The sequence below is a fragment of the Epilithonimonas bovis DSM 19482 genome (genome assembly GCF_900108115.1).
GTDB classification, from domain to species: Bacteria; Bacteroidota; Bacteroidia; order Flavobacteriales; family Weeksellaceae; genus Epilithonimonas; species Epilithonimonas bovis.
The window spans coordinates 1-43,566 of the sequence record NZ_FTPU01000027.1; the positions used below are offsets into that span (position 1 = coordinate 1).

Annotated in this window: 38 protein-coding genes; 28 read left to right on the forward strand and 10 right to left on the reverse strand. The window is 38.4% G+C overall.

Translation table 11 applies throughout. The features are described from left to right. Together B0B05_RS11365 and B0B05_RS11370 are read right to left on the reverse strand one after the other, a co-directional pair. A partial coding sequence (locus tag B0B05_RS11365) for a transposase (protein WP_143746007.1) occupies positions 1-249 on the reverse strand: 249 nt, incomplete at its 3' end. A 127-nt stretch (positions 250-376) separates the two neighbouring features. Next, the gene (locus B0B05_RS11370) at positions 377-1,999 is read right to left on the reverse strand and encodes an ABC-F family ATP-binding cassette domain-containing protein (protein WP_076783761.1); all 1,623 of its coding nucleotides are present in this window, start codon (positions 1,997-1,999) and stop codon (positions 377-379) included. 73 nt (positions 2,000-2,072) lie between these two features. Here B0B05_RS11370 and smpB point away from each other — a divergent pair, with 73 nt between their 5' ends. The 8 genes from smpB (at position 2,073) to B0B05_RS11410 (ending at position 11,239) form a co-directional block, all read left to right on the forward strand. Then, the gene (gene smpB / locus B0B05_RS11375; protein WP_076783762.1) at positions 2,073-2,537 is read left to right on the forward strand and encodes an SsrA-binding protein SmpB; all 465 of its coding nucleotides are present in this window, start codon (positions 2,073-2,075) and stop codon (positions 2,535-2,537) included. A 67-nt stretch (positions 2,538-2,604) separates the two neighbouring features. Beyond that, positions 2,605-4,119, forward strand: coding sequence for an OmpA family protein (locus B0B05_RS11380; RefSeq protein WP_076783763.1), 1,515 nt, complete (start codon positions 2,605-2,607; stop codon positions 4,117-4,119). A gap of 94 nt (positions 4,120-4,213) precedes the next feature. Further along, positions 4,214-4,954: a YebC/PmpR family DNA-binding transcriptional regulator gene (locus B0B05_RS11385; RefSeq protein ID WP_076783764.1), complete on the forward strand. Its 741-nt coding sequence runs from the start codon at positions 4,214-4,216 to the stop codon at positions 4,952-4,954. A gap of 104 nt (positions 4,955-5,058) precedes the next feature. Continuing rightward, positions 5,059-6,087, forward strand: a complete 1,029-nt coding sequence (locus B0B05_RS11390; protein ID WP_076783765.1) for a nucleoid-associated protein — start codon at positions 5,059-5,061, stop codon at positions 6,085-6,087. A gap of 64 nt (positions 6,088-6,151) precedes the next feature. Then, positions 6,152-6,508, forward strand: a complete 357-nt coding sequence (locus B0B05_RS11395) for a hypothetical protein (protein ID WP_076783766.1) — start codon at positions 6,152-6,154, stop codon at positions 6,506-6,508. 207 nt (positions 6,509-6,715) lie between these two features. Beyond that, a complete protein-coding gene (locus tag B0B05_RS11400) occupies positions 6,716-9,106 on the forward strand; it encodes a TonB-dependent receptor (protein WP_173786370.1) in 2,391 nt (796 codons plus the stop codon). A gap of 75 nt (positions 9,107-9,181) precedes the next feature. Then, the gene (locus tag B0B05_RS11405; RefSeq protein ID WP_076783767.1) at positions 9,182-9,775 is read left to right on the forward strand and encodes a hypothetical protein; all 594 of its coding nucleotides are present in this window, start codon (positions 9,182-9,184) and stop codon (positions 9,773-9,775) included. A gap of 129 nt (positions 9,776-9,904) precedes the next feature. Further along, positions 9,905-11,239: a trigger factor gene (locus tag B0B05_RS11410; protein WP_076783768.1), complete on the forward strand. Its 1,335-nt coding sequence runs from the start codon at positions 9,905-9,907 to the stop codon at positions 11,237-11,239. Between the two features lie 104 nt (positions 11,240-11,343). On the opposite strand, the gene B0B05_RS11415 is transcribed toward B0B05_RS11410, so the two are convergent. Further along, positions 11,344-12,210, reverse strand: coding sequence for a M23 family metallopeptidase (locus tag B0B05_RS11415; RefSeq protein WP_076783769.1), 867 nt, complete (start codon positions 12,208-12,210; stop codon positions 11,344-11,346). 294 nt (positions 12,211-12,504) lie between these two features. On the opposite strand from B0B05_RS11415, the gene B0B05_RS11420 reads away from it, so the two are divergent. Together B0B05_RS11420 and B0B05_RS11425 are read left to right on the forward strand one after the other, a co-directional pair. Further along, positions 12,505-13,521: an NAD(P)H-dependent glycerol-3-phosphate dehydrogenase gene (locus tag B0B05_RS11420; protein WP_076783770.1), complete on the forward strand. Its 1,017-nt coding sequence runs from the start codon at positions 12,505-12,507 to the stop codon at positions 13,519-13,521. 100 nt (positions 13,522-13,621) lie between these two features. After that, positions 13,622-13,954, forward strand: a complete 333-nt coding sequence (locus tag B0B05_RS11425; protein ID WP_084173946.1) for a YkvA family protein — start codon at positions 13,622-13,624, stop codon at positions 13,952-13,954. Positions 13,955-13,990: 36 nt separating this feature from the next. On the opposite strand, the gene B0B05_RS11430 is transcribed toward B0B05_RS11425, so the two are convergent. The 3 genes from B0B05_RS11430 to B0B05_RS11440 all read right to left on the reverse strand — a co-directional run bounded on the left by B0B05_RS11430 (position 13,991) and on the right by B0B05_RS11440 (position 17,249). Next, positions 13,991-14,242: a NifU family protein gene (locus B0B05_RS11430; RefSeq protein WP_076783772.1), complete on the reverse strand. Its 252-nt coding sequence runs from the start codon at positions 14,240-14,242 to the stop codon at positions 13,991-13,993. A 4-nt stretch (positions 14,243-14,246) separates the two neighbouring features. Continuing rightward, positions 14,247-15,356, reverse strand: a complete 1,110-nt coding sequence (locus tag B0B05_RS11435; RefSeq protein WP_076783773.1) for an Mrp/NBP35 family ATP-binding protein — start codon at positions 15,354-15,356, stop codon at positions 14,247-14,249. A 657-nt stretch (positions 15,357-16,013) separates the two neighbouring features. Continuing rightward, complete coding sequence (locus B0B05_RS11440; RefSeq protein WP_076783774.1) at positions 16,014-17,249, reverse strand: dicarboxylate/amino acid:cation symporter; 1,236 nt, start codon at positions 17,247-17,249, stop codon at positions 16,014-16,016. 328 nt (positions 17,250-17,577) lie between these two features. Here B0B05_RS11440 and B0B05_RS11445 point away from each other — a divergent pair, with 328 nt between their 5' ends. Further along, complete coding sequence (locus B0B05_RS11445; protein ID WP_076783775.1) at positions 17,578-18,402, forward strand: UDP-2,3-diacylglucosamine diphosphatase; 825 nt, start codon at positions 17,578-17,580, stop codon at positions 18,400-18,402. A 45-nt stretch (positions 18,403-18,447) separates the two neighbouring features. Continuing rightward, the gene (locus B0B05_RS11450) at positions 18,448-19,419 is read left to right on the forward strand and encodes a glycosyltransferase family protein (protein WP_076783776.1); all 972 of its coding nucleotides are present in this window, start codon (positions 18,448-18,450) and stop codon (positions 19,417-19,419) included. A gap of 50 nt (positions 19,420-19,469) precedes the next feature. On the opposite strand, the gene B0B05_RS11455 is transcribed toward B0B05_RS11450, so the two are convergent. The 4 genes from B0B05_RS11455 to B0B05_RS11470 all read right to left on the reverse strand — a co-directional run bounded on the left by B0B05_RS11455 (position 19,470) and on the right by B0B05_RS11470 (position 24,989). Next, a complete protein-coding gene (locus tag B0B05_RS11455) occupies positions 19,470-19,886 on the reverse strand; it encodes an SH3 domain-containing protein (RefSeq protein ID WP_076783777.1) in 417 nt (138 codons plus the stop codon). Between the two features lie 5 nt (positions 19,887-19,891). Beyond that, positions 19,892-20,371, reverse strand: coding sequence for a BON domain-containing protein (locus B0B05_RS11460; protein ID WP_076783778.1), 480 nt, complete (start codon positions 20,369-20,371; stop codon positions 19,892-19,894). Between the two features lie 173 nt (positions 20,372-20,544). After that, a complete protein-coding gene (locus tag B0B05_RS11465) occupies positions 20,545-21,600 on the reverse strand; it encodes a hypothetical protein (protein ID WP_076783779.1) in 1,056 nt (351 codons plus the stop codon). 41 nt (positions 21,601-21,641) lie between these two features. After that, positions 21,642-24,989: a methylmalonyl-CoA mutase family protein gene (locus tag B0B05_RS11470; protein WP_076783780.1), complete on the reverse strand. Its 3,348-nt coding sequence runs from the start codon at positions 24,987-24,989 to the stop codon at positions 21,642-21,644. A 228-nt stretch (positions 24,990-25,217) separates the two neighbouring features. On the opposite strand from B0B05_RS11470, the gene B0B05_RS11475 reads away from it, so the two are divergent. The 16 genes from B0B05_RS11475 (at position 25,218) to B0B05_RS11550 (ending at position 42,931) form a co-directional block, all read left to right on the forward strand. After that, positions 25,218-27,299: an alpha-ketoacid dehydrogenase subunit alpha/beta gene (locus tag B0B05_RS11475; RefSeq protein ID WP_076783781.1), complete on the forward strand. Its 2,082-nt coding sequence runs from the start codon at positions 25,218-25,220 to the stop codon at positions 27,297-27,299. A 245-nt stretch (positions 27,300-27,544) separates the two neighbouring features. Next, positions 27,545-28,144: a TetR/AcrR family transcriptional regulator gene (locus tag B0B05_RS11480; RefSeq protein ID WP_076783782.1), complete on the forward strand. Its 600-nt coding sequence runs from the start codon at positions 27,545-27,547 to the stop codon at positions 28,142-28,144. A gap of 91 nt (positions 28,145-28,235) precedes the next feature. Continuing rightward, on the forward strand, positions 28,236-29,318 hold the full coding sequence (gene paaE / locus B0B05_RS11485) for a 1,2-phenylacetyl-CoA epoxidase subunit PaaE (RefSeq protein WP_076783783.1): 1,083 nt from the start codon (positions 28,236-28,238) through the stop codon (positions 29,316-29,318). A 234-nt stretch (positions 29,319-29,552) separates the two neighbouring features. Continuing rightward, positions 29,553-30,512 carry a 1,2-phenylacetyl-CoA epoxidase subunit PaaA gene (gene paaA / locus B0B05_RS11490; protein WP_076783784.1) on the forward strand — a complete coding sequence of 320 codons (960 nt, stop codon included), beginning with the start codon at positions 29,553-29,555 and terminating at the stop codon, positions 30,510-30,512. A gap of 212 nt (positions 30,513-30,724) precedes the next feature. Beyond that, on the forward strand, positions 30,725-31,012 hold the full coding sequence (gene paaB / locus B0B05_RS11495; RefSeq protein WP_076783785.1) for a 1,2-phenylacetyl-CoA epoxidase subunit PaaB: 288 nt from the start codon (positions 30,725-30,727) through the stop codon (positions 31,010-31,012). 291 nt (positions 31,013-31,303) lie between these two features. Continuing rightward, positions 31,304-32,068 carry a 1,2-phenylacetyl-CoA epoxidase subunit PaaC gene (gene paaC / locus B0B05_RS11500; protein WP_076783786.1) on the forward strand — a complete coding sequence of 255 codons (765 nt, stop codon included), beginning with the start codon at positions 31,304-31,306 and terminating at the stop codon, positions 32,066-32,068. Positions 32,069-32,200: 132 nt separating this feature from the next. Beyond that, the gene (gene paaD, locus B0B05_RS11505; protein ID WP_076783787.1) at positions 32,201-32,686 is read left to right on the forward strand and encodes a 1,2-phenylacetyl-CoA epoxidase subunit PaaD; all 486 of its coding nucleotides are present in this window, start codon (positions 32,201-32,203) and stop codon (positions 32,684-32,686) included. Positions 32,687-32,831: 145 nt separating this feature from the next. Beyond that, positions 32,832-33,986: a 3-hydroxyacyl-CoA dehydrogenase NAD-binding domain-containing protein gene (locus B0B05_RS11510; RefSeq protein WP_076783788.1), complete on the forward strand. Its 1,155-nt coding sequence runs from the start codon at positions 32,832-32,834 to the stop codon at positions 33,984-33,986. Positions 33,987-34,073: 87 nt separating this feature from the next. Further along, positions 34,074-34,451, forward strand: coding sequence for a GxxExxY protein (locus B0B05_RS11515; RefSeq protein ID WP_076783789.1), 378 nt, complete (start codon positions 34,074-34,076; stop codon positions 34,449-34,451). Positions 34,452-34,599: 148 nt separating this feature from the next. Continuing rightward, positions 34,600-35,805: a 3-oxoadipyl-CoA thiolase gene (gene pcaF / locus B0B05_RS11520; protein ID WP_076783797.1), complete on the forward strand. Its 1,206-nt coding sequence runs from the start codon at positions 34,600-34,602 to the stop codon at positions 35,803-35,805. Between the two features lie 93 nt (positions 35,806-35,898). Further along, positions 35,899-37,944, forward strand: coding sequence for a phenylacetic acid degradation bifunctional protein PaaZ (paaZ, locus tag B0B05_RS11525; protein WP_076783790.1), 2,046 nt, complete (start codon positions 35,899-35,901; stop codon positions 37,942-37,944). Positions 37,945-38,174: 230 nt separating this feature from the next. Next, positions 38,175-38,930 carry an enoyl-CoA hydratase/isomerase family protein gene (locus B0B05_RS11530; RefSeq protein WP_076783791.1) on the forward strand — a complete coding sequence of 252 codons (756 nt, stop codon included), beginning with the start codon at positions 38,175-38,177 and terminating at the stop codon, positions 38,928-38,930. 119 nt (positions 38,931-39,049) lie between these two features. Beyond that, on the forward strand, positions 39,050-39,301 hold the full coding sequence (locus tag B0B05_RS11535) for a type B 50S ribosomal protein L31 (RefSeq protein WP_076783792.1): 252 nt from the start codon (positions 39,050-39,052) through the stop codon (positions 39,299-39,301). Between the two features lie 155 nt (positions 39,302-39,456). Continuing rightward, complete coding sequence (locus tag B0B05_RS11540) at positions 39,457-40,617, forward strand: GlmU family protein (protein WP_076783793.1); 1,161 nt, start codon at positions 39,457-39,459, stop codon at positions 40,615-40,617. 230 nt (positions 40,618-40,847) lie between these two features. Then, positions 40,848-42,500 (forward strand): Ig-like domain-containing domain, encoded by a 1,653-nt coding sequence (locus B0B05_RS11545; protein ID WP_173786372.1) that lies wholly within the window; start codon positions 40,848-40,850, stop codon positions 42,498-42,500. After that, entirely contained in the window at positions 42,497-42,931 is a 435-nt protein-coding gene (locus B0B05_RS11550) for a heme-binding domain-containing protein (RefSeq protein ID WP_076783795.1), read from the forward strand. Before B0B05_RS11545 ends, B0B05_RS11550 begins: the two co-directional genes overlap by 4 nt. Positions 42,932-43,566 lie beyond the last annotated feature (635 nt).

A 43,566-nucleotide genomic window follows, 5' to 3' on the forward strand; every position in this document is an offset into this window, starting at 1 on the left:
AACGCTCATTAGAAACATGGTTTTGTACCAAATTAAGAATGAAAGATTAGAATTTTGCATAATCGTTCCACTTTTCAAGGAAATTCTTTTACGACACTTTTTGCATTCGTAGCTCCAGATGCTTTTAATCCAGAAATGCTCCTTGTGACCGCACTTGCAAACCACTCCGATTTTATCTCTCTGCTCCTTAAAATGAATTCTGCAATCTTCCTCTCTCCCAAAATGCGTTGTAAAACTAAATATATTCATCTAACTAATTAAATTATAAGTAAATATACGAAATTATGTGTAATTACGGATATTCATAAAATAAAATGTCCTGATATTGATCAAATATACAATATCAGGACAAATATTTAATGGTTTTATTTCGGATCTAAGCGTAAAGTTGCTCTTGCAACTCCTTCACTTTTTTATCAGAAAGGTATTCGTCATAACTCATTTCTCTGTCGATGATTCCTTTTGGCGTTAGTTCGATGACTCTGTTACAGACTGTTTCCAATAATTCGTGGTCATGAGAAGATAGCAAAAGATTACCTTTGAAGTTGCTCAATGAGTTGTTCAGTGTTGTGATGCTTTCCAAATCCAAGTGGTTGGTAGGTTCGTCCAAAAGAAGAACGTTGGCTTTCTGAAGCATCATTCTGCTGAACATGCAACGCATTTTTTCTCCTCCGGATAGTACTTTACAAGATTTAAGCGCTTCATCTCCGGAGAATAGCATTCTCCCAAGGAAACCTCGCATAAACTCTTCGTGGCGCTCTTCGTCATTTTTGGTAAATTGTCTCAACCAGTCCACCAGGTTGTCATCGTTCTGGAAAAACTCTGTATTGTCCAGTGGCATATAAGACTGGTTGGTGGTTACGCCCCAGTTATATGTGCCTTTATCTGCCTCTTCGTTGCCGGATATAATCTGGAAAAACTCAGTGATAGCCAATGAGTTTCTGGAAAGAACCGCTACTTTATCTCCTTTTTTAAGGTTAAGATCGATATTAGAGAATAGCAGTTCTCCATCTTTTGTTTTTTCAAGGCCTTTTACATCCAGGATCTGATCTCCTACTTCTCTCTCTATATCAAAAATAATGGCAGGATAACGGCGGGAAGAAGGTTTGATATCATCAATGTTTAGCTTATCAATCATCTTTTTACGTGCCGTAGCCTGTTTTGCCTTAGCAACGTTAGAACTGAATCTGGCGATGAAGTCCTGTAATTCTTTTTTCTTTTCCTCCGCTTTTTTATTAGCCTGGGCTCTCTGTCTTGTTGCCAATTGGGATGCCTGATACCAGAATGAGTAGTTACCGGTGTAAAGATTAAGTTTAGAATAATCCAAATCTCCGATGTGTGTACAGACAGCATCCAGGAAGTGACGGTCGTGAGACACAACAATTACGGTATTCTCATAATCTGCCAAGAAATCCTCCAACCAGGCAATGGTAGCAATATCCAGGTCATTGGTAGGCTCATCCAGAATCAAAACATCAGGACTACCAAACAATGCTTGGGCTAACAGCACTCTTACTTTGTCTTTGTTTTCCAGTTCAGACATCATTTGCCAGTGCATGTCATCTTTTATACCAACGTTCGATAACATGGTCTGTGCATCGGCTTCAGAATTCCATCCGCCCATCTCGTCGTAAATCACACCCAGTTCGCCTGCTTTGATCCCGTCTTCATCAGAAAAGTCTTCTTTGGCATAGAGCGCGTCCATCTCTTCTTTGATCTCATAGAGCTTATTGTTCCCTCGTAGGACAGTTTCTAATACGGTATAATTATCGTAAGCAAAGTGATCCTGCTCTAGTACAGACATTCTTTTGCCCGGTTCCAGAGATACATTACCTGATGTAGACTCCTGTTTTCCGCTTAATATTTTAAGAAATGTAGATTTTCCGGCACCATTGGCACCAATTATCCCATAACAATTTCCTTTGGTGAATTTTATATTAACTTCGTCAAAGAGAACCCTCTTCCCGAATTGTAATGATAAATTAGATACTGTTAACATATAGTTTTGTAAATTTGTTGCGAAATTACGAAAATTAGTTGGGATACTGAAGTGTACCGGCTCCACCATATATATGAAAGTTAAAATAGAAAAATCTGTTAATATTTTTAACAAACGTGCCCGCTTTGAATATGAGATTCTGGAAGAGTATGAAGCTGGGATTGTATTGACAGGCACCGAGATCAAATCGCTCCGTTCTTCCAAGGCGTCTATTACAGAAAGCTTCTGTCAGTTCGTTGACGATGAATTGTATGTCATTAATATGATGATAGATGAGTACAAATTGGGAACTTTTTACAATCACAAAATAAAAAGGGAACGGAAGTTGCTACTGCATAAATACGAATTGCAAAAACTTAAAAAAAAGTTAAAGGATGTTGGGAATACTATAATCCCGCTTAAGCTGTATATCAATAACAGAGGCAAGGCTAAATTACTTATAGCATTAGGCCGAGGTAAGAAACTTTTCGACAAACGGGAAGCTATAAAAGACAGAGAGAATAAGCTAAACATCCAGCGGTTATTAAAGAAAAGTTAAAAAAACTTTGTTTATAAAGAAAAATTATATTTATTTTGCATTATCAATTATTTAATCATTTAATTCTATGAAAAATCTAAAATTAGGAATTTCAGCATTGGCGCTTACGGTTGCCTCTACTGTTTTCGCACAAACTACTACCAATCCTTGGGTGATAGGAGTAGGTGCTCATGGAGTGAATCACGTTGCTCAAAGAAATAATTTCAGCAATACATTCTCTTTAAGAAATTTTGAACAAAACCTATTCGGAGTATCGAAGTATTCTATTACTCCACCATTATCTAAATTGACGGTTGCAAGAAGCCTTAGTAAAGGTATCGTACTTGACTGGCAAACGACTGTAGGAAATGTTGACAATAAGAGATTTGCTATGGATAAAGAATTTTTCCTAATGACAGGTCTTGGTCTTCAATTCAAAGGTGCTGGTCTTCTTTGGGACGAAGAGTCTTGGTTTGACCCTTACTTGAGAGTAGGTGCCAACTACCTAAGACATGACTATACGGGTATGTCTTTCCCTGTTACAGATACTAAAGCTACAGTAGGAGGAGGTACTTATGGTGCTTTCAACTCTGATGGAGATGCAGGAAAAGCTAACCACTTCACAGTAAGTACTGGTGCTGGTATCAATTTCTGGGTTACTAAAAACTTTGGTCTAGGTGTTCAGGGTGATTACGTAACTACTCCAGTTGATAAATCTAACATCGCTAATTTCTGGCAAGCTTCAGCGTCTCTATTATTTAGATTCGGAAATACAGATAGAGATAAAGACGGAATTCCAGACAAAGAAGATGCTTGTCCTGATACTCCAGGATTACCAGAATTCCAAGGATGTCCTGACACAGACGGAGATGGTGTTCCAGATAAAGACGATCAATGTCCAGATGTAGCAGGTCCTAAAGAAAACAACGGTTGTCCTTGGCCAGATACAGACGGTGACGGTGTACTAGATAAAGACGATGCTTGTCCTACAGTTCCAGGACCAGTAGAAAACAAAGGTTGTCCTTGGCCAGATACAGACGGTGACGGTGTATTAGACAAAGATGATGCTTGTCCTACAGTTCCAGGTCTTCCACAATACCAAGGTTGTCCTAAACCAAAAACTGTAACAGCTAAAGAAGTTGAAACTAAACTTGGAAGTGTATTCTTTGATTTCAACAAAGCGACTATCAAACCTTCTTCTAAAGATGCTCTAGATGCTGCTGCGGACCAAATCAAAAAAGAAGGTGGTCACTACTTGCTAGAAGGTAGAACTGATGCTAAAGGTTCTGCTGCTTACAACTTGAAACTTTCCAGAGAAAGAGCTGCTGCTGTTGTTGTTGCTTTAGACTCTAGAGGTGTTGATCCAAGCGCTCTTAAATCAATTGGTGTAGGTGCTGCTAAAGCAACTGTTCCTGCTAAAGCAAGTGATGCTGAAAGACAAGTTGATAGAAAAGTAGTTGTAACTGCTATAGAAGATGCGGCTCAGTGGAATGCTCTTAAAAAGAGAGATTACGATGATCCAACTCCAGTGAAAGTTAAAAAAGCTCCAGCTAAGAAAAAAGCTCCAGCTAAGAAAAAAGCTCCAGCTAAGAAAAGAAAATAATTAGCAATAATTAATTTCGATATAAAAAATGCCTCCAATTTATTGGAGGTATTTTTTTGTTTTATGTATTTTTGCATAATAAATAATCATCAAAATGGGTAGAGCGTTCGAATATAGAAAAGCATCAAAAATGGCCAGATGGGACAAGATGGCTAAAACATTTTCAAAAATCGGTAAAGAAATAGCATTAGCTGTAAAAGCTGGTGGTCCCGACCCCGAGTCCAATCCTGCTTTAAGAAGATGTATCCAAAATGCTAAAGGCGCCAATATGCCTAAGGATAATGTGGAGCGCGCTATAAAAAAAGCCAGTGGTGCTGATGCAGAAAATTATGAAGAGATTACTTATGAAGGCTATGGCCAGGGTGGTGTTGCATTTTTTGTAGAATGTACGACCAACAATCCTACCAGAACTGTAGCCAATGTAAGAGCAATCTTTAACAAATTTGATGGTAACCTTGGTAAAAACGGAGAACTGGCGTTTATCTTTGACCGAAAAGGAATTTTCACCATTGATTTGGCTCAGATCAAAATGGATTGGGACGATTTTGAAATGGAGATGATAGATGGTGGAGCAGAAGATGTTGAGAAAGATGAAGAAGAGGTTTTGATCACCACAGCTTTTGAAGATTTTGGATCTCTGTCGCACAAATTGGATGAGTTGGGTATTGAGGCAAAAAGTGCGGAATTGCAAAGGATTCCTAACAATACCAAAGATGTGAATGAAGAACAGTTTAAATCAAATATGAAAATGCTGGAGCGTTTTGATGAAGATGACGATGTGCAAAATGTTTTCCATAATATGGAGATTACAGATGAACATTTGGAAACTATCTAACAAACCTATTAAGTTTTAATTTAATACATATCATAGCTTGGCTCATTGTTAATGGGCCATTTTTTATTTTGGGATGATTATATTTGCATCCTCAATCAGATAACATGTTTTCAAAAATTACAGTACACAGGGTCGGTAACAAAATTAATGGGGAATCTTTGATGCTTTCTCAGGAAGAATTACAGTTGGAGGATGATATGAAGGAGTTGTTGGGGAATTATTTCCTAAGTGCTTTCAAATCAGAAGAGCAATTCCAGTTTTACAGTGATTCTTATTTGGTTAATAATCCGGTTTACAGTTCTGTTTCAGAGATATTTGAAGACAAGGATAAATTCCAGTGGGAGTCCGAGAATATTGCTAAACATCTTTATGAAGCAGCGGAAAATCCGCGTGTTCAGGCGGGTGAGTTATTTGTAGTATACTTTCAGGGTGAAGCTATCGAATCTGCTGACGGAGAAAACAAACCCATTGATTCCATAGGTATTTTTAAGACCGAAAAAAGAGAGTCCTTTCTCAAGATTTTCCCGCAGGATGATACATTTGATATCGAAAAAGACCAAGGCATCAGCCTGTCAAAAATTGATAAAGCAGCACTGATTTACAATAATGACAAAGAGAGCGGATACATATTATCAGTTGTAGATAATAATAAAAACGGCGATATGTATTATTGGTTCGAGGATTTTCTCAAAGTAAAACAACGGGATGACGAATACTTCCATACGCAGGAAACCTTAACCGTTTACAAAGACTTCATTACACAAAAATTACCGGAGGAGTTTGAAGTTTCCAAAGCTGACCAGGCAGATTTCCTGAATAAATCCATTAATTTTTTTAAAGAAAAAGAAGAGTTTAAGTACGATGATTTTGTTAAAGAAGTTTTGGAAGACGAGAATGTGATCGAGAGCTTCTCAAATTTCAAATCTGATTATGAGCAGGATATGCAAATCTCTATTTCAGAAGATTTCCCAATCAATACTCAAGCCGTAAAAAAACAGCAAAGACACTTTAAATCTATTATAAAGCTGGATAAAAATTTTCATATCTATATACACGGGGACCGAAAAATGATAGAAACCGGCCAGGATGAAAAAGGTAAATATTACAGGCTTTATTTTGAAGAGGAAAAATAATTTGCTTGCTATGTTTATGAATATTTTGAGCAAACCTTGCAGATAATGTCGTAACTTTGCAAACATGTTTGTGAGAAAGAATAAAATACTAAAAATTGTAACTGCGACTTTTTTTGCCGTCAGTTATCTTTTTGTATTTCTCTTTTCTTCACTCCTTCACAATCACAAGACAGAATTTGATCACTTAAGCTTTAAGAAATCTGAGGTCAAATTTTCTAAAATTAATCTGAACCAGGAGAAATCAGGCGATTGCCTCTCTTGCCATTTTATCGCTACTGGTAATACTTTGGCACCCGAACAGTTTAGTTTTCATTTCGAAGATTATACATGTCAGGTCAAAGAAATCATTTCTGTTCAGGAAAAAATCTGGTCACAAACCAAATTTACATTCAATCTTCGCGGGCCGCCCGCAATTTCTTAAATTTCTATTTTCTCACGGGATTTTCCCGTGCGTATTCTTATGCTTCCAGTTCTTTATCGAACCCGGAACGTTCGTAATTGAATCGATACGCTATACCGGATCATTATTGAGATCATTTGGTCTAATTAATGTTTTAACGGTTTATGCAGATGATGGGCAGTTAAAATCTGTGCCATCTCATATACATTAAGTATATAATAAATCATTATGAAATATATTATTAATCTGATGTTGGTCTTTTTTGGCCTGGCATTAGTCTCAGCACAGAAGTTTTCTGTAGAAGGAACTGTTAAGGATTTCCATGACAAAACAGCACTGCAAAACGTTACGGTGCTTATTGGCAAATATTCTGCGAAAACGGATAACACGGGAAACTTCAGGTTGGAAGAGATCCCGGCGGGTAATTATACCCTGGTGGCCTCGCATCCCGATTGCGAAAGTTATTCTCAATCAATTAATGTCAAAAGTAACCTGCATCTCAGCATCAGCCTGGAGCATCATATCAACGAGATCGAAGCTGTAACTGTACATGGCAATCATAAGAATAACTGGACTATGATTGTGAAAACTCTGGATAAATCTGATATTGAGAAAAATGTAACGGAAAACCTCGGCAACCTGCTTTCTAAGATCTCTGGCGTATCCACTTTGAAGACCGGTAACAATATTGCAAAACCAATCATTCATGGTTTATATGGCAGCAGAATATCGATTCTTAATAATGGAGTAAAGCTTGCAGAACAGGAATGGGGGATAGAGCACGCACCCAATGTAGATATTAATAATTTCCAGCATATTGATGTAGTGAAAGGCGCTGCAGCTCTTAAATATGGTACCGATGCAATAGGCGGTGTAGTAGTGCTTGAGCCAGAAATTTTCCCTAAAAAGGACACCCTGAAAGGTTCCGTAAATCTCTCCGGGATATCCAACGGACGCGGAATCAGCACCGATGTAGATATCGCAAAAGTCTGGGAAAATGGCTGGGCTGTAAAATCTACGGGAAGCATTATGAAACTAGGTGATCTGTCAGCGCCGCAATATAATCTTAAAAATACGGGTAAGGATTTCTCATCATTCAGCTTTACGCTTCAGAATAATTCTTATAAAAAAGGGATTTCTTTTGATTATTATCTTACCAATCAGAATCTTGGGATTCTTCGGGATTCCCATGTGCATTCTCCTGGTGATTATGCAAAGGCTATGTACAGAGATGTGCCGCTATATTCCGGGGATTTTAGTTATGATATTAATAACCCAAGACAGTTGATTGAGCATCATATTGAAAAAGTATCAGCTTTCAACAGGTTTGAAAGTATTGGTAAACTTTCTGCCACTTATAGTTTTCAATATAACCACCGCCAGGAGTTTGATATCAGAAGAACGGCGGAATTGGATAAAGTCCCTTCTCTCGATTTAGCGCTTACAACGCATCAGCTGAATGTTAATGATCTTCTCGAGAGAGAACATTGGTCACTGGAAACAGGTATTGATGCCCTTTATCAAAACAATTATTCTGACCCAATAACAGAAGCCAGACGATTGATTCCGAATTATGACAAGCTTTCTGCGGGTGCGTATTCAATCTTTAAGTATAAAATTACACCACATCTTAATGCAGAAGCCGGAGCCCGTTTTGACTACAATTTTTATGACGCAACCAAATGGTATGATAAAAGTGACTGGCAGAGATATTATGCTGATATATTTCCTCAGTTTTATGTCCGGACATATGGTAACAGAGTCTTAACAAGGCCAAAACTGGATTATCATAATTTCTCCTACAATGCAGGATTGGAATATCATCCGTCAGACAGCTTTAACCTCAAATTTAATTATGCCAGATTAGCTCGTACACCCAATCCGGCAGAATTGTTCTCAGATGGTCTGCACCACTCTGCAGCAATTATCGAAAGGGGAAATATGAATATAACCAATGAAGACAGCCATCAGTTCAATTTGGTTGCTGATGCCAAATTCAATGTATTGGAGGGATTGGAAATTTCTGTGAATCCTTATTTTTTCATGACAAAGAATTTTATTAACCAAGTTCCTAATGGTGTACTTCAGAATACGCAAGCCGGTGCATTTCCTGTTTGGCTTTACCAGCAGATAGATGCAAAAATGTACGGTTTGGATTTGGATGTGGATCTCAAAATTTCAAACAATGTTACTTATAAAGGTAATATGTCTTATGTCCACGGGCAGGATCTAACGAATGATGTGCCGCTCATTTTTATGATGCCGCTCAATTTAAACAATTCCCTACAGTTTAATTTCGAGAAATGGAATCATCTGTATCTGAATATCGAAAACAAAACGGTTTTGCATCAGAACAGATATCCTATTATGGATTTGACATATCAGGATTACAATGCTGATGGGGAATTGGTCAACAAAACGTTGGATTTCAGTTCAACGCCGCCCGCTTATACTTTATGGAACGTACAAGCAGGTTTTGACATTACGCAGCATTTGACAATGGGTCTCCAAATAAATAATGTACTGAACACCGAATACCGAGATTATATGAACCGTATGAGATATTTTGCCTACGAACTGGGAAGGAGTTTTATCCTCAACTTTAGGTATAAATTTTAAAATATTAATGAAGCAATAATTAGTAAAAGCTTTAAAAAAAAATCAAATATTTATTAACAATCAAATTTTTTTACAATGAAAAACAAGTTTAGATTAAGAATAGTGGCAAGTATTTTTGCCGTATTATTATTAGTTTTTGGGTTGACATCTTGTCACAGAGATGATGATGAAGCAGATGATTTACCACAGGAAGAGATGACGAATGTTATCTTGCATGTGACGGATGAAGCTGGAAATAGCGTACCATACAATTTTCTGCTTGGAAGTTCCACTGTTCCAACAATAAAACTGGTAGATGGTAAAACTTACAATGTAGAAGCACAGTTTATGAACGGTACCGAAGATGTTACAGGAGAAATCAAAGAAGCAAAAGACAACCACTTTCTAATCTTTAATTTCCCTAATTCTAAGATTGATGTAGAAAGACTTGATGGAGATGACTCTACAACAGCTACGCACAAAGTAGGGCTTAAAACAAAGTGGACTGTGAACAAAGTAAATAACTCTTCTAATGCAGCAGCTTTGGTTTTAACACTAAAACATGCTGAGCAAAAAGAAGATTTGCAACCTAATGAAGCGGCTGTTACCTCAACTAACGGTATCCAGTGGGGAACTGCTGGTGCTAAAGCTGAAGATGATGCAGTGGCAAACTTTGGACTATCCAACTAATATAATTTAATTCGGATAAAAAACCTGAGTCCAACATTGGATTCAGGTTTTTTTTATCTTTTTTATGATTCAATTCATTTCATTTATTGTTCAAAAATTCCTATTTTTGCAACCTAAAAAATTCAATTAATGAACGTTACAGCGACAAACCACGATGATGTAAGTGCATTGCTTACGGTAACTTTGGAAAAATCTGATTATAAAGATAAAGTAGAGAAACAACTGATTAACTATGCAAAAAATGCGCAGGTTCCTGGTTTCAGAAAAGGGAAAGTGCCATTGAGCATGGTGAGAAAACAATATGAGGCTGGGATTGCTTATGAAGAGATCAATAAGCAGATTTCTGATGCGTTGAATAACTACGTTAATGAAAACAAACTAAGACTGGTAGGGCAACCAGTTCCTCAGCCGGTTAATGATTTTGATCATAATGCAGATTCTCTTTCTGTAGCTTTTGAAGTAGGTTATGAGCCTGAGTTTACAGTAGACCTTTCACAATACGAAGCGCCTCATTACAAAGTAGAAGCGTCTGATAAAGAGATCTCTACAAGTGTGGAGAATATGCAGAAACGTTTTGCAGAAAGATTGCCGGAAGAAAAAATCGGAAAAGATTCTTACGTGGCACTGGAAGTTTCTCAGGTTGTAGAAGCAGATGCGGAAGGTGAGCACCACCACCATCCAAAAAATGTAACCATCTCCAAAGAGCAAAAAGAAGCTTATGATTTGGTTAAAAAACTGAAGAAAGATGACTCTGTAAAAGTGTCTAAAGAAGACCTTGTAGCTAAAGAAGAATTGGCAAAACAATTAGGATTTTCTAAAGAAGAAGCGGAGCACCTGCACCACCACGAGGTAGAAGTAACTGTAAAAGATATCTATGGATTGAATTTGGCAGAGCTTAACCAAGAGCTTTTTGATAAAGTATATGGCAAAGACGAGATTAAGTCTGAGGAAGAACTTAGAGAAAGAGTGAAAAAAGAATTGGACGAATACTTCCAACAGAATGCTGATGTACATTTCGTTAACAAAATCCTTGAGCAGGTTAACGAAAAACAGGAAGTGGCTTTGCCGGAAACTTTCCTTATCAAATGGTTAATATTCTCTAACCAAAACATTACTTCCGAAGAGCAGGCAAAAGAAATCCTTGAAGCGGAGAAAAATATCATCAAAGGTCAGATCCTGGAAGGTAAACTGATGAATGATAACAACATACAGTTAGATTATGCAGAAGTTTTAGGACAAGCAGAGCAATTGGTAAGAAACCAGTTGGCTATCTACGGTATCCACCATTTATCTGATGAAGAGGTTCAGAAATATGCTGCGGAAATGCTTAAAGATGAAAATCAGGTAAGACAAATTTCCTCAGAAGTTGCAATGGCAAAACTGAAAGATGTCATCTTGGAAAAATCTAAAAAGAAAGAAACCAAAATCTCTCACGATGAGTTTTTGGAAGAACTTAAGAAATAATCTTTTTGGGATAACAATAGAAAACGCTCCGTATTACGGAGCGTTTTTTTATGCTTTATGTATTAGCGAAAAGACTCTTGAGCTGACGAAGGATAAGTAAAACCCTAAAAATTCAGAAATAATCTTGGATTGACAGGTTGATTGTTTTTATGCACTTCATAGTGCAGATGTGGTCCGGTAGATCGTCCGCTATTCCCCGACTTTGCAATGACCTGACCGGTCTTCACCCTGTCATTGGTTTCCACAAGAATCTCGGAGAGGTGGCCGTAGAGCGTGGCCAAACCATTGCTGTGTTCTATAATGATGCAGTTACCATAACCGCCTTTTTGCCCTGCAAAAATTACCTTTCCGGATGCGGCACAATTGACAGGGCTCCCAAACCCAACAGCAATATCCAGCCCTTTGTGAAACTGCAGCTGATCTTTTTCTGCCGGCGCATTGACAGAAGCGTTTTTGTCTTCTTTTATCATGGCCTGGCGCCGAACAGTGGCACTGTCCGTCGGTTCAGAAGCTTTTGCAGCTTCGTTGTTTTTAGGAGGGATAGGATTTTTTCTGATACCAAAGTTAGATGAGATATAGCCATCTGTAGGAATTCCCAGTGGCACCTGCTGCAGTTTTTGCTCCAGATCTACCAGGTATTGGCTGTATCGGTTGCTTATTTTAGCAAGGTAGACTTCGTTTTCCAGGCTGTCCTTGGCTAGTCTTTCTATCTGCAGGTCAGAAACATTTTTTGATTTTAGAAAACCGTCAATATTTCTGATGCTCTGGTCTACAATAGCAAGATCGGTTTTCAGCTGCAGGTGGTCTACACTGTCTTTTTCATTATTAATTTTAACGATATTCACGTTGTAGACTTTATCATCTTTGCTATCATACATTTTTGCTATCAGCAATGCCTGGGAAAAACAGATGATAAGCAGCAGGATCAAAACAATATTTTTTTTCTTTTTTGATTTTAAGAAATTAAGCATCAATCAATTTTAAAATGGACAGCAAAAGTATGAAAATTTATTTTTGTCATTAGTTGAGAGTTCGGGCGGTACAATATTTTCATTAATTCTATTAGATGCAAGTATTGAATATTGAGGCTCCGGATTAGATGTTAAGTCCTTCAAAAGAATTAAATGATATATTTAAAAACTAAAATAGTTGGATTGTAAGTTTTTTATCTTTTCTCTATTTTCTTTCCTCTACTTAAGTCCATATTATTACCGGAAATCTATAATTTACCTTAGATTTGTAATTGCTAAAAAAGCCAAACAAAAATGACAAAGAAATTGACTAAAACCTCTATAAATACCAGAGTTGGAGTTTTAGGAAGTGGAAGTTTTGCCACAGCTATCGTTAAGATGCTGTTGGAAAATTGCAAAACCGTGCATTGGTGTGTGCGTAACGAATTTGTAAAAGGTGCTATTGAGCAGCGCGGCCACAACCCAACCTACCTTACAACCGTTTCATTTAATACTAAAAAACTTAATCTTACAACTGATATCAATGAATTGGTATCCAATTGTGATGTCGTTATCTTGGCAGTCCCTTCGATTTACCTTGCAGAATCTATGGAAAAGCTAACCTGTGATTATCAGGATAAGCTATTTTGCTCTGCAATCAAAGGGATTGTGCCTAAGCATAATGATATTGTTGCCCATTATCTGAGAGATACCTTCAAGATAGGATATAAGAACCAGGCGGTAATTGCCGGGCCTTGCCATGCGGAAGAAGTAGCGATGGAGCGCTTGTCTTATCTTACGGTGGCTGTGGCAGAACAGGAGGATGCAGAGGTGATGAAGGATATTCTTTCTTCTTGCTATATAAAAGTTAATACAAGCAGTGACATCCTAGGTAATGAGTATTCGGCCATCCTTAAAAATATCTATGCCATCGGTGCAGGTATTGCAAGTGGTTTGGGTTATGGAGATAACTTTATCGCAGTGTACGTGTCCAACGCCATCCGCGAGATGGAGACTTTTTTGGAAGCTATTTATCCAGAACCCAGAGATGTGAATGATAGCGCATACCTGGGTGACCTGATTGTAACGGCTTATTCACTATTTTCCAGAAACAGAAATCTGGGTAATCTGATTGGTAAGGGTTATACCGTAAAATCTGCCATTCAGTCTATGAGTATGGTGGCGGAAGGTTATTATGCCACAAAAGGAATCTATTCTATCTGTAAGGAAAAGAAACTGAAACTACCCATCATCAATACCGTTTACGATATCTTGTACGAAGATAAAAATGCTGAAAAGCAGTTTGCTAAATTGACAGAGAAACTAACCTAAAGGTATTTTTCCTAAGAAACGTTAATTATAATATAGCGCAATCGGATTGGAATAGATCTTGCAAATTTTTTTGTCAAAGTAATAAAACATTAGACACAAAATGAAATATTCAAAATTTAAACTGGCTCAGGAAGCCATCAAGCACAAAGGGTTTTTACAGAAGATCCCGGCAGTCTTCCGGATGTTCAAACTTTATTACAAAGGCGAATACAAGATGAAGTTTACCGATGTGCTTTTGCCGGCATTGGCATTGGTCTATGTATTATCGCCAATTGATATTATTCCGGATTTTGTTCCTTTTGTAGGAGCTTTAGATGATTTAGCAATTTTGGCATTTGCCATCCCTTTGCTGATGAAAGAAGTAGATAAATTCCTGCTTTGGGAAAGCCAGTCCAAAAATCCGAAAGTTATAGACGCAGAGATTGTAGAATAACAAAAAAAAACCGATTCTTACAAGAATCGGTTTTTTTTATTCAACGTTGATAACAGTTTCTATCTCGGGTGCAAACTGCTTGATCGTGTTCTCCACGCCCAGTTTCATTGTAGAGGTACTGATATTACAGCTGGAGCAGTGTCCCAGGAGCCTTACGGTAACCGTGCTGCCCTGCACATCCACAAGCTCTATATCACCGCCATCTTTATTTAGAAAAGGGCGGATACTTTCCAGAGCTTCCATCACTTTGGTTACCAGCTCTTCCTGAATTTGGTTTGTATCGTTCATATTTTTACTTTTTCTTAGGCGAACAACCTGCCATGGTTGTAATTTTTACAGCTTCTGTAGGTGGTAAATTGGTATTTCTCTCTACAAGGCTTTCTATCATGTTTTGAGCCGTTTTAATATACACTTCGGCTATTTTTGAGTTTTCCTGCAATGCAGCAGGTCTTCCTACGTCACCTGCTTCGCGGATGCTTTGCACCAAAGGGATCTCTCCCAAAACGGGAATTCCCAGATCCTCTGCCATAAACTGAGCTCCCTGTTTTCCAAAGATATAATATTTATTGTCAGGTAACTCTTCTGGCGTAAAATAAGCCATATTTTCTATCAGTCCCAAAACCGGGATATTAATGCTCTCCATATTGAACATGGCAATCCCTTTTCTTACGTCCGCAAGTGCTACATGCTGTGGCGTGCTAACAATCACCGCACCTGTAACAGGAACTTCCTGAATGATTGATAAATGAATATCACCAGTTCCCGGAGGAAGGTCTATCAGAAGAAAATCCAGTTCACCCCAGTCGGCATCGCGGATCATTTGGTTTAGTGCCTTAGAAGCCATTGGCCCTCTCCAGACTACAGCCTGGTTGGCACCTGAAAAATATCCGATAGACAGCATTTTTACACCGTAATTCTCAATCGGTTTCATCAGGTTTCTGCCGTTGACTTCTACAGAAATAGGTTTTTGTCCTTCGGTATCCAGCATGGTGGGAACAGATGGCCCGTAGATGTCTGCGTCCAACAACCCAACTTTGAAACCCATTTTTGCCAACGTTACTGCCAGGTTGGCGGCAACTGTAGACTTACCTACGCCACCTTTTCCGGAAGCAATCGCAATAATATTCTGGATTCCGGCGATCTGTTTCCCTTTGATTTCATTAGTTGGCGGTGTGGCAGGCAACTCGGGGGAAGCAATTTTCAGTTTCAGATTGATATGGTCACCAAATTCTGAAGCAAACGCTTGTTTCATCGCTACTTCCAGTTTCTTTTTCTCGTGCATGGCAGGCGAGTGGGCCGTCATATCTATATAAACATCATCGCCCATTACCTGGAAATTACTCACAAGATCATCAACCTCTATCTCTTTCAGAAAATCCTGAACTTTCGATTTCGTCAGCATAAATTTATTATTCTTAAGTGATTACAAATTTACGGATTTTAAAATTAAATTAGAATTAATACAGTTTGTGATTTTGTCTATGTTGATGATTTTTGGCAGGCGTCTTTGGTGGGAGAGTTGGCGCGCATTAGTGTTCGCTAGATCAGCACGACGTAAAAATCCATCAACCCTCACGCAGCTCAATTAGGAGCCGGGAACCTGCTGTCCACTGTATCTTTTTTGTCATTGCGATTGGCGTAAAGTATCTTAATTGTAGCTTTTCCCCACATTGCCAAAAAAGGATGCCGTTCCCATCAGGGCTATGGGTTTATGTCATCAATTTAAACATGGTCAGCAAAAACTCAATTTCTGCCAACTTTTATAAAATCATAAAATATTTTTAGACATCATAATTTAGTTACATACCTAAAAATGTAATATCCTCACTGATCAGGCTGATTTTACAGATTTTAAATTTAGCATCAGCATAATAGGAATAATCAGCGAGAATTAAAAATAGTCAGAAACCCTTTTGATAAAGAATGTTTGGGATATGAAAATATCTTATGACCTCTAAATATTTTAAAGGAAATTCAATTCATAAAGTCGTCGAGAGCCTCAGACTGACATTGCTGAACAGGCCAATTTTATTGAGATCTTAGGCATTAATACAATCCCTTAATTTTCCAGTTGCCCTTCCCATTTGCTCACTGCTGATGTCGCCAGCGCATTTCCCAAAACATTGGTCATACTTCTTCCCATATCGCAGAAGTGGTCGATTGGTAAAATCAGTGCAATGCCTTCAACAGGAATGTCAAACATTCCACACGCAGCTACTATGATTACCAAACTCGCTCTCGGTACACCTGCAATCCCTTTACTCGTTAACATCAAAACCAAAAGCATGATGATCTGCTGGCCAAGCGGCATATCGATACCGTAGATCTGTGCAATGAAAATCGACGCAAAAGTCATGTACATCATACTGCCATCCAGATTGAAAGAATATCCCAAAGGCAAAATGAAAGATACAATCCTGCTGTTGCAGCCAAAACGCTCCAGTTCTTCTACCAATTTTGGGAAAACTGCTTCGGAACTTGTGGTAGAAAAGGCGATGAGTAAAGGTTCTTTGATTCTTCTTAATAACTCAAAAAGGCGGTTGCCCAATATCAGATAACCTACCAAAAGCAGGACAAGCCAAAGGATGGCCAACGCAAAGAAGAAATCTCTTAGATAGATAGCATAGACTTTAAATATTTCAAAACCGTTGGTTGCAACTACGGCTGCAATGGCGCCAAAAACACCCAAAGGCGCTACCCACATGATGTAGCCCACCATTTTCAGGATAGCATGCGAAATAATATCGAGGCCTTTGATAACCGGTTTTACATAATCCTCACCCATAGCAGAGAGTGCAATCCCAAACATGACAGAAAATACCACGATCTGCAGCACCTCGTTGGTGGCAAAAGCCTCAAACAAACTTTTTGGGATCACATGCTTTACAAAGTCCTCCATAGAAAAACCTTTGCTGCTGCTCACAATCTCGGTTGCTGACGAAGCATCCTGAATGGGCAATTGTGTTACATGCCCGGGTTCCAGCCAGTTAACCAATACCAAACCGATCATCAGTGAAGCCAAAGAAGCAGTGATAAACCAGAGCATAGCCTTGGTACCAACACGCCCAACCATTTTGATATCGCCCATTTTTGCAATACCCACAACCAAGGTAGAAAACACAAGTGGTGCTATAATCATCTGGATGAGGCGGATAAAAACCGTGCCCAGCAGTTTCACATTTTTCGCAAACGCATCGGCAGAGTCCGGGTAGGCAGTATGTACGGTACCACCCAGGATGACGCCTAAAACTAATGCAATAATGATTGCGAAAAACAGCTTGTTTTGACCTTTCATATATTATTTTCTAAATGTTTATCAGGCTTAGATCAGCAGCTAATCAGCATCTGAAAAGCAAAATCATAAGTCCTGTAAGAATTGTAATTGAACAAAACTAATATTTTTGAGAGAATTATGGCTTATTTTTTAAATTAATATTAATCGCCAAATGAAAAATCACCTGTTTCCAGACTATAAAAATAAAATAGCATTCACGTTCAGTTTAAATTAGTATTCGTTCTTTGTATCAATAGGATTGCCAATGAAATCGTCAGGATCCGGAAACACAAATGCCTACAAAGGTTATGGAGATTGTATATGACCATTAAAAAATAAGAAACTGTATATGAAAAGAGATGTAGAAATTGTAATTATTTCTGATGTACATCTGGGCACCTATGGCTGCAAAGCCAAAGAATTGCTGAGATATCTCAATGCCATCAGGCCCAAAACTTTGATTTTGAATGGTGATATTATAGATATATGGCAGTTTAAGAAATCTTATTTTCCTAAGTCTCACTTAAAGGTTGTCAAAAAGCTGATTACGTTCGCAACCAAGGGGACTGATGTCTTCTACATCACCGGCAATCATGATGAGGCGTTCCGCAGTTTTACCGATTTTGAGCTGGGAAAACTCAAACTTTGCAACAAACATATCCTGAAACTCGGCGACAAGAAAGCCTGGATCTTCCATGGTGATGTTTTTGACGCATCGGTACAGCACTCCAAATGGATTGCAAAACTGGGCGGGAAAGGTTATGATCTGCTGATTGCTTTTAATAATTTGGTCAACTGGGCTCTGGAAAAAGCCGGTAAAGAGAAATATTCGTTCTCCGGGAAGATCAAAAATAATGTCAAAAAAGCAGTGAAATACATTGGTGATTTTGAGTTGACAGCATCGGAACTGGCAATAGAAAATCAATTTGATTATGTTATTTGCGGACATATCCATCAGCCACAGATCCGTGAAGTGAGGAATAAAAAAGGCCGATGTACTTACCTTAATTCCGGAGATTGGATAGAAAGCCTCTCAGCTTTAGAATATCATAATGATGAGTGGAAACTTTTTTTCTACGACGATGAAAAGCATCTCCTCACTGATGATGATCCTGATGAGATGCAAGAAATCAACAGTACATTATTGATGAAACTGGTGACGCAAGTGGTGTGAGAATGCAATATGAGTAACTAATACCGAATAATAGAACAGAAAAAAATGAAAATACTATATGCCTTCCAGGGTACAGGAAATGGTCATCTGGCACGTGCGCAGGAGATTATCCCTATTTTGAAAAAACATGCGTTGGTAGATACATTGATTAGCGGGCATCAGACACAGCTGAGATCCGATTTTGATATTGATTTCAGATTTAGAGGTATTTCCCTGCTGTATAACAAAGTAGGTGGGTTGTCTTACAAAAAAACATTATTGCAAAATAGCTTTTGCAAAGCCGCTAAAGTCATACGGGATCTTGATCTGTCCGCTTATGACCTTATTATCAACGATTTTGAACCATTGACGGGTTGGGCGGCAAAAATGAAACATTACCCGATTATAGAACTCAGCCATCAGGCGTCGTTATCTTTTAAGGAAACGCCAAAGCCTGACAAAAAAGATTGGTTTGGTGATATGATCCTTAAGTATTATGTCCCGTGTGAAAAGAAAATAGGATTTCATTTTGATAATTATAATTCTCTTATCAAAAAACCTGTGATCCGGCAAAAAATCAGAAACCTTAGCCCCAATAATATGGGCCACTATCTGGTTTATCTACCCAGTTTTTCAGACGAAGTAATCACCAATTTCCTCACTCGGATAGATGTCGAGTGGAAGGTTTTTTCCAAATATGCCTCTCAATCCCAACGGTTTGGGAATGTTGAGATCTTCCCCATTGATGAGAAAAAATACCTGCAGCTGTTTGAGTCCTGCGAAGGTATCCTGTGTAACGCCGGTTTTGAAACGCCTGCAGAGGCTCTTTTTATGCACAAGAAATTATTTGTTATCCCGATAGATAATCAATATGAGCAGGCGTGCAATGCTTTTGCGCTAAGTAAGATGGGCGTGGCCTTTGCAGACCGACTGGATCCGGTTAAGATCCGCCAATGGATCGGCTCCTATAAATCCCTGACGGTAGATTACCCCAATAATATCGAATCAATTATTATGAATGATGTCCTCAATACATAAAAAAAACCTGCAAGTTGTTGCAGGTTTTATGTTAATATATGTCCATCATATTAAGCTTTCAGATATCTGGAATAGGCGTAACCTTCTTCGCCATCTTTGGTCTTGATTTTCCACCAGTCTTCAGAAGATTGCTCTACGAGCGTTACCACTTCGCCTTTTGCAGCTTTTCCTACAACGGCAGCTTCGGTAGAAGGCTCCTGTCTGATGTTAAGGTTAGATTGGTCTGTATCAACTGTTAAGGAAGCACCGGCAGCTAATCCAGAAACCTGAACATCAATATTGATATCGGTTGCTGTATATGATGGGTCAATAGCACCTAGGGCATTCCATACAGTATCTTTTGACGCACTGTTAGACGCTTTCCCGGTAATGTATAGAACACCACCCTGTTCCTGAACTGACAAATCTGAAAGTCCTGCTGACTGAGCCGCAGAAACTACAGTTGCATATTTTTCTTGTAAACTCATTTGTATTATTTTACTGTGATTTTGTTATCGTATTTACCAATTTTAAGCGCATCTACAGATTCTTTTACTTTTCTGGCATTAGCAGAAGTAGTAGATCCTGTTAAGGTTAATGTACCGTTGACGTCTTCAGCTTTCACACCCGGGATATCTTTAATTGCTGTATTCACTTTTTGTAGTACAGTTGCATCTACAGCATTCACTTCTACCGGTGCAGCAGCAGGTGTTACAGTAGCCATATCATGGACATCTTTAACGCCCTGAACTTTTTTCAAAGCATCGATAGCAGCCTGTTTGTCAGCTTCTGTAGCAAAAACACCACTTAGATGTGCTTCTCCTTCTTTTACTTCAACAGAAGTGCCAGGGTAAGCGGTAATGGCAGTTGTGGCCTGAGATGTTAATTCTGCATCAGATACTTTCTTTTTACAAGAAACAGCTGTCATAGACACCATCAGTGCAAGGGCAGCAATTTTGATTGATTTTTTCATAGTATAAAAAATTATTTATATTGTGTTTTATAGTATTAAAACTTGTGCCAAAACAATATCAACTGTTTGATTATTGATTCAAGGTTTTGATTTTAGTAAAGTTAAAAACTTTTTTAAAGAGACAATTAAAATTAGTTAAAATTAATAGATTCGTTCTTGGAAAAAATTTTTAATTATCTTCGGATATTGGTATGCTGGTAGTTCCGGACAACGAATCTCAGACCGGTTTCCAAAATTTCGCCCATGCTTTCGCATTTTAAAAATTGTGTGTTGTAAGTCAATTTCTGCAAAGCTGTTTTAAGTTGGGTAATATAGTCTACCGTAGAGATACGGTCATTTTTCATAATGTCAAGAAGTTGCTGTAAGCGCAGCTGGCTGGCCAATGCACGTTTAGCGATGGCTGAGCGCACTTCTTTACGATACTGTTCTACGGAGCTAGGCTTTAGTTTTTCATTTACAAGCTCTACCATTTTTTGGTTTTCCTTAAAATATTGAGGAAGATAGATTTTCAGTTGTCCCTCATACGACTGTTGATCAAAATCTATGGCGCGGATCCTGTAAACAACCTGATCGAAATCGTGCGTGGGAATGATCACATAATTATATGACCGCATATCACCCAGAAGGCCAAGCATGCAACGTTCGTTAAACTTCACAAATTCTTTGGCAATCTGGGATTTTTCCTGATCCGAGCAGTTTTCCAGATGTTCCTTAATAAAAATATCACCTGGGATTCCCAATATATGCTCTTCTATCAGCGTATCTTCATAAATGAGGAAATTAATCCGGTTGAAAGACAGGATATCCTCCAGTTCCAGGCCGTATAATCTGGAAGCATCGGCTTTTTTGATATAAAAATTAGTGTAATTATCATTCAAAATATTACGAACCCGGATACGGAACGGCTTTGAGTTCCCAAATGTGCAGTAATGGATAGAATCTACTGTGAGAAAGGGCAGGACATCCTCATCACCGTCAGAATGCAGTAAAGTATAGATTTTGTTGAGGTTGGCTTCGATCTCAGCGTGCTCAAATTCTGAATAATAGACACTCAGCCACAAAGTGTCCTGGCCATCTTTGTCCAATACCGATGTATAGCCGGAAAATCTCAAAAGATCATCATAATGAAAACGAAATCCCGTCACACGATTGTTGTTCTCCATGTATTTTTGGAGATCTTGTGAAACCGGATAAATGGGTTTTCGGAATTCTATTTTGACGTCTTTTATCTGCTTTTTTAATTAAAGAAACCTTCAAGGTTTGAGATTTTTTACATATTCCTTCTATACTTACCACCCACTTCAAACAAAGCATTGGTAATCTGTCCCAGCGAACAGTATTTCACCGCATTCATCATTACTTCAAACAAATTCTGCTGATTGATCGCAGCGTGTTGTAATTGTTTTAAAGCTTCAGAAGATTTACTCTCATTGGCTTTCTGGAAGTTATGAAGATTTTCGATCTGAGCCTGCTTTTCTTCCTCGGTCGAGCGGATCACTTCTCCCGGAAGAACCGTTGGCGAGCCGTCTTTTCCTAAGAACGTATTAACGCCGATTATCGGATATTCTCCGGTGTGTTTCAGCCATTCGTAATGCATCGATTCTTCCTGGATTTTTGAACGCTGATACATCGTTTCCATCGCACCCAAAACGCCACCTCTTTCCGTAATTCTGTCGAATTCTGCATAAACGGCTTCTTCCACCAGATCTGTTAATTCTTCAATAATAAATGAACCTTGTAACGGATTTTCGTTCTTCGCTAATCCTAATTCTTTATTGATAATCAGCTGGATTGCCATTGCTCTTCTTACCGATTGCTCAGTCGGAGTGGTAATCGCTTCGTCATAAGCGTTGGTGTGAAGCGAATTACAGTTGTCGTAGATGGCATAAAGCGCTTGAAGAGTCGTTCTGATATCGTTAAAATCAATTTCCTGTGCGTGAAGCGAACGTCCTGAAGTTTGAATATGATATTTCAACATCTGGCTTCTTTCGTCGGCACCGTATTTCAGTTTCATTGCTTTTGCCCAGATCCTTCTTGCCACACGTCCGATTACTGAATATTCCGGGTCGATGCCGTTCGAGAAAAAGAAGGATAAATTCGGTGCAAAATCATTGATGTTCATTCCTCTTGACAAATAATATTCAACGTAAGTGAAGCCATTTGCTAAGGTAAATGCCAACTGGGAAACAGGATTGGCGCCCGCTTCCGCAATGTGATATCCTGAAATAGAAACCGAGTAGAAATTTCTTACTTTTTCTTTGATGAAATATTCCTGAACGTCGCCCATCAGTCTTAAAGCAAATTCAGTCGAGAAAATACAGGTGTTCTGAGCCTGGTCTTCTTTTAAAATATCAGCCTGGACTGTTCCACGGACGGTCGCAATCGTTTTAGCTTTGATTTCAGCATAGACATCGGCAGGAATAATTTCGTCACCTGTGATTCCTAATAATTTTAAACCTAAACCATTATTGGAAGGCGGAAGTTCTCCGTTATATTTTGGTCTTTCTAAGCCTTTGTCGTCGAATTTTGCCTTTAAAACTTCTTCAACTTTTGCTTCCAAATGATGTTCAGCGATGTATTTTTCAACATTCTGATCGATCGCTGCATTCATAAAGAAAGCCAACAACATCGGAGCCGGACCATTAATCGTCATTGAAACTGAAGTCAATGCATTTACCAGATCAAATCCGGAATAGAGTTTTTTCGCATCATCCAAAGTCGCGATTGAAACGCCCGCATTTCCGATTTTACCATAAATATCCGGTGGTAGAGCAGGATCTTGCCCGTATAAAGTCACAGAATCGAAAGCTGTCGAAAGTCGTTTTGCAGGCATTTCCGCAGAAACATAATGGAATCTTCTGTTGGTTCTTTCGGGGCCTCCTTCTCCGGCGAACATTCTTGTCGGATCTTCTCCTGTTCTTTTGAAAGGATAAATTCCTGCGGTGTAAGGGAAACTTCCCGGAAGATTTTCCTGGCCTTTCCATTTGATCAGATCACCCCAATCATTGTATTTTGGTAAAGCGATTTTTGGAATTCTAAGATGAGATAAAGATTCTGTTGAGGTCGCTACTTTAATTTCTTTTCCTCTTACAAAATAGGAGTAAAACTCTTCGTGGAAGGCTTTTTTCGTATCATCCCAGGTTTTCAGGAAGTCGATGTTTTCCTGCCAGAGTTCTTTTTCAGCTTTTTGATATTCAGCGTCTAAAGTTTCATTGGAGATGATTTTTTTAACGCCGTCAATATGATACATTGTTCTGGCTAATTCAGCTTGTTTTTCGATGTTTGCATCGTATTGTCTGTTGTTTTCAACAATTTCAGAAAGGTAACGGACTCTTTTTGGTGGAATAATCGTTACTTCGTCAGTAATTTCTTGTTCAACAAATGTTTTTAAATTTAGATCAGCAAACTTCTGATTTACTTTAAACACCAATCTGTTGTATAATTCTGTCGTTCCGTGATCGTTGAATTGCGAAGCTTTTGTTGCGTAAACCGGCATTTCATCCAATGGCTGTTCCCATAATAAATGGTTTCTCTGAAACTGTTTTCTTACGGCTTGCAGCGCATCAAGGGCGCCACGTTTGTCAGACTTGTTCAAAGCCACAAGATCCGCGTAATCCAACATATCGATTTTTTCCAACTGTGTGGAAGCTCCGTATTCAGGTGTCATCACGTACATCGAAACATCCGCAATGTCCGAAACTTCTGAACCGGATTGACCGATACCCGAAGTTTCCAGGATGATAATATCAGGATGAGCCAGTTTCAAAACATTCAAAGCGGAATGGATGAACGGAGAAACCGAAACGTTGTTTTCTCTCGTCGCCATCGAACGCATATAAACTCTCGGGTCATTGATGGCGTTCATTCGGATCCGGTCACCCAAAAGCGCACCTCCGGTTTTCTTTTTCGATGGGTCGATGGAAATAATCGCAATTTTTTTATCCGGATTTGAGCGTAAGAAACGTCTTACCAATTCGTCTGTTAAAGAAGATTTTCCTGCCCCGCCGGTTCCTGTGATGCCGATAATAGGAATATTTAAATCTTTTGATTTTTCGTCGATTGCTTTTACCAATTCAGGTTTTTCTTCTGAAAAGTTTTCAACCGCTGAAATGACCTTTGCTATGCTTGTCGGGTTTTCAAAACTGATGGAATCTAAATCTTCTACCGTTACATCTTTCCCCGTTGCGAAATCTGATCTATTTACCAAATCATCGATCATCCCCTGTAAACCCAATTCGCGGCCGTCGTCCGGAGAATAGATCCTGTCAATCCCGTAATTCATCAAGTCTTTGATTTCTTCCGGCAAAATTACACCGCCGCCGCCGCCAAAAATTTTGATCTGCGGCGAGTTTTTTTCTCTTAAAAGATCGTAGATGTATTTGAAATATTCGTTGTGGCCGCCTTGATATGAAGTTAAGGCAATAGCGTTGGCGTCTTCCTGAATGGCTGTGTTCACGACTTCTTCTGCTGATTTATCGTGTCCAAGGTGAATGACCTCGCATCCGGTTCCCTGGATGACACGGCGCATAATATTGATGGCAGCATCGTGGCCATCGAAAAGCGAAGCTGCGGTTACAATTCTTACTTTGTTTTTTGGCGTATATTTTTGGGTTTGCATTTCTTAAAATCGATTGTTTTCAAATATAATATTTTTTATGAAAAGGAAAAACGTTCAAAATAATCGGTCATTATAGAAAAATTACAGCCGATTAATATCAGGCCTACCAACTTTACGCCATAAAAACTAACTAACATTTGTTAGTTAGATAAAAAAGTGTAAGTTTGTATTAATCCCATTCGATTGATAAATATTGAAAATAATCATTTGAATATCAAATGTTTAAATATGGAAATTACCGAGAAACATTTTTTAAACAAAGAAACCAACCTGACTGACTTACTCAAATCGGCATATCGCCTGATGTTTACAGCAAAAACAATGACCGATTTATTTGAGCAGGAAAAAAAGATCACTTCAAAATATGTTCACGCTACTTCTAGGGGTCACGAGGCTATTCAGCTGGCTTTAGGAATGCAGTTGTTGCCACAGGATTTCGTGAGTCCTTATTATAGAGATGATTCGATTTTATTGGGCGTTGGATTGACGCCTTACGAATTGATGCTCCAACTTTTAGCGAAACGAGACGACCCTTTTTCCGGCGGAAGAACTTACTACGCGCATCCAAGTTTGCGAAGAGACGATTTTCCGAAAATGATTCATCAAAGTTCCGGAACGGGAATGCAAGCCATTCCAACAACAGGAATTGCAATGGGAATGAAGTATAAGGAAGAAACAGGAATTGGTAAGAATCTTGAACAGAAGCCAATTGCAGTTTGTTCGCTCGGCGATGCAAGCTGTACAGAAGGCGAAGTTTCCGAAGCGTTTCAAATGGCAGCACTGAAACAATTACCAATTCTTTATCTCGTTCAGGACAACGAATGGGATATTTCTGCCAATGCAAAAGAAATCCGTGCGCAGGATATTACAGAATATATGCGGGGCTTCAACGGCATCGGAACCAAAACCATCGACGGAACCGATTTTATAAAGTCTTACGAAACCGTCAAAGAATGCATCAAAATCATTCGTGAAGAACGCCGACCAATGCTCGTTCACGCAAAAGTTCCGTTGCTCAATCATCATACTTCCGGCGTTAGAAAAGAATGGTATCGAGACGATTTGGAAGAATGTGCGAAGAATGACCCGTTAGTAAAACTTAGAAATAAACTTTCAGAATTTAGTATAGAAGATTCAGAAGTTGAATCGATTGAAAAAGAAGTTCAGAATCTGGTAAGAACTGATTTTGAAAATGCAATTCTTGCAGAAGACCCAAAACCTGAAGACGTTTATAATTTCGATTTTGCACCAACACCGGTTACGGAAGAAAAAGGCGAACGCGAACCGAAAGGAAAAATCCCTACAGTAATGGTGGATTGCGCATTATTCGCGATTAGAGAATTGATGCAAAAACATCCGGAAGCTTTATTATATGGCCAGGATGTTGGGTTGAGATTAGGCGGCGTTTTCCGAGAAGCGATTACTTTGGCAGCGCAGTTTGGTGAGAAAAGGGTTTTCAATACACCAATCCAGGAGGCGTTTATTGTCGGTTCGACGGTCGGAATGAGCGCAGTCGGACTGAAACCGATTGTTGAAGTTCAATTCGCAGATTACATTTGGCCAGGTCTGAATCAATTATTTACCGAAGTTTCCAGAAGCTATTATTTATCCAATGGAAAATGGCCGGTTTCGATGATTCTCAGAGTTCCGATTGGCGCTTACGGAAGCGGCGGACCTTACCATTCCAGCTCTGTGGAAAGTGTTTTGACGAATATCAAAGGAATCAAAATCGCTTATCCTTCCACGGGTGCAGATTTGAAAGGTTTGATGAAAGCTGCTTTCTACGACCCGAATCCGGTTGTGATGTTGGAGCACAAAGGTCTTTATTGGTCAAAAATCGAAGGAACAGAAGCTGCAAAAACCGTCGAACCGGACGAAGATTACATTATTCCGTTCGGGAAAGCGCGAGAAGTTTTGCTTTGCGACAATCGTCAGGACAAACCAACAATCACAATCATTACTTACGGAATGGGCGTTTATTGGGCTTCCAATGCTGCGAAAGAATTTGATAATCAAATCGAAATTATAGATTTGAGAACACTCGCTCCTCTGGATGAAAACAGAGTTTTCGAAAGTGTGAAAAAACATAACCGTTGTATCGTTTTGACAGAAGAACCTGTCAATAACAGTTTTGCGCAAAGTCTGGCAGCAAGAATCAGTGAAAATTGTTTCAGACATTTGGACGCTCCGGTAAAAGTAGTTGGTGCAAAAGATTTGCCTGCAATACCCATCAATTCTGAATTGGAGAAAGAAATGCTGCCAAACACAGAAAAATTAATTAAAGAAATAGAACAATTGTTGAAATATTAAAAATTGATTAAACCACAACAGTCACAAAAGGAAGTTTAAAAATAAGTTTACAAAAGATCAAAAAAGATAACTTTTAAGCCATTTTCTCTTTTTTGGACTTTCAAAAGACTTAAAAAATAAATATAGCTTTTGTGGTTTTAAAAAATCTTAGCTGAGCGTAAGCGCCTTTGCGAACCTTAAAAATATTTTCAATAATATCAAAAAAACTTTGCGGACTTTGCGTTCAAAAAATATGATTATTTAAAATGGAATTAGATTTATCCACAGATAAAAAAATAAAAATCAATAAAAAAGAATTGATTTTAGCAGAAGCCGCCAAACTTTTCAAAGAGAAAGGATTCGGCGGAACCAGTATGCGCGACCTCGCTGAAAAAGTGGGAATGGAAGCGGCAAGTATGTACAACCACATCAAATCCAAAGACGAAATTCTGGAATTGATATGTTTCAAAATTGCCAACCAATATATTTCTCAGCTTCAGGAAATCGAAAATACGAACCAAAATTTTCAGGAAAAACTGAGAGCAATTATCGGACTTCACGTTCAGTTGATTATCGAAGATTCGGCTTCGGTTTCTGTAGCGAATAACGATTGGAAATACCTTTCCGAAGAGAAGAAAAATCAATACAAACAAATTCGAAAATCTTATGAAAAAAGCTTCGCCAATATCATAGAAAAAGGAATGGAAAACGGAGAATTCAAAAAAATGAATGTTTCTGTGGCATTGTTCACAATGTTATCTTCAATCCGTTGGATAGAATTATGGTACAAACCAAGCCGAGAAATCACACCACAAGAACTGGAAGAAGATTTGAAAACATTATTAATGAACGGCTTAAATAATTAAATTCAAATTTTAGCTAAGCGTAAGCGGCTTTGCGGACTTAAAAACATATAGTTAATCAAAAAAACTTTGCGCACTTTGCGTTTAAAAATAAATGTCAGTAGTTTTTCACCATTTACGAGTAAAAAAAGTCAAGAAAGAAACACCAGATTGTGTTTCTGTGAGTTTTGATGTTCCTGCGGAATTATCGGAACAATTCAAATTCACGCAAGGACAATATTTGACATTCCGACAAATGAATGGCGAGCAAGAACTGCGTCGTTCTTATTCGATTTGCGCAAGTCCGTGTGAAGGCGAATTAAAAGTCGCCGTCAAAAAAGTTCCCGAAGGCTTGTTTTCTTCTTTTATGAATGAAAATCTGAAGGAAGGCGACGTTCTTGAAGTAATGCCTCCGATGGGAAAATTCTACACAGAACTTAATCCCGAAAATAAAAAAACATATGTAGCTTTTGCCGCAGGAAGCGGAATTACGCCGATTATTTCGATTATCAAATCCGTTTTGAAAAACGAACCACAAAGTCAGTTTATTTTGATTTACGGAAACAAAAATAAAGGAACAATTATTTTCAAAGAAGAAATCGAAGCTTTGAAAAACCGTTTTATGGAACGATTGAGCATTTATCACATTTTCAGTCGTGAAGTTGCCTATGCAGATTTGTTAAGCGGAAGAATCAATTCCGAAAAAGCAGAATCTTTTATTAAGAACATCATTCCGGCTGAGAAAATCGATGAGGTTTTCCTTTGCGGACCGGAAGAAATGATTCTGAGTGTGAGAGATACTTTAATCAATTCAGGAGTTGAAGCGAAGAAAATTCATTTTGAATTATTTTTCAGTGCGGCTTCGGCAGAAAAGAAAAAAGAGCACGAATCGGCGGTCAATAGATCCGATGACAATTTCAGTAAAGTTACCGTAAAATTAGATGCAACAGCTTTGAAGTTGGATTTAGCTTACCACGGCCCAACCATTTTGGACGCCGCATTACAAAACGGAGCCGACTTACCTTACGCCTGCAAAGGTGGTGTTTGTGCGACTTGCAAATGTAAATTGGAAAAAGGCGAAGTCGTGATGGACATTAATTATTCTTTGGAACCGGACGAGATTGCCGCAGGATTTATCCTTTCTTGCCAGGCGCATCCACGTTCAGAAGAAGTTGTGGTTAATTTTGATATTAAGTAATTAAATAATTATGGCAGCTTAATCCGTCCTCCATTCCCGCTATTTTTTTGCCAAGCTTTTCCCGCCGCAAAAAATGAGCTCCACTCAGGCCGGGCTGCAGATTCAACACAATAGAAGCGGCATTGATAAATCGAAGATTTTAAATCTTTTGTTCTCTTATGTGACTTTGTGGTTAAAACCAGAGAACTCAAGTGTTGAAAGAAATTTTGAAATCATTGTATAAAATAAAAGAAAATGGAAACAACAGAAATCAATTTAGAAGAACATTTTCAGAATAAGATAGACAACGAAATCCGTATCGAGCCAAAAGACTGGATGCCAGACGCATACAGAAAAACTTTGGTTCGTCAGATTTCTCAGCACGCCCATTCCGAGATTGTTGGGATGTTGCCAGAAGCGAATTGGATAACACGTGCCCCAACTTTGAACCGAAAAAAAATCTTGTTGGCAAAAGTTCAGGACGAGGCCGGACACGGACTGTATCTCTATTGTGCTGCCGAAACTTTGGGTGTTACAAGAGATGAAACCATCAACGATTTGCATTCCGGAAAAGCCAAATATTCCAGTATTTTCAACTATCCAACCTTGACTTGGGCAGATATGGGCGTAATCGGTTGGTTGGTAGATGGCGCAGCAATTCTGAATCAAGTGCCACTTTGCCGAGCATCGTACGGACCTTATGCCAGAGCGATGGTTCGGATTTGCAAGGAAGAAAGTTTCCACCAGAGACAAGGTTACGAGCTGATGATGAAATTGGCTCAAGGTTCGCCGGAGCAGAAAGCAATGGCGCAGGATGCGTTCAACCGTTGGTGGTGGCCGACTCTGATGATGTTCGGGCCAAAAGATGCCGATTCCGGAAATACAGAACAATCAATGAAATGGCGAATCAAACGCTTCACTAATGACGAATTGAGACAGCGTTTTGTAGATGTTTCCGTTCCACAGGCAGAATATCTGGGACTGACGATTCCTGACCCGGATTTGAAATTCAATGAAGAAACCGGGCATTATGAATTCGGAGAAATCGATTGGGATGAGTTTTGGAAAGTCGTTAAAGGAAACGGGCTTTGCAGCAAAGAAAGAATCGAAACCCGCAAAAAAGCCTTCGACGACGGCGCTTGGGTAAGAGAAGCCGCAACCGCTTATCACGAAAAAAGAAAATTAAGAGAAGAACAAAACAGAAAAACAGTTTAAGTATAAAGTCTTCGACAAGCTCAGACTGACACGTTTTCATTGCAACGGTTAGTATTAGAGATGTCACACTGAGCCTGTCGAAGTGTCCATCTTTGCCACTTACAACAAAATAAAAGAAAAGAATATTGCGCCTTTGCGATAAAATCAACAATAAAAAACAGATAGATTAAAGTCTATTATCTCTCATCTATCTGTCTCTAATCTGAAATATTATGCAAAATACAGAATGGCCACTTTGGGAGGTTTTTATCAGGAGCAGACAAGGTCTTGACCATAAACACGTAGGCAGTCTTCACGCTGCTGATGCGGAAATGGCAATCCAAAATGCTCGCGATGTTTATACAAGAAGGATGGAAGGTGTCAGTATTTGGGTTGTAGAATCCAAGCATATCCACGCTACCAATCCTGATGATTCCGAAGCGTTTTATGAACCTTCGGAAGATAAGATTTACCGTCATCCAACGTTTTACCACGTTCCGGAAGAAGTCAAAAATATGTAATATGATTATTAGGGCAGCTTAATCCGCCTTCCGCTCTCAATCTTTTTTGCCCAGCTTTTGCCACACAAAAAAAGGATTTCCGCTCAAGTCGGGCTGCAGATTCGAGATAAAACAACATTTATAATAAAACATAATGTTTGTCATTCCGTAGGAATCTCGGCAGGTAAGTTTAAATTCCTACGGAATGACAAAGAAAAGTTTAAAGTTTAATTCTTTGATGAGTTTTACGTCTTTGCGGACCTAAAAACGGTATAATAAATAAAAATCTTCGCACTTTGCGTTCAAAAATAAATGGAAAATAATAAAAACAACTGGCTCAATTATCTCCTGCATCTCGCAGATACAAGCCTCATTCTAGGGCAACGTTTATGCGAATGGTGTGGGAAAGGACCAGTCCTGGAACAGGATATCGCAATGTCCAATATTGCTTTGGATTTGTTGGGAGAATCTTCCAACTATTATCAATACGCCGCCGAGATTCAAAATGAAGGGAAAACAGAAGACGATTTGGCTTTCCTGAGAAATGAGAGAGAATTTAAGAATCTGCTTTTAGTGGAAAGAGATAACGGGCATTTTGGAGATACAATTGCAAGGCAGTTTTTCTTCGATGAATATCATCATCTGTTATTGACAGAACTGAAGAATCATTCCGATTTGAAATTGGCTTCCATTGCTGAGAAGTCTTTGAAAGAAGTCACTTATCATCTGAAATGGAGCAGTGAGTGGGTGATTCGATTGGGTGACGGAACAGAAGAAAGTCACGAAAAAATTCAGAAATCAGTCAATCATTTGGTTGATTTTACAGACGAACTGTTCATTCCAAACAGCTGGGAATTATCATTGATTGAAGAAGGAAAAATCCCGGATATCAGAACATTTAGAACAAAATGGGAAACCAAGATTCTGGAAATCCTGAACGAAGCCACATTGTCCATCGACTTCGACAAATCAAGAAAACTGACAGGTGGTAAAGACGGAAAGCACACCGAAAAAATGGGTTACATCTTGGCAGAAATGCAGATGATGCAGCGCACTTATCCTAATATGGAATGGTAAAGTTATAACGCAAAGGCACAAGAGTATTGAATAAAAAAATGCTAAAAGTCGCAAAAATAGAAGCGTCCATCTTTGCGACTTAAAACTTCGAATTAATCAAAATTATTTGCGCCTTTGCGATAAAAACAAAAAATGACAATCACAGAAGAACATATCTGGCAAATCCTAAAAGAAGTTCCCGACCCGGAAGTTCCCGTTCTCAATCTTTTGGATTTGGGAATTATCCGCGATGTGAACCTTAATGAAGATGAAATCGAAGTTATAGTAACGCCAACTTATTCCGGTTGTCCCGCAACATCGATGATTAATATGGCTATAAGAATGAAACTGATTGAAAAAGGTTTTAATAATATTAAATTAACTAATCGACTAAGTCCGGCTTGGACCACCGATTGGATGACGGAAGAAGGAAAACAAAAACTGAAAGCTTACGGCATTGCTCCACCTGTTTACTCAAAAAATAGCGATGAATTATTTTCAAAAACAGATGAGGTCGAATGTCCGCTTTGCGGTTCAAAATATACACATTTGGTTAGTCAGTTCGGCTCCACAGCCTGCAAAGCATTATACCAATGCGATGATTGCAAAGAGCCTTTTGATTATTTTAAATGTCATTAATTTGGTTGATGGTTATTAGTTGACAGTCGTTTGATTTAGACTAAAACAAATAAATATTTCTTCGCTGAGTGCTAACGCCTTTGCGAACTTAAAAACAGTTTGTCGTAAAAAAATCTTTGCGCTCTTTGCTTTAAAATATTAGAAAATGAAAATAGGAATAGTCGGTAGCGGAGCAATGGGAAGCGGCATTGCACAGGTTTTGGCAACGGCAGGAAACGAGGTTTTGTTGTACGACAGCAATCCCATTGCCGTAGAAAAAGCCGGACAAAAACTTGAAGTCCAGTTTCAAAAACTGGCTGAGAAAGGAAAGCTTACTTACGAAGAAGCTGAAACTTATTTTGATAATATTCGTTTGAGTGATCAATTATCAGAATTAAAAGATTCAGAATTAATTATCGAAGCGATTATCGAAGATTTGGAAATCAAAAAAGATTTGTTCCAAAAGCTTGAAAATTTGGTTTCCGAAAATTGTATTTTGACAACCAATACGTCATCTTTATCAGTTGCGTCCATTGCATCAGCTTGCCAGAAACCAGAACGAGTGATTGGGATTCATTTTTTCAATCCGGCGCCTTTGATGTCTTTGGTTGAGATTATTCCTGCTGTTCAGACGGATAAAGATTTGGTTTCAAAAACGAAAAATTTAGTAGAAAGCTGGAAAAAAATTCCCGTTATTGCAAAAGATACACCCGGCTTTATCGTAAACCGTGTAGCAAGACCATTTTACGGCGAAGCGATTCGGATTCTGGAAGAAGGCATTGCAGATTGCGCAACTATTGATTTTGCAATGACGAGTTTGGGTGGTTTCAAAATGGGACCGTTTCAATTGATGGATTTTATCGGTCACGATGTCAATTATAGAGTGACGGAAAGTATCTTCAAAGAATTCTTCTACGACCCGAAGTTCAAACCATCATTCACACAAAAAAGATTATTTGAAGCAGGATATTTTGGAAGAAAGTCTGGAAAAGGGTTTTATGATTACGGTCGAAATGCTGAACAACCAAAACCAAACGAGAATCTGGAATTATTAGAATCGATTTTTAAAAGAATCTTGGTAATGTTGATGAACGAAGCCGCAGATGCTTACTTCTTAAATATAGCCTCAGCAGAAGATATCGATTTGGCAATGACAAAAGGCGTGAATTATCCGAAAGGATTATTAAAATGGGCAGACGAATTCGGTTTAGAAAATCTTGAAAAAGAATTGGACCAGCTTTATAATTTTTACCACGAAGACCGTTACAGATGCAGCCCGATTATCAGAAACTTGGTAAAACAAAACAGAAAATTCTATTAAATTTAAACGCAAAGGCGGAAAATATTAGAGAAAATTGCATTGCTTTAAGTCGCAAATTTCCCAATTAATTTAAAAAATACAACACAAATGAATGAAAATGAATTGGCAAAAATCGTTGTTGATTTAGGATATAAAATTTACAAAAAGCTTGGAGCAGGATTATTTGAAAATGTTTATGAGGAATGTTTATTTCACGATATAAAAAAAGCAGGCTTACAAGTTGAGAGACAAAAATATCTACCAATTATTTATGACGATTTAAGAATAGAAAATGCATACAAGATAGATTTATTAATAGAAAACAAGTTAATTCTGGAAATAAAAACAGTTGATGCGCTGAATGATATTCATAAAGCCCAAATCCTTACATATTTGAAAATGACAGGATGTAAACTTGGGTTGTTAATCAATTTCAGAACTGATTTTTATAAAGATAGTGTGAAACGAATCGTAAATAATTTATGATTCGAATTATATATCACGTTCTCAATTTTTGACTTAAAACACAAAAAATTTGAATAAAGTAAATCTTTGGGAAAAAAATAGACGACAGTCTTTTTTGCGACTTTAAGCATAACATATATAAAACAAAATGCGCCTTTGCGATAAAATTATGAATCAAGTATATATAATAGATGGCATCCGAACGCCAATCGGAAAACTGAAAGGTAGCTTATCTTCCGTTCGTCCCGATGATATGGCGGCTTATGTCATCAAAAAACTATTGGAAAGAAATCCGAACATCGATCAAAGCAAAATCTACGATGTCGTTTTAGGTTGTGCTAACCAAGCAGGTGAGGACAATCGAAATATCGCAAGAATGTCGGCTTTGCTTTCCGGGTTGGATTATCACGTTCCCGGCGAAACAGTTAATAGACTTTGCGCTTCTGGTTTGTCAGCGGCTATTAATGCTTCGAGAGCAATTCAAGTTGGTGATGCAGATTTGATCATTTCTGGCGGTGTTGAAAATATGACACGCGGGCCATTGGTCATTTCAAAATCCGAAAATCCTTTTGGCGGCGATGTGAAAATCTATGATACAACTTTCGGTTGGCGGTTCATCAATCCGAAAATGAAAGAAATGTATGGTGTGGATGCAATGGGGGAAACAGCTGAAAACTTGGCTGAACGTGACCAAATTTCCAGAGAAGACCAGGATTTGTTTGCTTATTACTCTCAGCAAAAAGCTAAAGTTGCACAGGAAAATGGAAGATTGTCTCAAGAAATTGTTCCTGTTAATATTCCTCAAAGAAAAGGGGAAGATTTGATTTTTGACAAAGATGAATTTCCTAAGAACGATACAACTTTGGAAGGATTGTCAAAATTGAAAACCGCTTTCCGAAAAGATGGAACAGTCACAGCAGGAAACGCTTCTGGATTGAATGACGGCGCAGCGGTCAATTTGTTAGCTTCGGAAAATGCGATTAAAGAATTTGGATTAACACCAAAAGCAAGAATTGTCAGCAGTGCAGTTGTTGGCGTTGAACCAAGGTTGATGGGAATCGGACCTGTAAAAGCAACTGAATTGGCATTGCAAAAAGCAGGATTAACCTTTGATGATTTGGATGTTATTGAATTGAATGAAGCTTTTGCTGCACAGAGTTTAGCTTGCATCAGAGCTTGGGGATTGGATGATAATGATTCCAGAATCAATCCCAACGGTGGTGCAATTGCCCTTGGACATCCACTTGGAATGAGTGGCGCTAGAATCCTGAATTCCGCAATGTATGAATTACAGAATCAAAATAAAAAATATGCGTTGGCAACAATGTGTGTTGGTTTGGGACAAGGTTTTGCGGTGATTATTGAGAAAGTTTAAATAAGACAAATATATAATAGACGAATAGAAAATAGACAATTTGAGGTCTATCATCTATCCGTCTATTATCTCCAAGTCTAAAAAATTAAAATTATGCAACTAGAAAATTACGCGCTCGGAAGATGGGTAAAAGGTGAAGGAGAAGGGCAGGCTTTATATAATTCTATCAATGGCGAATTGGTAGCAACGGCAACAACCAAAGGTTTGGATTTTGGCGAAATGATGGATTATGCCAGAAAAGTCGGCGGTTCGGCTCTTAGAAAACTAACATTTCAGGAAAGAGGTTTGATGTTGAAGAAACTCGCTTTTCATCTGATGGAAAAGAAAGATATTTTCTATAAAGTCAGTTGGGCAACCGGCGCGACCAAAGCTGACAGTTGGGTTGATATTGAAGGTGGAATCGGGAATCTCTTTTCGAATGCTTCATTAAGAAGACAATTTCCGGACTTACCTTATTATATAGATGGCGATGCAGTGAAGCTTTCGAAAGAAGGAACATTCATCGGACATCATATTTGTACTCCTAAACGTGGTGTTGCGATTCATATTAATGCGTTTAATTTTCCCGTTTGGGGAATGTTGGAGAAAATTGCGGTCAATCTTTTGGCAGGTGTTCCGGCAATTGTAAAACCTGCTACAGCAACAAGTTTTTTGGCAGAAGTTGTGGTTAAAGAAATCATTGCTTCACAAATTTTACCTGAAGGAAGTTTACAGTTGATTTGCGGTTCAGCCAATGGAATTCTGGATAATGTGACAATGGAAGATGTTGTGACATTCACAGGTTCAGCTTCTACAGGAAAAATGCTGAAAGCACATCCGAAAATTGTTGAAGAATCAGTGCCTTTTAATCTGGAGGCAGATTCACTGAATGCAATGGTTTTAGGAGAAGATGCAAAACCCGGGACTGCGGAATTTGATTTGTTCATCAAAGAAGCAACACGCGAGATGACGACCAAAGCTGGACAGAAATGTACAGCAGTCAGACGATTGTTGGTTCCAACAAATTTGGTCGAGGATGTTCAGATTGCTCTTGGACAAAGACTTTCGACAGTTATCATCGGAGATCCAAATGTTGAAGGTGTGAGAATGGGCGCTTTGGCAAATAAAGACCAAGTGAAAGAAGTTTCCGAAAAAGTTCAGGAATTATCCAAAACGCAGGAAATCGTTTTCGGAAAATTGGATGATTTTGAAGTGAAAGGTGCGGACAAAAACAAAGGCGCATTCATTTCTCCGATTTTATTCCTTAATTCAGACCCGTTTAAATATACAGATTGTCATAATATCGAAGCTTTCGGACCGGTAAGTACAATTATCCCTTACAATAATTTGGAAGAAGCGATTGAGCTTGCGAGAATGGGAAAAGGCTCGCTTTGTTGTTCGGTTGTGACAGCTGATGATGATTTTGCGAGGGATTTCGTCATCGGGGCAGCTTCGATGCACGGACGGATTTTAATCCTGAATTCCGATTGTGCGAAAGAAAGCACAGGTCACGGTTCGCCTTTGCCAATGCTGATTCACGGTGGTCCGGGAAGAGCTGGTGGCGGCGAAGAAATGGGCGGAAAACGCGGCGTTCTTCATTATATGCAACGCACGGCAATCCAAGGTTCGCCAACGACTTTGACACACATCACGCAACAATATCAATATGGCGGAAAGCAGGTTGAGGACAATATTCATCCATTCAGAAAACATTTTGAAGAACTGAAAATCGGTGAAACTTATATCACAGCAAAACATACGGTTACAGAATCTGATATTACTAATTTTGCGAATGTTTCCGGCGATAATTTCTATGCGCATATGGATGCAACGTCCTTGGAAGGAACAATCTTCGAAGGACGAGTTGCACACGGATATTTCATACTAAGTAAAGCTGCAGGTTTGTTTGTTGATGCGAGAAAAGGTCCTGTTTTACTGAATTACGGTCTAGACGAATGTCGTTTTGTGAAACCCGTTTATCCCGGAATGACAATTGGTGTGAAGTTTACCTGCAAAGAAAAAACCGGTCAGGAAAAACGGGATGAAGAGGATATAGCAAAAGGAATTGTCCGTTGGCTGGTTGATGTTTATGACCAAACCGGAGAAACGGTGGCAATAGCAACCATTCTTACAATGGTAAAGAAACTGAATCAAGAATAAATCAAGAAACAAGAGAAAAGCATAAAGATAAAAGATTGTGATTCGATATTTTTTAATTACTATGGAATTGTTCGTAATTTTAAAGACTTATTTTTTTGGCTGAGTTTACGCCTTTATCTCAATGTTTTTATTGATTTTAAAGGAATCGATGAATCTTTGATTTGTGAACTTAAAAGCAGTTAGTAGTTAAAAAACTTTGCGCACTTTGCGTTACAAATATTATAAACCAAATGGAAGCTTACGTAAAATCAACCATAGAAAACGGAATCGGAACTATTGAGTTTTTTCATCCTCAGAGCAACTCGATGCCGAGCTCCCAACTCAAAAATCTGGTAGAAGAAATCAATAACCTCGGAAAAAATGACAATGCGAAAGTTATTATTCTAAAAAGCGCAGGCGTAAAAGCCTTTTGTGCAGGCGCATCTTTTGACGAATTGATTTCCATCAAGGATTTCGAAACTGGAAAAACATTCTTTTCCGGTTTTGCGAATGTCATTAATGCAATGAGAAATTCTCCAAAACTAATTATTGCCAGAATCCACGGAAAAGCAGTTGGCGGCGGAGTTGGGATTGCCTGCGCAGCAGATTATACGTTTGCGACAGAAAATGCATCGGTAAAGCTCAGCGAACTGGCTGTCGGGATTGGGCCATTTGTGATCGGTCCGGTTGTAGAAAGAAAAATTGGGACTTCGTCTTTTGCACAATTAGCCATTAATGCCACCGAATTTTATTCCGCAGAATGGGCGCAGGAAAAAAGTATGTATCAGGATGTTTACGAAACGCCTGAAGAGATGGATGCGGAAATTAATCTGTTAGCAGAAAAATTAGCCCAATCCAGTCAGGACGCGATGACAAAACTGAAAGAAGTCTTCTGGAAAGGCACGGATGATTGGGATCAGCTCTTGACAGAACGTGCTGCTGTCAGTGGGCAATTGGTGCTTTCTGAGTTCACTGTCAATGCGATCAATCAGTTTAAGAAGAAGTAATTGCTAATAAAATTTGCAGAATAAAAAATTATTATTATTTTTGCAGACCAAAACCAGAGCAGAGTGGATCCATTACGTCCTGAGCTCATATTTTAATAATTATTTTAAAAATTCTGAAAATGAAACAAGGCATACACCCAGAAAATTATAGATTAGTAGTTTTCAAAGATATGAGTAACGACGAAGTTTTTCTTTGCAAATCTACAGCTGAAACCAAAGACACCATCGAGTACGAAGGAACTGAATATCCTTTGATCAAAATGGAGATCTCTTCTACTTCTCACCCTTTCTACACAGGTAAAACCAAATTGGTAGATACTGCCGGTAGAGTTGATAAGTTTATGAACAAATACAAAAAATTCGCTAAGTAATCTTAGCCTATTTTTACAAATATCAAAACCTTTCGGATTTCCGAGAGGTTTTTTTGTTAATTTTGCTAAAGATAGATATTAGACTCTGGAAGTGAAGAATTAGATTTCAAGCACTTTTGTCTAACATCTTAAGTCTAACATCTAACATCTAAAAAATGCAGCTTGTATTTTCAGACGCACAATATTGGGAAGATTTTCTTCCGCTAACATTCACAAGGCCTGTCGCAGAGATACGTATGGGGATCCTGACTTTCGCAGAAAGATGGCAAAAACTTCTCGGTATTAATGAGGTTTTTTACATCACCGAAAATTATCTTCAGGATAAATTCAGAAAACCAGAACCCAAACAGAGTCTTTTTATTGTCCCCAATTTTTTTCCTTCGGATGAAGTTTTGCAACAGATCAAAGATTTGCAACCCGGCGAAGCCTTGGTTTATGAGAACGAAGTAATTGCGGCTAACATCAATATGGAAAATTTTTCTCTCAACCAGATTAATAAAATGACGGACATTACAGAAAAGTTGTGTTTTGTTGAGAAGCCTACCGATATTTTCTCTTACAATGATAAAGCGATAAATTTTGACTTCAAACTGATCACCACAGGCAGGGATTCTCAGGAATTGTCGCCGACCAATGGATTTATAGGAGATCCGCTCAATTTGTTTATTGAAGAAGGTGCCAGTATCGAATTTTGTACCTTGAACTGTAATTCCGGAAAAATATACATTGGTAAGAATGCCGAAATTATGGAAGGTTCCAATATCCGAGGTTCTTTAGCACTATGTGAAGATTCTAAAATTAATCTTGGTGCCAAAGTCTATGGCGGAACGACGATTGGCCCACATTCAAAAGTGGGTGGCGAGGTCAACAATCTGGTGGTTTTCGGTTACTCTAATAAAGGACACGATGGTTTTGTCGGCAATTCGGTAATCGGAGAATGGTGCAATCTCGGCGCAGATACCAATTCATCTAATCTCAAAAATAATTATGCATCCGTCAAGCTTTGGAATTACAGAAAAAAAAGTTTTCTGGATACCGGGCTTCAGTTTTGTGGGTTGATTATGGGAGATCATTCCAAGACGGCTATTAATACACAGTTGAACACAGGAACCGTTGTAGGGGTTGCGGCCAATATTTTTAAAGCGGGTTTTCCGCCTAATTTGGTGGAGAATTTCTCCTGGGGTGGGGCGAAAGGTGATATCAAATTTCGTCTCGATAAATCTTATGAAGTGGCAGAAAAAGCGATGGAACGCAGAAAAGTGCCGTTAACCAACGAAGACAAAAATATTTTGAAACATATATATAATGAGTTCTAATGTAGAGCTCATTTTTTTTGGCAGCAATTTCCGCCTTCCACTACTATCTTTTTGCTCGGCATAGCCTCTCGCAAAAAGGATAACCGTTCAAGTCGGGCTGCAGCTGGGTTGGTAAAAGACAAGTAGCCAGTAATTATTTGTCTCAACTTATTATCAAAGTTTCCTTATTTTTGCTGATTAAGATTTTGGGCTAACTTCTAAAATCTAACTTCTAACATCTATATATAATAATGAAGCATTTTCTTCTGTGGCTTTTTGCATTGTCGGTTTTGGTGAGTTGTGCCAGAGTGGGATCGCCTGTTGGTGGTAACAAAGACACCATCCCTCCAAAAATGATCGGTTCTAATATAGATACGACAAGAATCAATGTCCCAAGAGATATCAAAGAACTCCGGATTGATTTTGATGAGTACATTACACTGAAAGACGTCAGCAAGAATCTTATTATTTCACCACCGATAAAATATTCTAAGATAATCCCGTCTTCCACCGGTAACAAGTACCTGCAGATCCAGTGGAAAGATACATTGCAGGCCAATACCACTTATAATTTCAATTTTGGGAATTCTGTTGTCGACCTTAATGAGGGTAATGCCTTGCCTTATTTTAATTTTGCATTTTCCACAGGTTCTAAGATTGATGATCTCTACATCAGCGGGACCGTTGCAGACGCTTTGGGAAATGAGAAAAATTCCGAAGGCAAAGAAAAAAATCTGGTAGTTGGTCTTTATCAGGTAAAAGATACGATGGATTATCGTCAAAAACCTTATTATATTACTAAGGCAGATCCGGATGGTTATTTTGAATTGAATTACTTGACGCCTGGCAAATACAGAATTATCGGTTTTGATGATGAGAACAGCAATTCTATCTATGATACAGGCAAAGAAAGTGTAGCCTTCCAGAAAACACCAATAGTTTTGGATAGCAGTATCTCTGGCGTTAAATTACGTATTTATCCTTCCAAAAAACTGGTGAAATATAAAGAGATGGCTGTTGCTCCTGGCGGCGTAGCGATGGTCTTTGAAGGAAATCCTGATAAAGTAGTTGTAAAAGCAGTGGGAGAAAAACCTGCAGACTATAAAGTAACGCATAAGCTAAAGTCAGATTCAGCCAGGATTTGGTTTGATGCAACCAAAGAAAATATTGGTTTAACAGTCAGCGAAAACCTGAAATTTTCTTATGATACAGGAGCAAAACAGGATACAATGTCTGTTTTTTATAAAAAGCCGGCCAAAGATGATATGACGATTGCGAATCCTTTCAGTAATAAGTTAGCTCCGGAAACTGATTTTAGATTTTCTTCTAATTATATAATTAATAAAATACAACCCGAAAACTGGAAACTGGAATCGGATAGCATTTCTCAAAGTTTCACAGCTAGAATATCGGAGCTTGATTCTACACAGGTCATCATTAAGTCCACTTTTGTTCCTGGTAAAAAATACCAGTTGACAGTACCGAAAAACACAGTCCTTTCTTTTTACAGCAAGTTGAGCGAAAGCGTTCGTTTTGATTTCCAGGCCATGAAAGCTGATGAGTTTGGTAGTTTTACAGCGCATCTTGTCAACGCTCCGTCTCAAAAATTTTGGATTCAGCTTCTTAATGATAAAAATGAAACTGAATATCAGCAATATGGTAATCAGACACTGATAAAATTTACCAATATAAGGCCCGGTTCCTACAAGTTAAGAATATTGGTTGATAATAATGAGAACGGTTATTGGGACAGTGCGGATTTTGCAACGGAGACTTTGTCAGAAGATGCCTTTCTTTTTAGAAAAGCAGGTGATAAAGATATAATGAGTAAGATTAATATCCGGCCAATGTGGGAGATTAATGAAAATTGGGATTTAACTAAAGAAGAACAGCCAGTCAATTGAAAAAAGTAATCTTATGGATTGCGGTAATTTTTACTGCCATTCAATTTATACCTGTAGACAGAGATAATAAACCTGTTGATGCTAGAAATAATTTTGTCGATATCTACAAAACGCCGCAGAATATAAGGGCTATTTTAAAGAATGCCTGCTACGATTGCCACTCCAACGAGACCAGATATCCAAAATATGCCTATGTGGCACCAATTTCCTGGACACTCAAAGATCATGTAAATCAAGGCAGAGAACACCTTAATTTTTCTGAATGGGGAAATTATAATAGAGATCTTAAGCAAAATGCAATTGAGAAGAGTATAATCAGTGTAAAAAATCTTGAGATGCCCTTAGGCTCTTATATTAATTACCATCCCGAAGCCAATCTTACAACAAAGCAAAGAACAGATCTGGAGAATTATTTTTCAACTCTAAAGTAAGATGAGTTGTTAATTCTTTCTATGTTAAGAATATTACAGTCTTAATTATTTCAAAAATTTGAAATACAGATCAATTCATTCCTTGTTTTATAATTCAGCTATTTTTCTAATTTCAGAATTTCCTGTTATATCTAGATAAAATAATTCCTTTATCATTCAGCGACTTAAGTAATGCGATGAGAAAGAATCGTAAAAAAGTTTGTGAGGTTGAAAAAAGGGTGTACTTTTGCACCCGCAAATCAGAAGTGATGAGTAGCGCAGAAGAGCAGTTAATAGGATTAGAAAAAGTATTTAGGGTTTTAAAATAAAACTTCAAAAATAAGTTTCAAAATTTTTGGCTGTTAATAAAAAAGCACTTACATTTGCAGTCCCAATTCGAGAGAAGGGGGAGCGCAGGAGAAGGGTAGGATAGTTCAAAACGATTTTCGAGGTAACGAAAAAAAACTTTAAAAAAGTTTTGGTAGATTCGGAAAAACTTTTTACTTTTGCACTCGCAAATCAGGAACAAGATGACAGATTAAGAATCCTGAGGAAGCGAAAAGAACGAAGTTCATTGACATAACATATAACAACCAAGTAAGGAAAAAAAACCAAAGCGTCAATTTAATTGATATTGAGTATAAGGACAAACAAAC

Bases quoted from the DNA above. Each gene is read 5' to 3' on its own strand.
- B0B05_RS11480 (WP_076783782.1), top strand. From the start codon at position 27,545: ATGGAATTAGATTTATCCACAGATAAAAAAATAAAAATCAATAAAAAA.
- B0B05_RS11405 (WP_076783767.1), top strand. From the start codon at position 9,182: ATGAAAAACAAGTTTAGATTAAGAATAGTGGCAAGTATTTTTGCCGTA.
- B0B05_RS11535 (WP_076783792.1), top strand. From the start codon at position 39,050: ATGAAACAAGGCATACACCCAGAAAATTATAGATTAGTAGTTTTCAAA.
- B0B05_RS11410 (WP_076783768.1), top strand. From the start codon at position 9,905: ATGAACGTTACAGCGACAAACCACGATGATGTAAGTGCATTGCTTACG.
- B0B05_RS11540 (WP_076783793.1), top strand. From the start codon at position 39,457: ATGCAGCTTGTATTTTCAGACGCACAATATTGGGAAGATTTTCTTCCG.
- B0B05_RS11430 (WP_076783772.1), bottom strand. From the start codon at position 14,242: ATGAACGATACAAACCAAATTCAGGAAGAGCTGGTAACCAAAGTGATG.
- B0B05_RS11475 (WP_076783781.1), top strand. From the start codon at position 25,218: ATGGAAATTACCGAGAAACATTTTTTAAACAAAGAAACCAACCTGACT.
- B0B05_RS11470 (WP_076783780.1), bottom strand. From the start codon at position 24,989: ATGCAAACCCAAAAATATACGCCAAAAAACAAAGTAAGAATTGTAACC.
- B0B05_RS11385 (WP_076783764.1), top strand. From the start codon at position 4,214: ATGGGTAGAGCGTTCGAATATAGAAAAGCATCAAAAATGGCCAGATGG.
- smpB (WP_076783762.1), top strand. From the start codon at position 2,073: ATGAAAGTTAAAATAGAAAAATCTGTTAATATTTTTAACAAACGTGCC.
- B0B05_RS11510 (WP_076783788.1), top strand. From the start codon at position 32,832: ATGAAAATAGGAATAGTCGGTAGCGGAGCAATGGGAAGCGGCATTGCA.
- B0B05_RS11390 (WP_076783765.1), top strand. From the start codon at position 5,059: ATGTTTTCAAAAATTACAGTACACAGGGTCGGTAACAAAATTAATGGG.
- B0B05_RS11415 (WP_076783769.1), bottom strand. From the start codon at position 12,210: ATGCTTAATTTCTTAAAATCAAAAAAGAAAAAAAATATTGTTTTGATC.
- B0B05_RS11455 (WP_076783777.1), bottom strand. From the start codon at position 19,886: ATGAGTTTACAAGAAAAATATGCAACTGTAGTTTCTGCGGCTCAGTCA.
- B0B05_RS11425 (WP_084173946.1), top strand. From the start codon at position 13,622: ATGAAATATTCAAAATTTAAACTGGCTCAGGAAGCCATCAAGCACAAA.
- paaA (WP_076783784.1), top strand. From the start codon at position 29,553: ATGGAAACAACAGAAATCAATTTAGAAGAACATTTTCAGAATAAGATA.
- B0B05_RS11370 (WP_076783761.1), bottom strand. From the start codon at position 1,999: ATGTTAACAGTATCTAATTTATCATTACAATTCGGGAAGAGGGTTCTC.
- B0B05_RS11380 (WP_076783763.1), top strand. From the start codon at position 2,605: ATGAAAAATCTAAAATTAGGAATTTCAGCATTGGCGCTTACGGTTGCC.
- paaD (WP_076783787.1), top strand. From the start codon at position 32,201: ATGACAATCACAGAAGAACATATCTGGCAAATCCTAAAAGAAGTTCCC.
- B0B05_RS11400 (WP_173786370.1), top strand. From the start codon at position 6,716: ATGAAATATATTATTAATCTGATGTTGGTCTTTTTTGGCCTGGCATTA.
- B0B05_RS11420 (WP_076783770.1), top strand. From the start codon at position 12,505: ATGACAAAGAAATTGACTAAAACCTCTATAAATACCAGAGTTGGAGTT.
- B0B05_RS11435 (WP_076783773.1), bottom strand. From the start codon at position 15,356: ATGCTGACGAAATCGAAAGTTCAGGATTTTCTGAAAGAGATAGAGGTT.
- B0B05_RS11445 (WP_076783775.1), top strand. From the start codon at position 17,578: ATGAAAAGAGATGTAGAAATTGTAATTATTTCTGATGTACATCTGGGC.
- B0B05_RS11460 (WP_076783778.1), bottom strand. From the start codon at position 20,371: ATGAAAAAATCAATCAAAATTGCTGCCCTTGCACTGATGGTGTCTATG.
- paaE (WP_076783783.1), top strand. From the start codon at position 28,236: ATGTCAGTAGTTTTTCACCATTTACGAGTAAAAAAAGTCAAGAAAGAA.
- paaB (WP_076783785.1), top strand. From the start codon at position 30,725: ATGCAAAATACAGAATGGCCACTTTGGGAGGTTTTTATCAGGAGCAGA.
- B0B05_RS11545 (WP_173786372.1), top strand. From the start codon at position 40,848: ATGAAGCATTTTCTTCTGTGGCTTTTTGCATTGTCGGTTTTGGTGAGT.
- B0B05_RS11450 (WP_076783776.1), top strand. From the start codon at position 18,448: ATGAAAATACTATATGCCTTCCAGGGTACAGGAAATGGTCATCTGGCA.
- paaC (WP_076783786.1), top strand. From the start codon at position 31,304: ATGGAAAATAATAAAAACAACTGGCTCAATTATCTCCTGCATCTCGCA.
- B0B05_RS11515 (WP_076783789.1), top strand. From the start codon at position 34,074: ATGAATGAAAATGAATTGGCAAAAATCGTTGTTGATTTAGGATATAAA.
- pcaF (WP_076783797.1), top strand. From the start codon at position 34,600: ATGAATCAAGTATATATAATAGATGGCATCCGAACGCCAATCGGAAAA.
- B0B05_RS11440 (WP_076783774.1), bottom strand. From the start codon at position 17,249: ATGAAAGGTCAAAACAAGCTGTTTTTCGCAATCATTATTGCATTAGTT.
- paaZ (WP_076783790.1), top strand. From the start codon at position 35,899: ATGCAACTAGAAAATTACGCGCTCGGAAGATGGGTAAAAGGTGAAGGA.
- B0B05_RS11530 (WP_076783791.1), top strand. From the start codon at position 38,175: ATGGAAGCTTACGTAAAATCAACCATAGAAAACGGAATCGGAACTATT.
- B0B05_RS11395 (WP_076783766.1), top strand. From the start codon at position 6,152: ATGTTTGTGAGAAAGAATAAAATACTAAAAATTGTAACTGCGACTTTT.